Here is a 55,450-nt window from a genome sequence, read left to right as displayed (position 1 = left end):
TACGCCGCGGCGCTGCCGGAGATCAAGGACAACACCGGTGTCTCGGACGGTGAACTCGGCACCGCGCTCGCCTGCGTGGCCCTCGCGGCGGCGCCCGCGATGTTCCTGACCGGCCGCCTGCTCGACCGCTACGGAAGGCCGGTGGCCATCGGCTCGCTGGTCCTGTTCGCCGCGGTCGCCTCCCTGCCGACCCTCGCCACGTCCACGAGCACACTGGTCGTGACGCTTCTGCTCTTCGGATTCGGCTCGGGCTGCTGCGATGTGGTGATCAACAGCCTCGCGGCGACGGTCGAGGCCGAGACGGGCGGACGGGTCCTCAACCGGGCCCACGCCCTGTTCAGCGTGGGACTGCTGGCCGGCGCCGTCGGCACCAGCGTCACCCATGCCCTCGGGGCGAGCGTCACCTGGCCGCTCGCCGCGCTGGCGGCCTGCACCGTCGTGGGCGCGTGGGCGCTGCGCACCAGGGTGCCTCCGCGCCTGGGCCGCGCCCACCAGCCGGACCGGCCGACCGGGCGCCGCAAGGTCGACAAGGTCGTCCTCGGCTTCGGTCTGCTCGCCGCGCTCGCCATGCTGGTGGAGAGCGGCGTCCAGCAGTGGAGCGCCGTCTTCCTGGCGGACGGGGTCGGCGCCGCGGACGGTCTGTCCGGCCTCGCGCCGGGGGTGTTCGCCGGTTCGATGGCGCTGGGCAGGCTCGCCGGCCACTGGCTGTCCACCCGGTGGTCCGACCGTGTCGTGCTGCTGCTCTCGGGGCTCGTGTCCGCCTTCGGTGTGCTGGTCGTCGCCTGGTCGCACCGGCCGCTGCTCGCGCTGGCCGGATTCGCCGTCACCGGTCTGGCCATCTCGGCGGCGGCACCGACCGTGTACAGCGTGGCCGGACGCAATGCCCCGGCGGAGCGCCGCGGGGCCGTCATCGGCTCCACCGCCGCCATCGGCTATGTGGGGCTCCTGCTCGGCCCCGTGGTCGTCGGCCAGGTCGCGGACTTCACCCAACTCCGCACCGCCATCGGCTCCTTGGTCGTGGTGTCCCTGGCACTGAGCGCCGCGGCCCTGCTGCTGCCGACGGCCGGGACAGAAGACCGTACGGCCCAGTAGCCGCCACCATCGTCACCGGGGGGATTCCGCGTTGGACGCCACCACACCTTCCATCACCGTCTTCGACATCGGTGGAACGTATCTGCGCTGGGCCGACTGGTCGCCCGGGCACGGGCTGCGCGAGGTGCGGCGCAGACCGTCGCCGAGCCGGACCAGCCTGCCGGACGCCGCCGTCGACGAACTGCAGTCGGCGCTGGTGCGGGCCATGGCCGGGCCGGTCCCGCCCGGGGGCGTCGCCGGGGTCTCCTTCGGCGCGGCGCTCGACCACCGCACCGGGACCGTGTACGCCTCCGCTCCGCTGTGGGGTGCGCACACCCGGCCCTTCGACCTGCTCGGGGCCCTGCGTGCGGCCCGGCCGGACGTACGGTGGCATGTCGTCAACGACGTCACCGCGGCCCTGCTGCACGTGGCGGACTCGCCGGCCGCGCAGGACCGGGGCAAGATCCTGCTCGCCACCATCAGCACCGGCATCGCCTGCCGCACCATGGACCGGCGCACCGGCGCGATCCCGGTCGACGGCTGCGGTCTGCAGGGCGAGATCGGTCATCTGCCCGCCTCGGTCGCACTCGACGGCCTTCCGGTCGCACTGCGCTGCGACTGCGGCGAGCCGGGCCATCTGGCGGCCTTCTCCTCCGGTCCGGGCATCCGGCGGCTCGGCGAGGTGGTGCGGGACCGCGCACCCGACCGGTGGGAGGCGTCCCGGCTCGGCGCCGGACTCGCGGCCGGGGCGGCCTTCGAGACGGCGTTCGCGAAAGCGCTCGCCGAAGACGATCCGGTGGCGGACCTGCTGCTCGACGCGGCGACCGGCCCGGTGGCCGATGTCGTACGCACCGCGCTCTGCCTCGACCCGGGGATCGACCTCGTCGCCTTCACCGGCGGTGTCGCGGCCGGTCTCGGCGACCACTACCGCGAGGCGCTCCTGCGGCACCTGGACCGGGCCGGTCTCTATCTGACCAGCGAGCGGGAGCCCGGCTGGGTGCGCGAGCGCGTCCTCGTCTGCGGACCGGACGAGGCGGACGGACTCGTCGGCGCCGGACTCGCCGCGCTGGCCGGGGAGGTGGCATGACCGAGCACCGCGCGATCATCCGCACGGGCGCCACCGTGTCCGTCGGCCCGCGGCCCACCACGGCGCCCGGGCCCGGGGAGTTGAGCATCGCGACGCTGTACGCGGGCCTGTGCGGCACCGACATCCAGATGCTGCGCGGCCTGCGCGACGACCCCTCGCCGGTGATCGGCCACGAGGGGATCGCCCGGGTGGTGGCCGCCGGTGCGGGCGCCCCCGACTGGTGCGCCCCGGGCACCCTGGTGGCGGTCAACCCGACGCATCCGACGGACCCGGGCTTCCTGCTGGGCCACAACGTCGACGGGCTGCTGCAGGAACGCACGCTGCTGCCCGCCTCCGCGCTCACCGGCGGCATGGTCCTGCCGCTCCCCGCGACCACGGACGTCGGCCTGGCCCCCCTCCTGGAGCCGCTCGCGGTGGTCCGCTACGCGCTGGGCGAGCTGCGCGCCTTCGCCCCGCGCACCCTGCTCGTCGTCGGCGACGGCACGATCGGGCACCTCGCCCTCCGCGCCGCCCACCGCTGGCTCGGCGAGGACGTACGGGTCGTGCTGGTGCACCACACCCCCGAGGGCCGCGCCTTCAGCCAGGGGCGGCCGCATCGGGCCGAACTGCTGCTCGGGATCGAGGAGTTGGCCACCCGGCGGTGGGACGCCCCGGTCGCGGCCCTGCTGGCCACGCCCCGGAACGCGACCCTCGCCGCCTTGGAGGCCGTCCTCGCCGCCGCGGCACCGGACCTCGCCGTGGACATCGTGGGCGGGCTGCCGCCGGGCGCGACCACGCCCTCGCTGCCCGGTCTCGACCTCGCGGCCGTCCGCGCGGCCAACTGCGGCGGCATCCCCGACCCGGCGCTCGTCACCACCACCGCACAGGGCGTGCGCCTGCTCGGCCACCGGGGCGTGGGCAACCGGCACCTCCTCGACGCCGCCGCGGAACTCGCCCGCGCCCCTGAGCAGTACCGGGACCTCATCACCCACGAGACGGACCTCGCCGGTGCGGCCCGCCTCATGCGGAGCCTGGCGGGCTCGGGGCACCGCCTCTTCGACGGCCGGCGCCTCGTCAAGCTCGCCGTGCGCGTCAACGACAGGGAGCAGACATGACGACAGACACCCCGCTGGCCGGCCACCGCGCCCTCGTCGTCGGCGGCTCCACGGGCATCGGCCGCGGTATCGCCGACGCCTGGGCCGCCGCGGGCGCCGAGGTGGTCGTCTGCAGCCGCAGCCGCCCCACCGGCCCCGGCGCCGAAGCGCTGCGGTGGCAGGCACTGGACCTCACCCGGCCCGAGCAGGCACACCCGCGGCTGTACGAGCTGGCCGCCGGTCCCCTCAAGGCCGTGTGCTTCGCCTCCGTCCACTACGGCGCCGGGCGCGCCCCCTTCAGCGAGGTCGCCGAACAGGAGTGGCTGGACCAACTGGCCGTCAACACCACGGGCCTGTGGCACACCCTCGCGGCGAGCCTCCCGTCGCTGCGTACCGCCGCGCCCGGGCTCTTCCTGGGTGTCTCGTCCGAGGTCGCCTTCAACGCCGGTCCGGGCAGGTCCGGTTACGCCGCGACGAAGGCGGCCTCCAAGACCCTCCTCGACTCGGTCGCCCAGGAGGAGGACAGCTCGGCCGTACGCATCGTGCAGGTGCTGCCCGCCGGGATGGTGGACAGCCCGGGCATCCGCAACCGGCGCCCCGAGGACTTCGACTTCAGCTCGTACATGAAGCCCTCCGACTTCGGCGCGCTGGCCCGGGAGCTGGCCGTGACCTCCGGGGAGAAGTACCACGGCGACTCCCTCGTGGTCGGCGGCGACGGCCGGTGGTGGTCGGCCTACGGCGCGGCGCCGGTCTCCCAGAGCCGGTCGGTCCGCTCATGAGCTGCCGAGTGGCCCTCGCCGAATGGCGGCTGCCCGCCTCGGGGCCCGAGGCGCTGCGGCTGGCCCGGGACGTCGGAGCCGACGGTCTGCAACTGGACCTCGGCGGGCCCGGCCGCGGCGAGTGGCTCGACGGGCCCGGCCGGACCGAGGCGGTGCGCGCCGCGGCGGAGTCGAGCGGTGTGCGGCTGCTCGCGGTCGCCGGGAACCACCTCAACGATGTCGGCCTGATGTCACCGGCCGCGCGCCCGGTCCTGGAACGCCTTCTGGACACCGCCGCCGCGCTCGGTGTGCCGCTGGCCTTCGTGCCCAGCTTCCGCCGCAGCGCGATCGGGACACCGGCCGACCTGGAGCGCACCGCCGAGGTGCTGGCCTGGGCCGCCGGGGAGGCCGAGGCCCGCGGCCTCCTCCTGGCGAGCGAGAACGTCCTGACCGCCGAGCGGGCCCGCGCGCTCGTCCGGCGGGTCGGCTCCCCCGCCTTCCGCGTGGTGCTCGACACGTTCAACCCGGTCGAGGCCGGGCTGTCCCCCGAGGTGCTGGTCGCCGAACTGCACGACGTCCTGGCCGACCAGGTCCACCTCAAGGACGGCCCGCCCACCACCGGCGCGACCCCGCCCCTGGGCGGCGGCACCGGACGGCTCGACGACACCCTCCGCGCGCTGCACACGCACCGGGTGCCGGTGCGGGCCGCGGTCCTGGAGAACGACTACCGCGACGGCGATCGGGCCCGGCTGCTCGCCGATCTGCGCTGGGCGCGGCAGCGCACCGACGCACTCGTCACGACCTCGGGGAAGGAAGAATGAGCACTCCCTCACTGCCCGTCGCCGTCGTCACCTCGGCCCTGCTCTTCGACATGGACGGCACGCTGGTCGACTCCACCGCGGTGGTCGAGCGGACCTGGCGCCGCTTCGCCCGCAGACACGGCGTGCGCGCCGAAGAGATCCTCGCCGTCTCCCACGGCCGCCGTACGGAGGAGACCGTCGCGCGGTTCGCCCCCGCGGACGTCGACGCCGTGGCGGAAGCACAGCGGGTGATCGCCGAGGAGGTCGAGGACACCCGGGGGATCACCGCCATCCCCGGCGCCGCCGAACTCCTCGCCTCGCTGCCGGAGTCCGGCTGGGCCCTGGTGACCTCCGCGGGCCGTCGGCTGGCCGAGGCGAGGATGCGTGCCGCCGGGCTTCCCCTGCCGCCCGTACTCGTCAGTGCCGACGACGTCGCCCAGGGCAAGCCGAGCCCGGAGGGGTATCTGAAGGCGGCCCATCGGCTGGGGCGCTCCCCCGAGTCGCTCGTCGTCTTCGAGGACGCCGAGGCCGGGATCCTCGCGGCCCGGGCTTCCGGCGCCAGAACCGTCGTGGTCGGCCCGTCCCGCTGCGACGCCGCCGAGGGGCTCGACCACGTGACCGACCTGCGGGACGTCCGGGTCGGCATCGACACCTCGACCGGCCGGCTGCGGGTCTCTCTGCGAGCCGACTGAACCACCACCCGGTTTCCCACGGAAGGACAACAGAGAATGACCGGTACGAGCCTGACCGACACCTCCTCCGGCCTCTACTTCAGGGACCACTCCCAGGGGTGGCTGCTGCGCGCCCAGAAGCAGATCAGCTACGAGGTCCGGCTACGGGACGGAATCTTCCGTCCCGAGTGCACCGACCTTCTGGAGCAGGGCGCGGGAACCCCCGGCAGGTCCCGCCGCTTCGTCGTGGTGGACAGCAATGTCGACTTAATGTACGGAAATCGCATCCGCTCCTATTTCGACTACCACGGTGTCGACTGCTCGATCATGGTGGTCGAGGCGAACGAGACGCTCAAGAACCTGGAGACGGCTACCCGTATCGTCGACGAGATCGACGCCTTCGGCATAGCCCGGCGCAAGGAGCCGCTGATCGTCATCGGCGGCGGCGTCCTGATGGACATCGTCGGCCTGGTCGCCAGCCTGTACCGCCGGGGTGCGCCGTTCGTCCGGGTTCCCACCACCCTCATCGGCCTGGTGGACGCCGGGGTCGGCGTCAAGACCGGCGTGAACTTCAACGGCCACAAGAACCGGCTCGGCACCTACACACCCGCGGACCTCACGCTCCTGGACCGCCAGTTCCTGGCCACCCTGGACCGGAGGCACATCGGCAACGGCCTCGCCGAGATCCTGAAGATCGCCCTGATCAAGGACCTCAGCCTGTTCGCGGCACTGGAGGAGCACGGCCCCACCCTGCTCGACGAGAAGTTCCAGGGCAGTTCCGCGGCGGGCGACCGGGCCGCGCGGTCGGTGCTGCACTCCGCGATCCACGGAATGCTCGACGAACTGCAGCCCAACCTCTGGGAGGCCGAGCTCGAACGCTGCGTCGACTACGGCCACACCTTCAGCCCCACCGTGGAGATGCGCGCCCTGCCCGAGCTGCTGCACGGCGAGGCCGTCTGCGTGGACATGGCGCTCACCACGGTCATCGCCTGGCGTCGCGGCCTGCTCACCGAGGCCCAGCGCGACCGGATCTTCGCGGTGATGGCCGCGCTGGAGCTGCCGAGCTGGCACCCCATCCTCGACCCGGACGTCCTGGTGAACGCCCTCCAGGACACCGTGCGCCACCGGGACGGACTGCAGCGGCTGCCGCTGCCGGTCGGGATCGGCGGCGTCACCTTCGTCAACGACGTCACACCACGGGAACTGGAGGCCGCGGTCACCCTGCAGCAGGAACTGGGGGACGCGCGGACACCGGAGACGAGCGGGGAGCGCGGCGGCAGGAACCTTTAGCCGCCCGCGGCCCCCCGCCCGGATGCCGGAGAATCACCCTCGCGGAAGACCGGAACGCCGAAATCCCGGAACCCGAACACCGCGACCAGAACCCCGACTCACGACCACGAAGGAGCCGACACCATCCACACGTACTCCCACGACCAGGAGCCCCTCGGAGGCCGCCCCGCCCGGCGGCCCACCGTCTCCCGAGCGTCCTGCGGGGCGCGCGGACCCGGCGGCGAAGAGGGCGCCGACGGCCTCCCGGCGGTGGCCCGGTGATCGAACCGCTGCGCTCCCGCGAGGTCTACCGCAACGCGTGGATGACCGTACGGGAGGACGACGTCCGGCACAGCAACGGCCACCAGGGCATCTACGGAGTGGTGGACAAGCCGGACTACGCCCTGGTCATCCCCCGCCAGGGCGACCGGCTCCACCTGGTGCAGCAGTACCGCTACCCGGCCGGCGGCCGGTTCTGGGAGTTCCCCCAGGGCTCCTGGCCGGGCGGGCGCTCCCCCACGGACCCGGGCGAACTGGCCCGCACCGAACTGCGCGAGGAGACCGGGCTGCGGGCAGGCCGGATGACCGGCCTCGGGCGGCTCCATGTCGCGTACGGATACGCCAGCCAGGGCTGCCATGTGTTCCTGGCCGAGGACCTGGAGGCCGGCGAGCCCGAGCGTGAGGCGACCGAGTCCGACATGCGGCAGCGCTGGGTCGACCCGGACGAGTGGTGGGCACTGATCCGAGCGGGCGAGATCACCGACGCGGCCTCCATCGCCGCGTTCGCCCTGCTCCACCGACCGGCACCGGCGCCGGGCACCTGACGAGGAGGCAGGGGCCGCGCCGTCCCGCGGCGGTACGGGCACGCCCGGGCGCCGCAGGGCCTGCCCCGGCGTCGGCCCGACTCGGTATGCCTGAAGCCCCATGTTTACACTGCACACATTAGAGAGCAAGAGTAAGCAGTGTCAACATCGAGCGGTGTCCGACGACCGGAAACCCGGGCCGACCCGGAACCGGGACCACCTCACCGAGCTCACCGAGAGGCGTTCACGGCGCGCCGACCGTCATCCGCGTCATGGCGCGGTAGCGCTCCGCCAGCTCGTGCGGCGTGAGCGCGCCCTCCGCGCGGTACCACTGGGCGACGCCGGTGCACATGGTGACGATCGCCCGGCTGACCTCGCGCGGGTAGGGGGTGGTGAAGACCTTCCGCGCGACTCCGTCCGCCAACACGCCGTCCATCAGGCGCTGTTGGCGGTCGCGGGCGCCGATGTAGGTGGCGCGGGCGTCCCCGACGAGGCTGCGGATCTCGCTGTACGCGATGAAGGCGAGGTCCCGCCGGTACGCGTGGAACAGCACGAGGCACTCCACGAGCAGGTCGAGGCGCCGCTGCACATCCGGCCCGGCCTCCTCCAAGGCGGCTTCGCTGCGCTCCCGGAGGTCGTCCATGGCGTAGGAGACGACGGCGACCAGCAGGGCCTGCTTCGAGGGGTAGTGGTAGTACAGCCCCGGCACGGAGAGTCCGGCACGGGAGGCCACCGTCCGGATGGTCGTCCCGTGGTAGCCGTGCTCCATGAAGCAGGCCAGGGCGGTCTCCAGGATCGGCGGCAGCCCGCTGCCCGCGTACGTCCTCCAGGTCGTCCCAACCTCGGCCTTGGTCACAGCGCTCCTCTTGCCCCGGGTCCTCGTCGCCTCGGCACGCCAGTATGCAGCGTCCCGCCGCCCGCGCCGCGAGCAGACCTCTTGACAGGGGGCAGCCCGCCCTTCACGCTCTGACCGAGCGATCGCTCGGTAAGTGACCGGGCGGACGGATGTGGGTCGGAGGGACGAGAGATGACCGTGCCCGTGGAGCCGCCGTGGGGCGCGCCGCTCCCGACCGGGGCCGAGCCCGGAGCCGGGGTGAGGATCGGCCAGGGGTCTCTGGTGGACGCCTGGCGGGCGCGGGTGGCGAGGAATCCGGGCGGCATCGCGCTGCGCTACTTCGACGGCGCGATGTCGGCGCGGGAGGCGGACGCCGCCTCCGACGCCCTGGCGGCGGCGTTCCAGGCCCGGGGCACCGGACGGGGCGACCGCGTGGGGGTGTGTCTGCAGAACATCCCCCAGTACGCGCTGGTGCTGCTCGCCCTGTGGAAGCTGGGCGCGACCGCCCTCGGGATCAACCCGATGTACCGGCGGCAGGAGCTGCGCCGCCTGATCGACGACTCCGGCGCGACCGGCCTCGTCTGCGCGGACACCGAGGCCGGGCAGACCCGCGACACCCTCGCCGGGAGCACGGTCCGCTGGCTGATCAGCACCTCGGCGCTGGACCACCAGGAGCGCGACGACCCGCGGGTCTTCACGACGAGGCAGCGCCCCGCACCCGCGCCGGACGGCGATCTGCGGGCGCTGATCGAGGAGTTCGCGGGCGCCCGCCCCGAGCCGGTGCGGCCGGCCGCCGACGAGGTCGCGCTCCTGACCTACACCTCCGGCACCACCGGGCCGCCGAAGGGCGCCATGAACACCCACGGCAACATCCTGCACGTGGTGCGGACCTACGCGGCCTGGACCGGTCTCGCCGAGGGGGACGTGGTGCTCGCCCTCGCCCCGCTGTTCCACATCACCGGCGCGGTGGTCAACGCGAGCCTCTCGCTGCTCACCGACACCACCCTCGTCCTCGCGGGCCGCTTCCGCCCCGAGGTCGCCCTCGACGCCATCGCCGAGCACGGGGTCACCTCCACCATCGGCTCCATCACGGCGTACAACGCGCTCTACGAGGTGCCGGGCGCGGGGCCGGAGCACTTCGCCTCGGCGAAGGCCCTCTACTCCGGGGGCGCCCCGATCCCGCCCGCGACCGTGGAGAGGTTCTATGACCGGTTCGGGGTCTATCTGCACAACGGCTACGGGATGACCGAGACGAGCTCCGCGGTGATCGCGGTGCCCCCGGGGCGGCGCGCCCCCGTGCACCGGCCGAGCGGCACCCTCTCCATCGGCCTGCCCCTGCCGGGACTCACCGCCCGGGTCGTGGACCCGAACGGCGATCCGGTGCCCGGCGGGCAGCAGGGCGAACTCGAACTGAGCGGCCCGCAGGTGGTGCCCGGCTACTGGCAGCAGCCCGCGGCCACCCAGGAGACCATGCCCCGGGGCCGGTTGCGTACCGGCGACGGCGCGATCGTCGACAAGGAGGGCTGGGTCTACCTGGTGGACCGGCTCAAGGACCAGATCAACGTCTCCGGCTACAAGGTCTGGCCGCGCGAGGTCGAGGACGCCCTGTACGAGCACCCGGCGGTGCACGAGGCCGCCGTGGTGGGGATGCCGGACGACTACCGCGGCGAGACGGTCGTCGCCCATGTCTCGCTGAAGGCGGGCCACCGCGCCACCGCCGAGGAGCTGATCGCCTTCTCCCGCGAACGCCTCGCGGCCTACAAGTGCCCGCGCGAGGTCCACCTGCGCACCGAGCTGCCCAAGACCCAGACCGGCAAGATCCGCCGCGCCGAACTCCGCGAGACCGGTGGCGGCGGATCCGCCTCCCCCGCGGTGAGTGGCTGACGATGCGTCAAGAGCACTGCGCACAGGGCGGGTTCGCCATACGCACCGCCGATGCCGGGCACCCGGTCGCGGACGGCGCCGCATGACGGGCCACCCGCACCCCGGCCCGGAGAACTGCCCGGCCCCGAAAGGACGATGGCCATGAACTCACCTCATCTCCCGCCGCCTGTGCGGGAGTTGGTCGGGCGTACCCGCCAATTCGTACGGGAGGTGGTCATCGAGGCGGAACCGGCGCCCGGTGAGCGCCTCGACCCGGCCACCCGCGCGCGGCTGCAGGCGGCGGCGAAGGAGGCCGGGGTCTTCGCGCCGCAGGTGCCGAAGGAGTACGGCGGGCAGGGGGTGCCCCTGGAGCACTGGTCCCCGGTGCTCCAGGAGGCCGGTTACTCGCCGATCGGGCCGAGCGCGCTGAACTGCATGGCACCCGACGAGGGCAATATGCACATGCTCCATCTCATCGCGACCGAGGAGCAGAAGCGGCGGTATCTGCACCCGCTGGCCGCCGGGGAGATCCGCTCCTGCTTCGGCATGACCGAACCGCACCCGGGGGCCGGCTCCGACCCGGCGGCGCTGCGGACCACCGCCACGCGGAGCGGCGGCGGGTGGGTCGTCAACGGGCACAAGCGGTTCATCAGCGGTGCGGTCGGCGCCGGTTTCTGCATCGTGATGGCGCGGACCGAGGCGGCGCGGGGAGCCCCGGAGGGGGCCACCATGTTCCTGGTCGAGATGACGAACCCCGGGATCCGGGTCGGCGAGGCGATCCACACGGTGGACCGGTACATCGACGGCGGGCACCCGCATCTGCACCTGGAGGACTGCTTCGTCCCCGAGGAGGCGGTCCTCGGGGAGGTGGGGCTCGGCTTCCGGCACGCGCAGGTACGGCTCGGACCGGCGCGGCTCACCCACTGCATGCGGTGGCTGGGGCTGGCGCGGCGCTCGCTCGACATCGCCCTGGACCGGGCCGAGCGGCGGGAGTTGTTCGGTGCCCCGCTGAAGTCGCTCGGCCTGGCGCAGAACCTCCTCGCCGAGTCGGTGATCGACATCGAGACCTCCGACGCGATCATCACCAAGACCGCGTCGCTCCTCACCGAGGACCCCAAGGCGGGATCCGCGCTGTCCTCGGTCGCGAAGGTGCACTGCTCGGAGGCGGTCTTCCGGGTCGTCGACCGCGCCCTCCAGCTCTGCGGCGGGGACGGGGTCTCGGACGGACTGCCGCTGGCCCAGTACCTCAACGAGGTACGCCCCTTCCGGATCTACGACGGCTCCAACGAGACGCACAAATGGGCCATCGCGCGCCGGGCCTCGGCCCGCAGAAAGGCCGCGGTCGACTCCGGCGAGCCCTACCGGGGCGAGGCCGCCGTCTGCAAGGGGGGCGCCTGATGCAGACCGTCCCGGACGGAGTGGAGGTCGTCGCCGACCGGGAGCGGGCCGAGCGCCTCGACGCCCCTCCCCTCCTGGTCGTCGACGCGGTCACCGCCTTCCTCGACGCGCGCCGCCTCGGGCGCGGACCGCTCGCCTGGCGGCGCATCGGCGACGGCCACTCCAACGTCACCTATCTGATCCGGCGCGGTGGGGACTCCTTCGTACTGCGCCGGGGCCCCCGCCCGCCGCTGCCGAGGTCGACCCACGACATGGTCCGCGAGGCCCGTGTCCAGCGGCTGCTGCGGGAGCGGGGGGTGCCGGTGCCGGAGATCCTCGGCGTCTGCGAGGACGAGTCGGTCCTCGGCGTGCCCTTCTACCTGATGTCCCCTCTCGACGGCACGGTCATCACCGACACGGTCCCGGCCCACCTCTCCTCGGCCGAGCAGCGCGGGGCGACCAGCCGGGCGGTCGTCGACGCGCTCGTCGCCCTGCACCGCATCGACGTCAGCGGCGGCGAACTCGCCTCCCTCGGCCGCCCCGAGGGCTATCTCGCGCGCCAGGTCGAGCGGTTCACCGGGCTCTGGGAGATCAACACCACCCGCTCGCTGCCCGCGGTGGAGCGGATCGCCGACTGGCTCGGCCGGAATCTGCCGACCGGCGGACGGGCGGCGGTGGTGCACGGCGACTACCGCATGGGCAATCTGATGTTCGCCCCGCAGGCGCCCGCCCGCGTCCTCGCTATCCTGGACTGGGAGATGGCCACCCTCGGCGACCCCCTGGCGGACCTGGGCTACCTCACCGCCACCTACGCCGAGCCGGGCACCCCGCGCACTCCGCTGGAGCTCACCCCGGTGACCCGGGAGCCCGGCTACCTGCCCCGGGCCCGGCTGATCGAGCGCTACCGCGCGGAGACGGGCCTCGACCTCACCCCGCTCCCCTGGTACCAGGCGCTCGCGCTCTGGAAGGCGGCGATCTTCTGCGAGGCCATCCACACCCGGTGGCTGCGCGGGGAACGGCCCGAGGACACCGGCTTCGGGCCCTCGCTGGAGGCGGGAGTCCCCCGGCTGCTCGACCTGGCGGCGCGGTACGCGGGTCTCGCCGGCGGCGGCCGCGACTGAGCACCGCCTCGGGGGCGGCTCCGCCCTACGCGGACCGGGTCGACGCGGGCAGTGAGGCGGCGACCGTGAAGAGGGCCTCGACGGCGGCCCGGATCTGGGCGGCGACCACCTCGGGGGTGGAGCTGTCGAGCTTGCCGTCGAGGTGCAGGAACGCCAGCCCGTGCACGAGGGCCCAGACGGTGGTCGACAGGGCGGCCGCGTCGGCCTCGGGGAAGACCGCGTGGACGATGCCCTGGACGTACTCCGTGAGGGCGGCGGTCGCGCTCACCCGGTCCGCGCTGCTCGGGTCGCAGGGCTCCGCGAACATCGCCCGGAAGAGCGCCGGGTGGTCGAGGGCGAAGCGCACGTAGGCGACGGCGATCGCGATGAGGTCCTCGGGGGTGGTGGGCGAGGGGTGCGCACCGGCGAGGTCCTCGGCGAGTTCGCGGTAGCCCTGTGCGGCGACCGCGGAGACCAGCGACTCACGGTCCGGGTAGTGCCGGTAGGGGGCCGTCGCCGACACCCCGGCCCGCCGGGCGACCGCCCGCAGCGACAGCGCGGCGCTGCCGTCCTCCTCAAGCAGCTCCCGCGCGGCCTGGACGCAGGCCGCCGCCAGATCGCCGTGGTGGTACGCCGCCGCCTGCGACATAGGTCACGCCCTCTCATGTTTACAGCGCTTACATAACTCTTCTAATGTGTGCGGCGTAAACATCGTAGGCGATTCACGCTGCAGAGGGAAACCAGGATGACCGACGAACTGTTCTCCCCGCTCGCCCTGCGCTCCGGGCAGGTGCTGGGCAACCGGACCGCCAAGGCGGCCATGGAGGAAAACCTGGCCGGCGACGGCCAGCTGCCCGGCAAGGAGCTGCTCACGCTGTACCGGCGCTGGGCCGCCGGCGGCACCGGACTGCTGATCACCGGCAATGTCATGGTGCACGCCGAGGCGCTGACCGGCCCCGCCGGGGTCGTCCTCGACGAGGCCTCGCCGCTGGAGCCGTTCGCCGAGTGGGCCCGGGCCGGAAAGTCCGGCGGCGGGAAGCTGTGGATGCAGATCAACCACCCCGGCCGCCAGATCCAGGCCGACATGCCCGGCGTCGTCTGGGGCCCGTCCGCCAAGGGCGTCGAACTGGGCAGGCACAGCAGCCGCTTCGGGCGCCCCGTCGCGATGACACCCGAGCAGATCGAGGCCACCGTGACCCGCTTCGCCACCACGGCGGCCCGGGCCGAACAGGCGGGCTTCGACGGCGTCGAGGTGCACGCCGCCCACGGCTACCTGCTCTCGCAGTTCCTCTCCCCACTGGTCAACACGCGTACGGACCAGTGGGGCGGCTCCCTGGAGAACCGGGCCCGGATGCTGCTCGACACCGTCCGCGCCGTCCGCGCCGCCGTCTCGCCGTCCTTCGCGGTCGCGGTGAAGATCAACTCCGCCGACTTCCAGCGCGGCGGCTTCGACGCCGGCGACGCGCGCCAGGTGATCGCGCTGCTCGAACCGCTCGGCGTCGACCTCGTCGAACTGTCCGGCGGCAGCTACGAGAGCCCCGCGATGACCGGCCGCCCCGCCGACGCGCGCACCCAGGCACGCGAGGCCTACTTCCTGGACCTGGCGAAGGAGCTGGTCGGGACCAGCCCGCTGCCGCTGATGCTCACCGGCGGCATCACCCGCCGGGAGACCGCGCGGAAGGTCCTCGACAGCGGAGTGGCGCTGATCGGAATGGGCAGCGCCCTCGCCGTCACCCCGGATCTGCCCGCCCGGTGGCAGCAGGGCCGGGAGGCCGACCGGCACCTGCGGCCGGTGACCTGGTCGGACAAGGCCCTCGCCTCCTCCGCGAGCATGGCCCTGGTCCGCCACCAGCTGCGCCGCCTCGGCCGCGGCATCGACCCCCGCCCGGGCACCCACCCGGCGCGCGCCCTGCTCACCGAGCAGGTCCGCCGGCGCAGGGCACTGCGCCGCTACCGCGCCTGGCTGCCCACCGCGGGGGACACCGCCCCGGCCGCCCGGCCCGCCTGACCGCCACCGCCGGGCGCCCCGCCACCGGGGCCCCGGCCGCCCGGCCATCCGCGGAAGGAACCGTGCGGAAGCCGACCGTACGAAACCGCGGACAGGCCACGGCAAGCGGAGACTCCACAGGAAAAGGCACCGCTCCACGCGGTGCCTTCGCTCATGTGCCCGGAGGGGCCCAGGTGTCGCGTACCCGTGGGTGTCGCGTACCCGTGGGTGACACATGGGCCGACGCGGCCGGGGGACGTCCGACCGGCCCGGCGGCGGGCACCCGGATGTGTCTCCGGTGCCGCGACCGCCGGGCAGCCGGTCCCTCAGCGGACGCCCGCCGCCTTCAGGACCTTCAGCGCGCGGGTCAGCAGTCCCGCCCAGGTCTCGGGCGAGATGCCCGGCGGCGCGGTGAACCCCTGGACGCGCTGGTGGGCGACGGTCTGGGCCTCGGTGTACTTGAGGATGCCGTCGGCGCCGTGCCGCCGGCCGAGCCCCGAGTCGCCCATGCCGCCCATCGGTGAGTCGACGCTCCCCCAGGCGGCGGCGAAGGCCTCGTTGACGTTGACGGTGCCGGCGTGCACCCGGGCGGCGACCGCCCGGCCCCGGGCCCCGTCGCCGGTCCAGACGCTGGCGTTGAGGCCGTACGCGGTGGCGTTGGCCCGGGCGATCGCCTCCTCCTCGTCGCGGACCGGGTAGACCGAGACGACGGGCCCGAAGGTCTCGTGCTCGTAGAGCGTCATGTCCGGGGTGACATCGGTGAGGACGGTCGGCTCGTAGAACAGCGGGCCCAGGTCCGGTCGCGCGCGCCCGCCCGCGAGGAGGGTCGCGCCCTTGGCCATGGCGTCCTCGACATGCGCGGTCACGGTCTCCAGCTGGGACGGGGTGGTCAGCGAGCCGACATCGACGCTGTAGTCGTACGCCGCCCCCAGCTTGAGCTGCTTCGTACGGGCGGCGAAGGCGGCGAGGAACCGCTCGTACAGGGGCTCGGCCACGTACAGGCGCTCGATGGACACGCAGAGCTGGCCGGCCGAGGGGAAGCAGGCGGCCACGGCGCCCTCGACGGCCCGGCCGAGGTCCGCGTCGTCGAGGACGATCATGGGGTTCTTGCCGCCGAGTTCGAGGGAGGCCCCGATGAGGCGCTCCCCGGCGTCGCGGGCGATCACGCGCCCGCTGGCGGTGGAGCCGGTGAACATCACATAGTCGGCGTTGTCCATCAGCGCGCCGCCGATGGAGCTGCCCCGGCCGATCACCAGCTGCCAGACACCGTGCGGCAGTCCGGCCTCCCGCATCAGATCGAGCACCCACAGCGCGGTGAGCGCGGTCTGGGTGTCGGGCTTCTGCACGACGGCGTTGCCCGCGATGAGCGCCGGGACGGCGTCACCGGCGGCCATGCTCAGGGGGTAGTTCCACGGGGAGATGACCGCGACGGCGCCCTTGGGGTGGTGCAGCTCGGTGGTGCGGGTGAGCAGCGGGATCGCACCGCGGCGGCGCTTGGGTTCCAGGTACCGGGCGGCGCTGCGCGCGTAGTACCGGGAGGTGATCGCGATGTCCAGCACCTCCAGGAAGGCGTCCCGGCGGGTCTTGCCGTTCTCGGCCTGCATCAGGTCCAGCGCCTCGTCCTGGCGGGCGATCACGAGGTCGTGGAAGCGCAGCATGATCTTCTTGCGCTCGCGCAGGGGTGTGGCGGCCCAGGCCCGCTGAGCGGCCCGCGCCCGTACGAAGGCGTCCTCGACGTCCTCGGGCGTCGAGACCGGCAGCTCCGCCAACGGGGCTCCGGTGTACGGGGCGCGGGTGGTGACCCTCGCGGCGCCCGGCGCGGCCGTGACGCCGGTGGCCAGGCGCTCGATCCGGGCCGGGGTCAGCGAGGCGGGCAGGGCCCGGTCGGAAGCGGGGGCGGTCAGAGGAGTGTGGTCGGTGGCGACCATGGCAGGGGTCCTCATTCCTCAGTTGCGGCCCGGGACCGAGGTGGGCACCGGCATGTGCAGGGCGAGCTGGCCCTCGGTCACGACGTCGAGCTGAACGTTCCTCATCGGCTTGAGCGAGCGCAGGTCGTCGGACATACGCCCCTCCCCGAGCCGGAGGTCGACCTGGCGCGGGAGGCGCTCGGTACCGGCCGAGAGCAGATGGGTCTGGCTCAGCGTGGAGTGCCAGGCGCCGTTGATCGTGGTGTACGAGGTGAGGGACGAGACATGGGCACCGCTCGGGTGGACCGACTGGGCCGGGGTGGGCACCGAGAGGGACACATCGGTGCCTCCCTTGTCGTTGGCCACCCGTGCCGTGCTCCGGCGGGCGTCGATGTCGACGTCGAGGCCGGTGACCCACTTGGGGAAGCCGTAGCCGTCGTGGCCGCGGACCTGGGCGATCTCCGTGCTCACCGGCAGGGACAGCACATAGGAGTCGAGGTGGTCGTTCTTGAGCGCGGCGACGAGGTCGACGAAGCCGAGCCTGCCGTGCCGGGCGGGCTTCACGGCGATACCGACCGCGGCTTCGGTGTAGACGTCGATGTCGCAGACCTCGTAGCGGAAGAACATGAGCGAGACGAGGCCGAGACCCGGCGCGGCCTCCAGCGGCGACAGCTCCTCGGGAAGACGGGAGCGGATGTCGCGGGAGCGGGCGAGCATCGTGAGCCTCGCGGTCGAGATCCGGTAGTAGAAGTTGGGCGTGAGGGTGGACCCGATCGGGGAGTCGACCCGGGTCTTGGGCAGCCCGCGGAAGAAGTCCACGCCGCTGACGCGGGGGTCGCGGGCGATCTCGTCGAGGTCGGTGTCCATCCGGTAGCGGTCGTAGAGACCGCCCTTGGGGACGGTGACCGTGCGGCCACCCAGGTCGACCTCGACCGTTTCCTGCCTGGATTCCTGCTGGGGCGATGACATCTGCGGCGCTCCCGACTCGCATGTATGTTTACGGTGCACACATGAGCGTAGAGGGGGATGTAAGCACCGTCAACACCGAGGTCGCTCCCCCGTCGTTTAGGGGCCGCCGGCGGGCCGACCGGGGTGCGCCGGACGGTGGCCCGGACAGGCGGAGCATCCGGGCCCGCCCGCGCCGGAGAGGCGCCGACGGGCCCGGATCGTGAGGCCGCCCGCACGTCGCGTGGCGCGGCCCGGGCGCGGCCGCACCCGGGCCGCCGCGCTCAGCCGTCAGTCGTGCTCAGCCGTCGTGCAGCGCCGCCTTCAGGGCGTCCACGGCGAGCTTGCGGGCGACGTTGGCGGCGCGGGTGTCGCGCAGGCTGTCCAGGAGCAGGAAGTCGTGGACCATGCCGGCGACCCGGACCGAGGTGACGTCCACCCCGGCCTCGCGCAGCTTGTTGGCGTACTTCTCGCCCTCGTCGCGCAGCACATCCGCCTCGTCGGTGATGACCAGGGTGGTGGGCAGGCCCCGCAGCTGCTCCAGGGGTGCCTGGAGCGGGGAGGCGTACGGCTCGGCGCGCTGGGCGGAGTCGGTGGTGTAGGCGTCCCAGAACCACTTCATGCCGTCGCGGGTGAGGTAGTAGCCCTCGGCGAACTGCAGATAGGACGGGGTGTCGAAGTCGGCGTCGGCCACCGGGTAGAGCAGCACCTGGGCCTTGAGGTCGATCCCGCCGCGGTCCTTGTTCATCAGCGCGAAGACCGCCGACATGCAGCCGCCGACCGACTCCCCGGTGACGGCGATGCGCGAGGTGTCCAGGCCGTGTTCGGCGCCGTGCTGAAGGACCCACTGGCCCACCGCGTAGTTCTGCTCCACCTGGGTCGGGTACTTCGCCTCGGGCGCCCGGTCGTAGACGGGGAAGACGCCGGCCGCGCCCGCGCCGACGGCGAGTTCGCGGAAGAGGCGGTCATGGGTCCGGTCGTCGCCGAAGACCCAGCCGGCGCCGTGGATGTAGAAGACCACGGGCAGCGGCCCGCCGGCCCCCTTGGGCTTGATGATCCGCGTGCGGACCGTGCCCCACTTGCCCGCGTCCACGTCGACCCACTCCTCGTCGATCTCGGGACGGGGCACACCCTCGCCGGTCTGCAGGCCGAGCAGGATGTCGCGCCCCTTCTCCGGGGGCACCTCGTAGATCCGGGGGTGCGGGTCGGTCGCTTCGGCCAGCTCCTTCGCTGCGGGTTCGAGGTACGGCGTCACAGGCGGCGGAAGCTCGGTCATGTTCACTCCATGTCACGAACACGTGCGTGCCCTGTTCGCGCGGCCCGATCGGCCGCGAGGTTTCTTCGCCCTCAGGCGGAAACGCCCCCCCATGCCATGGTCTCGCCCGGTGTGACGAGCGCAACCCGGGCCGGGGCCGGGTCACGCACCGGCCGGACCCGGCAGCTACCGGTTCAGGTGTCGGCCGACCCGGGCACCGCCCAGGTCAGACGCCCGCCTCCTCGGAGGGAATCCGTACGAAGCCGAAGACCTCCTCGACGAGGGCGGCGAGTGTGCGCTGCTCCCCCTCCTCGTCGGACCACCGGGTGAGGGCGACGTCGAAGCAACTCAGCGCGGTGTTGACCATGGTCTGCGCCTTGAGTTCGGCGCGCGCGCCGCCGGGGCCGGTGCGGGAGGTCAGCTCGGGCACCAGGGCGTCCACCCAGGCCAGATGCCTCTCCAGGTAGCGCGCCCGCAGTCCCGGCGTCCGGCAGATGAGGCGGACGGCCTGCTTCCAGCGCTCGGCCTCCGCCTCCACCTCCATCAGCTGCGTCATGGACCGGACGGTGAGGCGCAGCGCCTCCCAGGCGGGGTGCGCGGCGAGGTGCGGGGTCAGTACCGCCAGGACCTCCTCGGCGGTCGGGATCCGATCGCCGAGGACGACGTCCTCCTTGCTCCCGAAGTAGCGGAAGAAGCTGCGCTGGGAGATACCGGCCGCCTTGGCGATGTCGGCGACGGTGACCTGCTCGAATCCGGAGGCCTCGAAGAGTTCGAGGGCCGTGTCGGCGAGCGCTTCCTTCACCGCCCGGCGGGTCCGGACGCGCAGACAGGACGTGCTGTTCTCCCTCATGCGGCGAGGCTATCAGTGCCAAGGATGGCAGTCACTGCCAGAAATGACGTACGGTGCAGTACGGCGCCCTGGGCGTCCACGCCACCTCGGCGAGGCCGGTCCACCCGGCCGATGACGAGTCGGGGGCCCGGTGCCGGAACCGTCATCTGGAAGGGAGAGAGGAAATGACCAAGGTCCTCTTCGTCGTGTCCGCGGCCGACCGCTGGACGCTCAAGGACGGTGAAGTACACCCCTCGGGCTACTGGGGTGAGGAACTCGCCATGCCGCACAAGATCTTCACCGCGGCGGGCTGGGAGACGACGATCGCGACCCCCGGCGGCAAGGCCCCGACGCTGGACCGGCTCAGCATGTCCCGTACCGCGGGGCGGCCGTCCAAGCTGCGCGAGGTCGCCCGGTACCTGGACACGATCCAGGAGCAGCTGGACCACCCCGTACCGCTCGGCAGCGTCGACCCGGACGACTTCGACGTGGTCTTCTACCCGGGCGGGCACGGCCCCATGGAGGACCTCGCGGTGGACCCGGTCTCGGGTGCGCTGCTCACCCGGGTACTGCGCTCCGGCAAGCCGCTCGCCCTGCTGTGCCACGCCCCGGCCGCAGCCCTCGCGGCGCAGGACGAGGACGGCTCGTGGCCCTTCGCCGGGTATCGGATGACGGGCCTGTCCAATCTGGAGGAGAAGCTCAACAGCTTCGGCCGCAAGGCGGTCTGGCTCCTGGAGGACCGGCTGCGCGAGAGCGGCGCCGAGTACGCCAAGTCACGCCTCCCGCTGCGCCCCTTCGTGGTGGTCGACCGCAATCTGTACACCGGGCAGAACCCTTCCTCCTCCGAGCAGCTCGCGCAGCGGATCGTGGCCGATGTGGGCGGTTCCGTGCGCTAGGTGTATTGGCCGGCAGGGTTGTTCACGCGGCTGATCGGGGGCTTGCCTCCGAGTGCGGTGTGGCAGCGGTGGTGGTCGTAGGTGTGGAGGAAGTCTGTCAGGGCTTGGGTTCGTTCGTCGTTGGTGATGTAGGTAGGCCCATTCGTCGAGCAGGGTGCGGTGGAAGCGTTCGACCTTGCCGTTGGTCTGCGGCCGGTAGGCGCGGGTGAGCTTGCGGCCCGCGAGACGGGCGCGGTGATGCTGCCCGCCCTCGGCTACGACTACGTCCCCGGCTTCCTCGCCGGAAGCCTCGCCCTCGACCAGGCGGGAGAGGCGGCCCGCGCGCTCGACATCGGCTACTTCGCCGACGGCCCGCTCCGGCGCGGGATCAGCCAGGGCACCCGGGCCACCATGCGGGACGGGCTGACCCTGCCCTCGCCCCGCCGGCACCGGCGGCGGCTGGTCGAGGGGCGCACCGCCTCCCGGGTGCGCGACTTCTCCGTCCACGGGCGCCGCAGGAAGGCGTTCCTGGGCTCCGGCACCGAAGTGCTCTTCCTGCCCGGGACCTTCCCCGCGCTTGAGGACATCACCGTCTACAACGGCTGGTTCCCCGAGTTCAGCCGCCCCCTCTCGCTCCTGTCCGCCGTCGCGAACACCGCCACCCGCCTGCCCGGGGGCCGCGCGCTGACCGGCCTGCTCACCCGGCCGCTCCTGCTCGGCCCGCCCGGCGGCCCCGACGCGGCCCTGCGCGCACAGATCCCCTCGTATGTCGTCGCGGTCGCCTCCAGCGGCGTCCCGGGCAGCGCCCCGCTCGCCGAGGTCCACCTCGAAGGCCCCAACCCCTACAGCCTCACCGGCAAACTCATGGCCTGGGCCGCCGAGCACCTCAGCACCCGCCCCGCCCTCGCTCCCGGCGTCATCGGCCCCACCGAGGCCTTCGGCCCCGACACCCTGCGCCGGGCCTGCGCCGAGGTCGGGCTCCGTACCGTATAGCCCCCGGGGGTTGCTCAACGGCGGCTCAGGGAGCGGGAGTTGCCTCAGCCGCCGCCCAGCACCCGCGCCAACTCCCCCTCGCCCGCCACCTCCAGGAGCCCCCGGGCCACCGCCTCCGGGAAGGTCAGCTCGGCGCGGCTGAGTGCGGCACAGGTGGTGGCGTCGAGGCGGAGCCGGGCCGCCGGTGCCTCCGTCTGGCCCTCGCCGTAGACCGGTCCGCCGTCCGTACCGAGGTGCAGATGGAACTCGCCCTGGTCCAGGTCGACTTGGACGGTGCCGGGGCCGGTGTGCAGGGCCTCGATCCGGGCCAGCAGGGGCAGCGCGAACCAGTGCGCCCGTACCGCGTCGGTGGGGCGGGGTTCGGTGAGGGCCGGAGCACCCCACTCGCCGAGGGCCCGCAGCACCGGGAGCAACTGCCGTCCGCGCGGGCTGAGTTCGTAGACCTGGGCGGAGGAGGGCGGCGGGAGCCTGCGGCGGGTGGCGAGGGACTCGCGCTCCAAATCCTTCAGACGGGAGGCGAGTACGTCGGTGCTGACGCCCGGCAGATCGGCGTGGAGATCGGTGTACCGGCGCGGTCCGGCGAGGAGTTCGCGCACGATCAGCAGGCTCCAGCGGTCCCCTATGGCGTCGAGCGCGCGGGCCGCGGCACAGAACTGGTCGTAACTGCGGCGCCCCTCCTTGCGTGGCGGTCGTGGCATGGCAGCAGTCTAGACATGTTGTTGGACTTTCCAAGCTCGAACTTGGTAAAACCAAGTGGCAGCAGAGGGCATACGGACCGGCCGTGTGCACCGGGGAGGGGCGCGGCATGGAGTTCCGGCAGTCGAGCAAGCTGAGCGAGGTCTGCTACGAGATCCGCGGCCCGGTCATCGAACAGGCCAACGCCCTGGAGGAGGCCGGGCACAGCGTGCTGCGGCTGAACACCGGCAACCCGGCGCAGTTCGGCTTCGAGGCGCCGGAGGAGATCGTCCAGGACATGATCCGGATGCTGCCGCAGGCGCACGGCTACACCGACTCGCGCGGCATCCTCCCGGCCCGGCGCGCGGTGGCCCAGCGCTACCAGCAACTCGGCCTGGACGTCGACGTGGAGGACGTCTACCTCGGCAACGGCGTCTCCGAACTCGTCTCGATGGCGGTCCAGGCACTCATCGAGGACGGCGACGAAGTCCTCATCCCCGCACCGGACTTCCCCCTCTGGACCGCCGTCACCGCCCTCTCCGGCGGCCGTCCCGTGCACTACCTCTGCGACGAGTCCGCCGACTGGTACCCGGACCTCGCCGACATGGCCGCCAAGATCACCGACCGCACCCGGGCGGTCGTCCTCATCAACCCCAACAACCCGACCGGGGCGGTCTATCCGAAGGAGATCGTCGAGGGCATCCTCGAACTCGCCCGCAGGCACCATCTGATGGTCTTCGCCGACGAGATCTACGACCAGATCCTCTACGACGGGGCCGTCCACCACTCGGCGGCCGCGCTCGCCGCCGAGGCCGGCGACCTGGTGGTGCTCACCTTCAGCGGCCTCTCCAAGACCTACCGGGTGGCGGGCTTCCGCTCGGGCTGGCTGGTGGTCACCGGACCCAGGGAGCAGGCCCGGAACTATCTGGAGGGCCTCACCATGCTCGCCTCGATGCGCCTGTGCCCCAACGCGCCCGCCCAGTACGCGATCCAGGCGGCGCTCGGCGGGCGGCAGTCGATCCAGGCGCTCACCGCGCCCGGCGGACGCCTGCACGAGCAGCGCGACCGGGCCTGGCAGCGCCTCAACGAGATACCGGGAGTCAGCTGCGTCAAGCCGAAGGGCGCGCTGTACGCCTTCCCGCGGCTCGACCCGAAGGTGCACGCCGTCCACGACGACGAGCGCTTCGTCCTGGACCTGCTGCTGCGCGAGAAGATCCAGGTCGTCCAGGGCACCGGCTTCAACTGGCCGCGCCCGGACCATTTCCGGATCCTGACCCTGCCGCACGCGGACGACCTGGACGCCGCCATCGGACGCATCGGGCGCTTCCTGGGCAGCTACCGGCAGTAGCGGCGAGGGGCCGCCGGAGGCGAGCCGACCGCCCCGGCCGGCGACCCGCCGGGCGGCGCCGACGCCGTACCCGGCCCGGGCGGTGGCAGGCTCGGTGCCCAGGCACGGGACGCGAACGGCCCGGCACCGACAGAACGGAACGCACGACATGGGTGACCTGCTCCTGGTGCGGCACGGCGAGACCGCGTGGTCCCTGACGGGGCGGCACACCAGCTGGACCGAGCTGCCGCTGACCGAGAACGGCCGCGCCCAGGCCCGGTCCCTGGGCCCCCTGCTGACCTCGCACCGCATCGCCGCGGTCTTCTGCAGCCCGCGCCTGCGCGCCCGGGAGACCGCCGCCCTCGCCGGACTCGGCAGCCCGCGCCTGGACGAGGACCTCGGCGAATGGGACTACGGCGCCTACGAGGGCGTGACCACCGCCGAGATCCAGCGGGAGCGGCCCGACTGGTTCCTCTTCCGGGACGGGGTCGCCGCCGGGCCGCCGGAGCACCCCGGGGAGAGCCCGGAGCAGGTCGGGGCGCGCGCCGACCGGGTGCTCGCCGCGGCCGACGCCGCGCTCGCCCAGGAGGAGGGCAGCGTCGTCCTGGTCGCGCACGGGCACTACCTGCGGGTGCTGACCGCCCGGCGGCTCGGGCTGCCGCCGTCCTCGGGTGCGCTGTTCCAGCTGGCGACCGGGACGGTAGGACGGCTGAGCACCGAGCACGGCCGCCCGGTGCTCGCCGCCTGGAATGTCAGACCCCCCTCGTAGTCTCCGAGAAGTGCGTACGGAAGGCTCCGGATCCGGGGCCCCGCCCCCGCGGGCACGAGTACGCGAAGAAGAAGGGGAAGGAGGCACCATGGCACGGCCGCCGAGCGCCGCCCAGCTGCGCCTGATCGAGGCCGCCGATCCGCTCACCGGTCGGCTGAAGGGCACCGAACGGCAGCTCGTCGCCCTGGTGCGGCTGGGGCTCGCCTTCGTCCACCCCCGCCCGCCGCACGACTGCTACCTCTCCCCCGCCGGCCACCGGCTGCGCGAGGCACCCGCACCGGAGCCCGCCCCGCCGACCGGCCCCGGCGGCCCACCGGGAACGTCCGCCGAGTCCGCCGCCCCGGCCGCCGCCCCCGGTGTCTTCGCCGCGCGTACCGGAGACCCGCCCGCCCCGGCCGACGGCCCGGCCCGGCGGCACGAGGTGCGCACCGCCTGGCAGGGCCTCCTGGAGCTGCGCCGGATGACCAACCCGGCGGGCGAGGCGGACCGCCCCTGCGGCTGGGAGCGCGCCCATCTGATACCGGCCGCCGCCCTCGCCCTGGAGGCGGCGGGGTGCCGCCCCGCGTCCACCGCGGGCGAGGGCTACCGCGTCCTCGGCACGCCCCAGCCGGAGGCCGTCGCGGTGCACGAGCCGGACGCGGAGCGCCTGCGCTCCTGTGCCGAGGCCCTGGTGCGGGCGGGCTGGCAGACCGGCGAGCACACCGAGCCGCGCCGAAGATCCCGGTACCTCCTCGCCTCCCCGCGCCGGAGCTGAGCGCGCGTGGCGGGCGTCACCCCGGCAGTCGCCGTTTCCCGCTGTTGAATGAGGTGGCACAGGCTCAGCTCCCCCGTTGCGAAAGGCACTTCGCTGTGGCACAGCCCTACTCCGTCCCGGTCACCGTCCGCGGATACGAGACCGACACCCAGGGCCATCTGAACCAGGCCGTCTACCTCCAGTACGCCGAACACGCCCGCTGGTCCCTGCTCCAGGAGGCGGGCATCCGGCAGCGCGACCTCCTCGAGCAGGGCATCGGCCCGGCCGCGCTGGAGACCACCATCAAGTACCGCAGGGAGCTGCACGCGGGCGACGAGGTCGAGGTCAGCTGCGCCTTCGTCTGGGGCGAAGGCAAGACCTTCACCCTGGAGCAGTCGATCACCCTCCGGGACGGCACCGTCTCGGCGCAGGTGACGGCGGTCGGCGGCATCCTCGACCTGGCGGCGCGCAAGCTCGTACCGGACCCGGCCGCGCGGATGCGGGCGCTGGCCCGGGAGCCGGAGCTGCTCGGGCTCTGAGCGGGGGCCGTCACGGCGGGGCGGCCGGCCGGCCCCCAGCGGCTCGGCCAGGACCAGCTCCTGGCGCGCGCCCTCAGGCAGTGCCCAGACCGGCGAGGCGCTGCGCCTCGGCGCGGGTGCGACGGGCCAGGGCCTCCTCGTCGACGCCGAGCAGCCTGCCGTCCTCGACCACGGGCCGGCCGCCGACCAGGGACAGAGTGACGGGGGCGGGTGCGCCGAGGACCAGGGCGCTCACCGGGTCGGCGATCGTGGAGTGGGCGAGGGTGTCCATCCGCCAGAGCACCAGGTCGGCCAGTTTGCCGGGCTCCAGGGAGCCGATCTCCCGTGCCCGGCCGAGGACTTCGGCGCCGCCGAAGGTGGCCAGGCGCAGGGCCTCGCGGGCGGTGAGGGCAGCCTCGCGGTGCGGGCCGAGCCGGTTGACCAACAGGGAGTTGCGCAGCTCGGTGTGGAGTTCGCCGGACTCGTTGGAGGCGGTGCCGTCGACGCCGAGGCCCACCGGGATGCCCGCGGCCAGCATGTCCGGGACCCGGGCGATCCCGGCGGCGAGGCGGGCGTTGGAGGAGGGGCAGTGCGCGACGCCGGTGCGGGTGCGGGCGAAGGCCGCCAGATCGGAGTCGTTCATATGGACGCAGTGCGCCATCCAGACGTCCTCGCCGAGCCAGCCGGTGGACTCGAAGTAGTCGGTGGGCCCCATCCCGAACAGCTCGTGGCAGAACGCCTCCTCCTCCCGCGTCTCGGAGCCGTGGGTGTGCAGCCGCACCCCCTTGCGGCGGGCCAACTCCGCGCCCTCCCGCATCAGTTCGGTACTCACCGAGAAGGGCGAGCAGGGGGCCACCGCGATCTGCGTCATCGCGCCGAAGGAGGCGTCGTGGTGGGCGTCGACGGTCGCCTCGGTGGCGGCGAGGGCCTGGTCCAGGCTCTCCACGGCGAAGTCGGGCGGCAGTCCGCCCGCCGACTCGCCGCGGTCCATCGAACCCCGGGCCAGCGTGAGCCGGACGCCGGTCTCCCCGGCGGCCCGTACGATCGCGCCGGACAGGTCGCCGGTGCCGCGCGGGAAGACGTAGTGGTGGTCCATGGCGGTGGTGACGCCGCCCCGCGCCATCATCGCGAGCGAGCCCCCGGCGGCGGCGTGCACCATCGGCTCGTCGATGCGCGCCCAGGTCGGGTAGAGCGCCACCAGCCAGTCGAAGAGCTTGTGGTCGGTGGCGAGTCCGCGGGTGAGCCACTGGTAGAAGTGGTGGTGGGTGTTGACGAGCCCGGGGGTCGCCAGATGCCCGGAGGCGTCGATGCGGCGCATCGGGCCGGGCAGGTCCGCGGGCGCGCGGCCGGGCCCGAGGGACTCGATCAGCCCGCCCGCGAGGACCAGGTGCCCGCTCGGGTACTCGGTGCCCTCGGCGTCGACGGTCGCGACGGCGCAGTTCTCGATGACGAGGCGCTCACCGCCCGGCGGCAGTTGCCCGATGCGGTCCTCGCCTCCCGGCTCGGGGTGTTCCTCGCGCGGCATGGGGGCTCCAAAGGGGGGCTCAGCCCTGGGTGGGCTCGGTGGGGATGCGGGGGCTGCCGCCTTCGCGCAGCACGGTCGCCTCGATGAGCCCGTAGGGGCGGTCGGCGGCGAAGTAGACCTCGTTCGCGTTCTCCAGGCCGAAGGCTTCCAGGTCGGCGAGGAAGTGGTGCTTGTTCGGCAGCGAGAGGCGGATCTCCTCGATCTCGTCCCGGGTTTCGAGGACCCGGGCGCCCATCGCGTACAGGGTCTGCTGGAGCGAGAGGGAGTGGGTGCCGGCGAAGGCCTCCAGGAGCGCGGCGCGTACGGCCCCGTAGGAGGCCTCCCAGTCGGGCAGCGGGTCCTCGTCGGTGCTCCAGGCGTGGCGCCAGCGGGCGTTGACCTCGGTGGCGAGCACCCGGTCCCGGGTCTCGGCGAGGGTGGTGTAGCGGTCCCTGGCGAAGCCCCAGAACTCCGAGTCGGTGGTGTTCATGACCACCAGGTCCTTGAGGCCGGAGACGACCTCGCAGCGGCCGCCGTCGTACTCGACGCGGGCGGTCCTGGTCTCCTGCCCCTTGCGGACGAAGGAGTGCGGCAGCCCGCTGCCCTCGGCGTCGGTGAGGCGCTCCCAGTCGTACTGCTCGATGCCGATCCGCGCCCGGTGTATCGCCTCCTGCGAGTCGGTGAAGTGCCGGGCCAGCCGGACGCCGAACTGCTCGGCGGAGGCGATGCCGTGCTCCTTGGCGAAGGCGAAGACGGTGTTCTTCATGGTGTCGGTCGGCAGCACATGCGCGTTGGAGCCGCTGAGGTGGACGGCGTCCATGTCGCCGGAGAGGGCCACCGAGACGCTGAGGTCCTTCAGCCGGTGCACCTCCCCGTCCCGGGTGACGCGCACGACACGGGTCTCCGCCTTGCCGTACTGGTTCTGCCCGAGCACCACCGGCCGCGGCCGGTCCTGTCCACTCATGCGGTACGCCCCCTTCGGTCGGATCGAGGTGCCGCGCGCCCGCCTGGCGCGGGCGCGCGGATGCCGCCGTCAGCTGCCCCGGTAGACCGAGTAGCCGAACCGGCTGAGCAGCAGCGGTACGTGGAAGTGCTCACCGGGGCGCACCTCGAAGGTGACGGTGACCTCCGGGAAGAAACCGGCCGGTGCCCCGGGGTCGGGGCCGCCGAGGTAGGGCCCGGTGGTGAAGTCCAGCCGCGCGGCGCCGGTCCCCGGGGGCAGCGGCGGCAGCTCGCGGCAGCGCCCGTCCCCGTCGGTGCGGGAGTCGCCGACCGCCCGCCAGGATCCGTCGGCGGCCTGCGCCGAGAGCGCCACCGGGATGCCCTCGGCGGGGCGGCCCGCGGCGGTGTCCAGGACGTGGGTGGAGACGGTGGTCCGGGTGAGGGAGGCGGCGGGGGTCCCGCCGCTCGCCGCGGCCCCGGCCCCGGCCCCAGGCTGCTGCTCGCTCATGGCGTCACTCTCCCCCGTCCTTCGGTGCTTGCTTCTCCGCCTTCGGTTCTTGCTTCTCCGCCGCCTCGGCCTCTTCCGGCTGCTGCGGCTTTTCCGGTGCCCGGTCCGCCGTCCCGTTCCCCTGGTCCTTCGGCCGATCGGCCCCGTCCTGCCGGGTCGCCGTGTCCGGACCGGCGAGGCGGGTGAGCCGGATGTGGTTGATCCGGCCGAGCTCGCGGCGGACGATCCGGAGTTCGCGCTCGGGGGTGTTGTCCAGGCGCTCGCGCAGGGCGTCGCGCAGCTGCTCGGCGCCGAGTCCGGTGGCGCAGATCAGGAAGACATGGCCGAAGCGGTCCTGGTAGCGGAGGTTGAGGTCGAGGAGTTCGGCCTTGAGCTCCTCGCTCGCCGAGGCGGCGCCCCGCTGCTCGCGGGCGGAGACCGGATCGCCCTCCTTGGGGCGGCCGATGGGCGGATGGGCGGACATCGCCTCGGCGAGGTCGGACTCGGAGAGCAGGTCGAGGGCGGCGTCCGAGGCCTCGAACAGGTCCGCTCTGGCCGCGAAGGGGCGTCCGCCGAGCACGGCCGAGGCCCAGGCGGGGGACGCGCAGATCTCCAGGAGCAGATCGGCCGCCTCCTCGGGCGGCAGCGCGTTGAAGCGGTCGAGGCCGAGGGCCGGGTCGGACGTCATGGTGCCTCCTGTGCCTGATACCGGGCGGCGCCCACAGCTAAGCCGGGGAAGCGGCGCCGCGTCAACAGTTTGTTGAAGTCGGGGCCGGAAGATCGTCCGCGCCCCTTGTCCCGCAAGGGATTCACCCCTGATCGGGGCTGTTCTGCCTGTTCAGGTAGTTGTATACGGTGAACCGGCTGACGCCGAGCGCCTGCGCCGCCCGCTCCACCCCGTGCCGCACGGTGAAGGCGCCGCGCGCCTCCAGGCTCCGTACGATCTCCTGCTTGGTCCGGCGGTCCAGCCCGGAGAGCGGGGTGCCGTGCTGCTGCTCCAGGGCCGCGAGGATGCGCTCCAGGGAGTCGGCGAGTCCCGGCAGCCGGACCGCGAGGACCTCGCGGCCCTCCCAGCTGAGGACGACGTCCTCGCCGCGGGCCTCGGCGGGCGGGAGCATCGTGCCGCCCATCGCCTCGACAAGGGGGCGCACGGCCGCCGCGAAGGGCTCATCGGCGGGGGCGGCGCCGGGCTCCTCGCACGCGGAGCCGCCGGTCCCGGCGGGGACCTGCGCACCGTCCGCGGTCAACGGCCCTCCCCCTCGAGGACATTGACCTGGAGCGAGATCCGGGTGGCGCCGGAGTCGAGGCCGCTGCGCAGTACCGCGGAGACGGCTTCGAGTACGGCCTCGGGCGCGCCCTCCGCCGTGTTGCCGAAGGGGCCGACGTCCACCGAGTCGAGCGCGGCGCCGTCGAGCACCGTCCGGGTGGCGCGGGCGTGCTCCGGCGTCTCCTCCAGGTCGAAGGGCTCGGTGGTGAACTCCAGGCGCAGTCGCACGGTGCCCCTTCCTGCCGGGCCGGATCCGGTCCACCGGCCGCTGCGGGCGACCCTAACCGAGGGGGCGGCGGCCGGGGCCCACGGCCGGTGGACTCCGTACGAGCCGACCCGACCCGACCAGATCTGGCCCGACCCGACCCGACGCGACGCGATCCGACGCGACTCGATCCGGCCCGACGCGAACCGACCCGCCCCGGAAGGGCACGGTCCGGGCCGGACCGGACCGGCGCGGTGCCGTCCGGTCCGGCCGTGTCCGTCAGGAGCCGTACCGCTCCCGCAGTTCGATCTTGCGGACCTTGCCGCTGACCGTCATCGGGAAGCTCTCCAGGGTCCGCAGCCGGGCCGGGACCTTGTAGTGCGCGAGGCGCTCGCGGCAGAAGTCCTGGATCTCCGCGAGGGTCAGGCTCTCCGCCGGGTCGCGCAGGATGACGCAGGCCAGGACCTCTTCGCCGTACTTCTCGTGCGGGACGCCGACCACCTGGACGTCCGCGATCTTGGGGTGGCCGTAGAGGAACTCCTCGATCTCGCGCGGGTAGATGTTCTCGCCGCCGCGGATGATCATGTCCTTGATGCGGCCGGTGATCTGCAGACAGCCGTCCTCGCGCATCACGGCGAGGTCCCCGGTGTGCATCCAGCGCCCGGCGTCGACGGCCTCGGCGGTCTTCTCCGGCTCCTCCCAGTAGCCGAGCATCACGCTGTAGCCGCGGGTGCACAGCTCCCCTGCCTCGCCCCGGGGCAGGGTGACGCCGGTGGCCGGGTCCACCACCTTGACCTCGATGTGCGGCAGTACGCGGCCCACGGTGGCGGTGCGGCGCTCCAGGTCGTCGTCGCGGCGGGTCTGGCAGGAGACGGGCGAGGTCTCGGTCATGCCGTAGCAGATCGAGACCTCGGACATGTGCATCTCGGTGACGACCCGCTTCATGACCTCCACCGGGCAGGGCGAGCCGGCCATGATGCCGGTGCGCAGCGAGCTGAGGTCGTACGTGGCGAAGTCCGGGAGGTTCAGCTCTGCGATGAACATGGTGGGCACCCCGTAGAGCGAGGTGCAGCGCTCCTGCGCCACGGCCCGCAGGGTGGCGGCCGGTTCGAAGGAGGGCGCGGGGATGACGATGCAGGCGCCGTGCGAGGTGGCGCCCAGGTTGCCCATCACCATGCCGAAACAGTGGTAGAACGGCACCGGCACGCAGACCCGGTCCTGTTCGGTGTAGCCGATCGTCTCGCCCACCCAGTAGCCGTTGTTGAGGATGTTGTGGTGGGAGAGGGTGGCGCCCTTGGGGAAGCCGGTGGTGCCCGAGGTGTACTGGATGTTGATCGGGTCGTCGCAGCTCAACTCGGCCTCGCGGGCGGCCAGTTGCTCCGGGCTCACCGCCGGTGCGGCCGCGGTCAGCTCCGCCCAGCCGGGGTCGCCGAGGAAGACCGTCTCGCGCAACTCGGGGCAGTTGTCCCGCACTTGGGCGACCAGGGCCCGGTAGTCGCTGCTCTTGTGGCCGGTGGAGGCGATGAGCAGGCCGATGCCCGCCTGTCGCAGGACGAACTCCAACTCATGTGCCCGGTAGGCCGGGTTGATGTTGACCATGATGGCGCCGATCCGGGCGGTGGCGTACTGCACCAGCACCCACTCCGCGCAGTTCACCGCCCAGAGGCCGACCCGGTCGCCCTTGGCCACTCCCCTGGCGAGCAGTGCCCGTGCCAACACCTCGGTCTCGGCGTGCAGTTGGGCGTAGGTCCAGCGGCGCCCCGTGGGGACGTCGACCAGCGCGTCCCGGTCCGGGAAGGCCGCGACCGTACGGGCCAGGTTCTCCCCGATGGTCTGGCCGAGCAGCGGGGTGTCGCTGGTGCCGTGGGCGTAGCTGAGTGCGGTCACCGGAAGTCCTCCTCGCGGTACTCCTGGTCCGATCCGGCGGCGGTCTGCTCGCGCAGCTCGATACGGCGGATCTTGCCGGAGATCGTCTTGGGCAGGGCGCCGAACTCCAGCCGCCGCAGTCGCTTGTAGGGGGCGAGCACGGCCCGCGAGTGCGCGAAGATCTCCTTCGCGGCCTCCGGACCCGGGGTGTGTCCCGCGGCGAGCACGATGTACGCCTTCGGCACGGCGAGGCGCACCTCGTCGGGGGCGGGCACCACGGCGGCCTCGGCCACCGCCTCGTGTTCGAGCAGCGCGCTCTCCAGCTCGAAGGGGGAGATCTTGTAGTCGGAGGCCTTGAAGACGTCGTCGGCCCGGCCCACGTAGGTGAGGTAGCCCTCCGCGTCGCGGGAGCCGATGTCGCCGGTGCGGTAGTAGCCGTCCGCCATCGCCTCGGCGGTGCGCTCCGGGTCGCCGTGGTAGCCGGTCATCAGGCCCACCGGGCGGGCGGCGAGGTCGAGGGCGATCTCACCCTCGGCGGCGCCGGGTTCGCCGGTCTCCGGGTCGAGCAGCTCCACCCGGAAGCCGGGGCTCGGGCGGCCCATGGAACCGGGCTTGAGGCGCTGGCCGGGGCTGTTGGAGACCTGCACGGCGGTCTCGGTCTGCCCGAAGCCGTCCCGGATGGTGACGCCCCAGGCGCGGCGGACCTGCTCGATGACCTCCGGGTTGAGCGGCTCGCCCGCGGCGACCACCTCGCGCGGGGCCCGCTCCAGCTGGCCGAGGTCGGCCTGGATGAGCATCCGCCAGACGGTCGGCGGGGCGCAGAAGGTGGTGACGCCCGCGCGGTCCATCTGGGCCATCAGCGCGGCGGCGTCGAAGCGCGTGTAGTTGTAGAGGAAGACGGTGGCCTCGGCGCTCCAGGGGGCGAAGAGATTGGACCAGGCGTGCTTGGCCCAGCCCGGCGAGGAGATGTTCAGATGCACATCGCCGGGTCGCAGCCCGATCCAGAACATGGTCGCCAAGTGGCCCACGGGGTACGAGACATGGGTGTGCTCGACCAGTTTGGGCTGGGCGGTGGTGCCCGAGGTGAAGTAGAGCATCAGGGTGTCCTCGGCGCGGGTCGGCCCGTCCGGGACGAAGTCGGCCGGGGCCCCGGCGCTGTCCGCGTAGCGGAGCCAGCCCTCGGTGCGCTCCCCCACCGCGATCCGGGTGTAGTCCCCGGGCACGGCGGCGAACTTGTCGGTGTCCTCGCTGCGGACCAGGACATGGGAGACGCGGCCGCGCGCCACCCGGTCGGCGAGATCGGCGGGGCCGAGCAGCACCGTCGCGGGGATGACCACCGCGCGCAGCTTCATCGCGGCGAGGGCGGTCTCCCACAGCTCGGCCTGGTTGCCGAGCATGACGAGGATCCGGTCGCCCGCCGAAACCCCCTGTGCGCGCAGCCAGTTGGCGGTGCGGGCGGACCGCTTCGACATCTCGGCGAAGGACACCCGGGTCTCGGCCCCGTCCTCCTCGACGATGTGCAGCGCGGTGCGGTCGTTGCCCTCGGCCACCGTGTCGAACCAGTCGAGGGCCCAGTTGAAGTGCGCCGGGCGCGGCCACCGGAAGCCCTCGTACGCGGCCCGGTAGTCCTCGCGGTTCGCCAGCAGGAAGTCGCGTGCGCTGCGGAATGCCTCCGTGGCGCCAGTGGGCGTCATCAGTCCTCCTCCTCGCCGGGTCCCTGCTCCGGCGCTGGCCCCCATCGTGGTCCCCGGGCGGGCCGATCACCAGCCCCTGGCCGGGGCTGTCCGCCCGGCGCCCGGAACGTCTGCCCTCCAGGTCAGGCGCGGACCGGGCGCGGGCCCGCCGCCTCAGCCGGGCGGCCCGGCCACCGCGGCGAAGCGGACCTCGCCGGTACCCGCCGCGCACATCCGGGACATCAGCCGCCCGGCCTCCTCCTCGATCCCGCTCCGTACGGCGCGGCTCGCCCCCTCGAACAGCTCCACCGTGAGCAGCGGCCGTACCCCGTCCTCGTCGAGCCGCCACAGCCCGGCGAGGAAGCCGTCGAGGAGCAGGGTCCGGAAGGCCTGGTTGCCGCGTACATGGCGGTGCCGGTGGACGGGCGGGACGACCCGGGTCCGGTCGGCGTGGGAGAGCAGGAGGTTGTCGTACTCGGGCAGGAAGCGGGGCGGCGCGGGGGTGTCCGGGTCGGGCCGCGGGGCCTCGGGGAGGTCGAAGAGCTCGGTGCCGTGCTCGTCGCGGAAGACCCGGAGCGCGGGCCGCAGTTCCTCGAACGCGGCGCGCAGCCCGGTCAGTCCGCACCAGGTCCCCATGTCCTTGACGGAGGCGGGGCCGAAGGCGGCCAGATAGCGGCGGACGGCCTCTTCGGCGCCGAGCGGCTCGACCGCCTCGGCCGCCGCCCGGCCGAGCCACTTCTCCGCGGTGGTCAGGGCGACCTGGCCGCCGCGCCCCCACAGGCCGCGCGGGGTCACCTGGATCAGCGGCAGCAGCGAGCGGGCCGCCATGGCGAGGGCGCGGGGCTCGGCGTCCGGCCACGCGGCGCCGAGGGCGGTGCGCAGCTGGGCCATGGTGCGCGGTTCGTCCTCCACCAGCTCGCGGGCCAGCGCGCTCAGGCGGTCCAGGTCCACGCCTGCCAACCCCTTGCGGAATTGGTGCAGTTCGCGGTCCTTGGCAGGCTGGACGAAGGGCCGCAGCCGCAGGAGGTCGCGGGCGGTGTGGGTGTGCAGGGTGGAGCGCAGGGTGGCGCTCCGGACCGCCTGGCGCCCGGCCATCGGCGCCGAGAGGTCCTCGGGCCGGAACCGGGCGAGCCGCGCGGCCAGGGCGAAGTAGGGCGGCCGGACGTTCTGCGCCTGGAGGCCGAGCAGGTGCTCCAGGGCCTCGGGCACCGTCGACTCGGCCGGTTCCAGGAGGAGTTGGCGGGCAAGGGTGGCCCGGCCCAGGGCACGCGGGGAGAGCACCTCGGGCTCCCGGCCGCCCGCACCCCCGGCCGGGGTCCCCGCCGCCTTCTTCCGGGCCGCCTTCTCCCGTCCGGCCGTCTGCCGCCCGGTGGTCTTCGGTCCGGTCGGCCCGGCTGTCGGGTGCCCGGCCGTCGCGGTGGCCCGCTGCTGCCTGCTCGTCATGGCGGCACGCTAACCGCCCTCGCGGACAACGGCTGTCCGCGACTCCCCGGCCACGCGCGGGGCCCGGGGAGCGCACCCCTGACGCGTTCCCCGGGTCCCGCGGCCCCTCCCCGGCTCGGGGCCTCAGCCCAGCAGGTGGGTCTGGCGCCACAGCTTCATGCCGGGGGCGCCGACGAGCCCGTTCTCGTCCAGGAAGGACATGATCCGCTCGCCCGAGTACCGCATCGTCTCCCGGTAGTACGGGTTGCGGTGCGCGGCCCGCCAGGCCTCCTTGGGGTCGAGCCCGACGGCGGCGTACGCCTGCGGGTTGATCAGGCTGCGGGTGATGAAGAAGGAGACCAGGGCGATCATCAGCCGCTGGTAGCGCAGTTCGGCGCGGCCGAGGGAGCCCATGCCGCGGACCACCTCCTCGCGGGCGAAGGTGACGTGCCGGGCCTCCTCCATGATGTGGATCCGGTTGACCATGCGGATCAGCGGCTGGAGGGACTCGTCGGCCGCCATCTCGCGCTGGAGGCGGTCGAGGATCTCCTCGGCGACCAGGATCGAGCCGAACATCGCGGGCCCGTAGGCGAGGGTCGGCAGCACCTTGGCGAGCTGGTGCACATAGGCGGGCGGGCCGTAGGCCGGGGCGTCGATGCGCTTGACCATCTTGGCGAACATCGTGACGTGGCGGCACTCCTCGGCCACCTCGGTCAGCGCGTACTGCTCGTGCTGCCTGCCGGGGTCGCCGTTGTAGATCGCCTTGAGCAGCATCTGCATGAGCAGGACCTCGAACCACAGGCCCACGCTCGCGACGGTGGCGATCTCGTGTCTGCCCAGTTCGAGGCGCTGCTCCTCGGACAGGCGCCGCCACAGGTCCGTGCCGTAGAGGGAGATGCGCTCGGGGACCATATAGCCCTTGCCCTCGACGAGGGGGGCATTCCAGTCGAGATCGATCTCGGGGTCGTAGAACTTCCTGGCCGAGGAGGACAGCAGCCGTGCCGCGGTCTTCTCCCGGTCGCTGACGTTCGCTGCGGACGCTGTGTCGGCCATGCGGCTCGTCCCCATTTCCTCGCGTTTACCGTTACTTCTAGGTAACGCTTACCCTCGGTAGCATGTAGTCTCGGGGCCGTGGTAGTCAAGAGCGGACAGTCCGGCAGAACCAGGGACGGACGGCGGGAGCGGTGGCGCACCCACCGGGCGGCCCGCCGCGCCGAGTTCGTCGACGCCGCCCTGCGCGCCTTCGCCCGGCACGGGCCCGAGTTGCGGGTCGAGCAGGTCGCCGCGGAGGCCGGGGTCAGCAAGCCGGTGCTCTACCGCCACTTCGAGGACAAGGCCGGGCTCCAGGACGCCATCCACGAGCGCGGCGCCGAGCTCCTGGTGACCAGGCTCGCCCCCGCCCTGGACGACACCGCCTCGCCCCGGGACCGGATCAGGGCCGCGGTACGGGGCTATCTCTCGCTGATCGAGGAGCAGCCCAACCTCTACTGGTTCATCCGGCGCACCCAGCCGGGCGGAGCCGAGGCCGGGGACAGCGGGGTGGAGGCGGGCAAGAGCGTCATCGCCGCCACCCTCGCCCACGCCTTCGACGAGTACCTCTTCGCCTTCGGCATCACCGAACGGGCCGCCGCGCCGATGGCCCACGCGATCGTCGGCATGGTGCAGAGCACGGCCGAGTGGTGGACCACCGACCCGCGCAGCGACCGCGCCGAGGTCGAGGAGCACCTGGTCGGCTTCATCTGGTCGCTGATCGACGGGGTGCTCCGCCGCCACGGCGTGGAGCTCGACCCCGAGGTCGCCGTCAACGCCCCCGACATCCAGGCGACCCGGGCCACCGCGCCGCCGGGGTCCGCTCCCGCCGGGTCCGCCCCGTCCGCCTCCTTCCTGGAGCCGCCGGGCGCGCCCGCCGCCCCCGCGTCCGCCGAGCCGTCCGGCCCCGACGAAGGAGACCCGTCATGCCCGACTCCCCCCTCGCCCCGCCGGACCTCCCCGCCGGGGAGCACGGCGCGGAGCAGCCGGAGGAGGGATACCGCGGCCCGGCGCGGCTGACGGTCGCCGGCGCGGAGCACCCCGTCGAGGTGGACCTGCGCGGGCACTTCCAGCCCATCGACGGCAAGTACCACTGGTACGGGCGGATCGCCGCCGACTCCGGACTCGCGGAGCTGCTCCGGGGCAAGCGCGCGAAGGGGGCGCTCAGGACCCCGTACGGCGAGTCCGAGGGCGAGCTCGCGGACCCCGACCTCTGGCACCGCTACCGGATCACCGGCACCGGCCGGCCGCCGTTCCCGGTCGACGAGGAGCAGGGCGGAGCCGCGCCACAGAGCCGGGCCGGGGGCGCCGGAGACGGACCGGGCTGACGCCCGCTCAGGGATTTCGTACGGCCGCCCGCTCTGTTCTTCCACGACCCGGATGCTGTTTTCTGTTATCCGCGCACACCCGTGGGGTCTCCCAAGGTGTAGGGCCACCGAGGCGAGACGAGAGCGAGTGGGGACGAGGCCGTGAGCAGCGAATACGATGCCGTTGCCCTGGTGCGGGCCGCGCAGACCGGGGACCAGCGGGCACAGGACGAGCTGGTGGGCGCGTACCTGCCGCTCCTGTACAACGTGGTCGGCCGCGCCCTGCACGGGCACGCCGACACCGACGACATCGTCCAGGAGACGATGCTGCGCGCGCTGGGCTCGCTCGGCGGCCTGCGCGATCCGGCCAGCTTCCAGTCCTGGCTGCTCGCCATCGCGATGAACGAACTGCGCCGCCACTGGCAGAACCCCGCGGAGCAGAGTCCCGGCCCGCTGCCCGAGTCCCGGGAGATCGCGGACCCCGGCGCCGACTTCGTGGATCTGACCATCCTGCGGCTCGGCCTCTCCGGGCAGCGGCGCGAGACCGCCGAGGCGACGCGCTGGCTGGACCCCGACGACAACGCCCTGCTCTCGCTGTGGTGGCTGGAGGTCTCCGGCCAGTTGAGCCGCGCCGAGGTCGCCGCGGCCATGGGGCTCTCCCCGCAGCACACCGCGGTACGCGTCCAGCGGATGAAGGCGCAGCTGGAGACCGCGCGCACGGTGATACGCGCCCTCGCGCTGCGCCCGCTCTGCCCGGGTCTCGGTCAGGTCGCCGAGGCCTGGGACGGTTCGCCCTCGGCGCTCTGGCGCAAGCGGCTCGCCCGGCACGTACGCGACTGCCCGCTCTGCTCGGAGCAGGGCGCCGGACTCGTCGTCGCCGAACGCCTCCTGGTGGGCCTCGCCCTGGTGCCGCTCGGCGCGGGCCTCGCCGCGGCACCCGGACTCCTCCACGGCGCCCAGGCCGCCGCGGCGACCGGAACACCGGGCGGACCGGTACCCGGCCATCCGGCCTCCGGCGACCCGATATCCGGCGGCGCGATACCCGGCGGCCCGGGCGGGACACCGGGCGATCCCTTCTCCGGCGGGGCGGCGGGCGGCTATCCGCCCGCCGACGGGACGTACGCGGCACAGAGCGGGGCCCCGGCGGGGACCGGCGGGCACCCGGGCGGCGGGCACCCGGGCAGTTCACCAGCCGGTGGCGGCGGTACGCACGGGGGAACCGGCGGTACGCACGCCGCCGCCGGCGCGGGGAAGCACCGGCGCAAGCGGGGCGGTCAGGCCGTGACCGTGGGCGCCTCGGTGGTGCTGCTGCTCGCCGTCGGCGGGGTCGTCTACACCAGCACCCGGTCCTCCGAGGACAACGGCAAACAGGCCAGGACACCCGTCTCGGCGCCGGTGACCTCGGCGAGCGCCTCCGCCTCGCCGAGCCCGAGCAAGAGCCCCGGCAAGAGCAGTTCACCGAGCCCCTCGAAGAAGCCGAAGCCCAAGCCGAAGCCGTCCTCCGCGAAGCCCTCGCCCACCGAAAAGCCGACGCCGACCGCCGAGCCGAAGTCCGAGCCCGGCGGCGGCTCGCAGGTCGACCAGGTCACCCGGCTCGTCAACGCCGAGCGCGCGAAGAACGGCTGCGGCCCGGTGACGGCCAACCCGAAGCTGCAGTCCGCGGCCCAGGGCCACTCCGACGACATGGCCGACCGCGACTACTTCTCGCACACCGACCCGGACGGCGGGGACCCGGGCGACCGCATCACCGCCGCCGGATACCGCTGGAGCACCTACGGCGAGAACATCGCCGCGGGCCAGCAGACCCCCTCGCAGGTCATGGAGGGCTGGATGAACAGCGAGGGCCACCGCGCCAACATCCTGAACTGCGGCTTCAAGGAGATCGGTGTCGGCCTGCGCAAGGACGCGAGCGGCCCGATCTGGACCCAGAACTTCGGCACCGCACTCTGACGGCCGGGACGCCGGGGTCCGGGAGGGGCGGCTACGAGGTCGGCGGCAGCGCCGAGTCCGCGGAGCCGAGCATCTGGCGCAGCCACTCCTCGACCCCGGCGATGTGCACCGTCGCCCAGGCCTGGGCCAGGTCCGGCCGGCGGGAGGCGACGGCATCGCAGATCGCGCGGTGCTGCTCGACGGTACGGGCCACCGCGCCCTCCTCGGTGAGCCCGCGCCAGACCCGGGCCCGGGTGGTGGGCCCGCTGAGCCCGTCGAGCAGCGAGCAGAGCACCGTATTGCCGGAGCCGAGGGCCAGCTTGCGGTGGAACTCCAGGTCGTTGTCGATGAGTTGGTCGAGGGAGGCGTCCGGCGGCAGGCTGTCCAGGACCCGGCGCAGCTCGGTGATCTCGGCGTCCGGCATCGCGCGGGCGGCCATGGCGGCGGCCTGCGGCTCCAGGATGCGGCGTACCTCCAGGAACTCCAGGACGGTGTCGTCCTGGTGGAAGTCGACGACGAAGCCGAGGGCGTCCAGGAGCAGCCGCGGTTCGAGGCTGGTCACATAGGTGCCGTCGCCCTGGCGGACATCGAGCACCCGGATCAGGGAGAGCGCCTTGACGGCCTCGCGCAGCGAGTTGCGGGAGAGGCCGAGCCGCTCGGCGAGGTCGGCCTCCTTGGGCAGCCGCATCCCGGGGCGCAGCTCACCGCTGACGATCATTCCCTTGATCTTCTCGATCGCCTCGTCGGTGACCGGCACGCGGATCCTCCCTGGACCTGAACTGCCCTCAGCATAGCCAGGCGGAGCCCGGGGCGAGGGGTGTGGACGGCCGCCGCGCACCTGCCGCGGGCGGCTGCGGAACCGTACCGCGAACGGCGCCGCCCGGTCGCCGCGGAGGGCGGACCGGGCGGCGGCGAGGGGTCCGGCTACTCCTGCTTCTCGCCGGAGGCGAAGCGGGAGATGATCAGCGCGACGATGATGATGGCGCCGTTGAGGAACTGGTTCCACAGCGGCGGCACCCCGGCCAGCGTCATGACGTTGACGACGAGTTGCAGGGTGAGGACGCCGGTCAGGGCGCCGAAGAGGGTGCCGCGGCCGCCGTTGAGGCTGACCCCGCCGATCACGGTGGCGGCGAAGACCTGGAAGATCCAGCCGTTGCCCTGGTCGGCCGAGATGGAGCCGTAGTGGCCGGTGTAGAGGATCCCGGCGAAGGCGGCGAGCACGCTGCCGATGATGAGCACGGTCCAGGTGAGCCGGTCGACCCGGATCCCCGCCGCGCGGGCCGCCTCCGGGTTGCCGCCGATCGCGTACAGGGCGCGCCCGTGCCGCAGCCAGGCGAGCGCGCAGCCGCCGAGGGCGAAGAGGATCACGCAGATCCAGATCGCGGCCTGCACCCCGAGCCAGGTGGCGCTGCCGAGGTACTGGAAGGAGGGCGGTACGTCGACGATGGACTTGCCCTTGGAGATGGCGACCTGGAGTCCGCGCAGCATGGTGAGCCCGCCGAGCGTGACGATGAAGCCGTTGAGCCGCAGCTTCAGGATGAGGAAGCCGTTGAGGGCGCCGACGGCGGCGCCGACGAGCAGGCAGAGCGGGATCGCCGTCCACACCGGCAGCAGCCCGAGGCCCGCGAAGCGGCCCGCGTCGGGCAGCACCAGCCAGACCGCGATCACCGGGGCGAGGCCGATGGTCGACTCCAGGGAGAGGTCCATCCGGCCGACGATCAGGATCAGCGCGGCGGCCAGCACGAGCAGGCTCAGCTCGGTGGACTGCTGGGCCACCCCGAGCAGGTTGTCGGTGGTCAGGAAGGCCGGGGAGACGATGAAGCCGATCAGGCAGAGCACGAGCAGCACCGGGACCAGGGAGAGGTCGCGGTACCGCGCGAAGTCGATCCGCCGCCCGCCGCGGCCCGTCTCCTTGACGCCCGGTCCGCGCTCCGGTGCGTTGAGGTCAGTCGTGACGGACATCGCTTTCCTTCCTGTGGTGGCTGTGCCCGCTCCCGGCGTCCGGTCCGGACATGCCCTCCATGGCGGCGACGAGTTGCTCGTCGCTCCAGCCCCGGCGGAACTCGGGCCCCATCCGGCCGTGGAACATGGTCAGGACGCGGTCGCAGCCGCGCAGGTCGTCCAGCTCGTCGGAGACGACGACCGCGCCGCGGCCCTCCTCGGCGATCTGCCGGATCCGGCGGAGCAGGAACTCCTTGGACTTCACGTCCACCCCGTTGGTGGGGCGGATCGCGATCAGTACGTGCGGGTCGGTGGCCAGCGCCCGGGCCACCACGACCTTCTGCTGGTTGCCGCCGGAGAGCGCGGAGACCGGGGTCGAGGCGTCCGGCGTCTTGACGTCGAGTTCGGCGATCATCCGCCGGGCGAAGGCGCGGGTGCGCGAGGGCAGCACGGTGCCGTACGGGCCGAGCTGGTCGTTGACGGTGAGCGTGGCGTTCTCCGCGACGCTGCGGTGGTGGACGAGCCCCTGCAGGTGCCGGTCCTCGGGGACGAAGCCGACCCCGGCCGCCAGGGCGGCGGGCACATCGCCGTTGCGCACCCGGCGCCCGGCCACCTCGACGCTCCCGGCGGCGGCCCGGTGCAGCCCGGCGACGGTCTCGCCGACCTGGACGCAGCCGCTGGCGGCGGCCCCGGCGAGGCCCACCACCTCACCGGAGCGCACCGAGAGCGAGACCCCCGAGAAGTGGTCCCCGTAGGCGAGTCCGCTGACCCTGAGCACCTCGGGGGCGTCGGCGGGCAGCGGCCGGGTCTTGCGCCCGGGGGCGGGTCTTGCGGCGCTCTCGCCGGTCATCGCCTCGACGAGGTCGTCGTGGCCGAGTGCGGCGACGGGGGCGGTGAGCACATGCCGGGCGTCGCGGTAGACGGTGACGCTCGCGCACAGCTCGTACACCTCCTGGAGGTGGTGCGAGATGAACAGGAAGGCCACGCCCTGCCGTTGGAGGTCGCGGAGCCGGGTGAAGAGGCGCTCGATGCCGCGGGCGTCGAGGCGGGCGGTCGGCTCGTCGAGGACGATGAACCGGGCGCCGAAGGAGAGCGCCCGGGCGATCTCCACGAACTGCCGCTGCTCGACGGTCAGTTCCCTGACCTTGCGGGTGGGGTCCACGTCCACGCTGTACTCGGCGAGCAGGTCGGCGGCGCGGCGGCGCAGCTCCCGCCAGCGGATGGGCCGCAGGCCGCTGGTGCTCTGGCGGTGCAGGAAGAGGTTCTCGGCGACGGTCAGTTCGCCGACGACCATCGACTTCTGGTAGACGCAGGCGACCTTGGCGCGCCAGGCGTCGGTGTCGCCGTAGGCGGGGGCGGGTTCGCCGGAGAAGCGCAGGGTTCCGGTGTCGGGCCGCTGGATCCCGGTGAGCAGCGAGACCAGGGTCGACTTCCCGGCGCCGTTGCGGCCGACCAGGGCGTGCGACTCCCCGGGGGCGACGGCGATCCGGGCGTCGCTGAGGGCGACGGTCGCTCCGAAGCGCTTGGAGATTCCGGCCGCCTCGACCACGGGCACCGCGGCGGCAGTCACCGTGTCCGGCATGACGGGGCCGTCCTTTCTGTGGGTCGGTGGGTCTCTGTGGATCAGTGGGTCTCTGCGGGTCGGTGGGTCTGTCGGTGGTCCGGGCGGGCCGCCGTCACTTCTTCTTGTCGACGGAGTTGCCCCACAGCTCCTGGTCGTCGACGTTCTCCTTGGTCACCAGGGGCGCCGGCAGCTGGTCCTCCAGGCCGCCGGGGATCTTGACGATCTCCGAGTGGTGGTCGGTGGGACCCGGCTCGAAGGTCTTGCCCTCGGCGGCGGCCTGGGCGTAGTGCAGCGCGTACTTGGAGTAGAGGTCGGCGGGCTGCGAGATGGTGGCGTCGATCTCGCCCTTGCGGATGGCCGCGAACTCCTGCGGGATGCCGTCGTTGGAGATGACCGTGATGTGGCCCTCGGCGCCCGCGGGCTTCAGCAGTGCCTTCTGCCGCAGCAGGGAGAGCGTCGGCTGCAGGAAGACGCCACCGGCCTGCATGTAGACGCCGTTCAGGTCGCGGTGCTGGGAGAGCAGGGTCTGCAGCTTGCTGGAGGCGACCGCGCCGTCCCAGTTGGTGGGCAGCTCGAAGACCCTGATCCTCGGGAACCTCTTCTTCATGCAGGCGGCGAAGGCCTCGGAGCGCTCGCGCCCGTTGATCGAGGTCAGATCGCCCTGCAGTTCGGCCACCTTGCCCTTGCCGCCGAGCTGCTTGCCGAGGTACTCGCAGGACTTGGTGCCGTAGGCCTTGTTGTCGGCGCGCACCACCATGTAGACCTCGCCCTTGTCGGGCCGGGTGTCGACGCTGACCACCGGGATCTTCTTCTTGGCGAGGCGGTCGAGGGTGCTGGTGATCGCCCCGGTGTCCTGCGGCGCCATCACCACGGCCTCGGCCCCGGTCTGCTCCATCACCTGCACATTGCTGATCAGCTTGGTCACGTCGTTCTGCGAGTTGCTGACCGGCTGGGTGTTGAGGCCGCCCGCCTTCACGTCCGCCTTGATGTAGTCGGCGTAGGCGTTCCAGAAGTCGGAGTCGGCCCGGGGCAGGTCGATCCCGATCGAGGGCTTGCCGCCGCCGTCGCTGCCGTCGCGGTTGCAGGCGGTGGCGGCCGCGGTGAGCAGTCCGGCCGCGGCGACAGCGGCAAAGACGCGGGCGGTACGAGGCTTCATCGTCCGTGGTCCTCTCGGGGGATGTGTCCAGGGGGCGGCTCGGGCGGATCCGTGCCGCGGGAGCGTCGCCGCTCAACCGAGTCATCGGATGTATCGCTGTGGTCGTGGACGTTACGTTTGGATGCCCTCCGCTGGCAATAGGGGCACCGGGAACGATTCGGCAATGTGGGCAGGGCCCAGCTCCGTCCACGGCCCGCCAGAACACCGGAAGCAGTTCCTCCGCCATGGGATGTATACAGACGAGGCCCATGGATGCAGAATGAGTCATCGGATGAATGGCGGCGATGGAAGAGCCGTCTGACCTGCGACTTCTTCGCCGCGGGACAGGTGTGCCCGCCGGACGACGGACACACCTCGGCGACCACGCGGGTCCCGCCTCATTCCTCCGATGCCTGACTCCGGGGAGCACTGGGAAAATTTCCTGCGCACGTCACGGCGAACAAGGCCGACTTCCCGGCCCAGCAGGCAATTTCCCACCCACACAAGGGAGGTACGGGCTGCGAGCGCCCGGCGGTGAACTGCTTGCCAGCACCAGCGATCGGTCGTAGAGTCCCGACATTCCCACAAAACATCGGAGGTCTTGTCGGCTGCTCTCCGGCGGCAGTCAGGCCCTCCCGACAGACGAGGAGCCGCGCGATGAAGCTGCTTCGGGTGGGCCGGACCGGCTCCGAACGCCCCGCCGTACTGGACGCCGAGGGCGCCCTGCGCGACCTGTCCGGGATCACCGGGGACATCGACGGCGCCTTCCTCGCCGCGGACGGCCCGGCCCGGGTGGCCGCCGCCCTGGCCGCGGGCACCCTGCCGGAGCTGGACCCGCGGGGGCTGCGGATCGGCGCCCCCGTGGCCCGGCCCGGCAAGATCGTCTGCATCGGGCTCAACTACCGCGACCACGCCGAGGAGACCGGCGCCGCGATCCCGCCGCGGCCGGTGGTCTTCCTCAAGGACCCGGGCACCGTCGTCGGACCCGAGGACACCGTGCTCATCCCGCGCGGCTCCGCCAAGACCGACTGGGAGGTGGAACTCGCGGTCGTCCTCGGCCGGGAGGCCCGCTATCTCGAAAGCCCCGCCGAGGCCCTCGCCGCCGTCGCCGGATACGCCGTCAGCAACGACGTCTCCGAGCGCGCGTTCCAGCTGGAGCACTCCGGTCAGTGGGACCTCGGGAAGTCCTGCGAGACCTTCAATCCGCTCGGGCCGTGGCTGGTCACCCCCGAGGAGATCACCGACCCCCAGGCCCTCGGGCTGCGCCTGTCCGTCAACGGCGTCCGGCGCCAGGACGGCAACACCAGGAACATGATCTTCGACGTCGCCCACGTCCTCTGGTACCTGAGCCAGTACATGGTCCTGCGCCCCGGAGACGTCATCAACACGGGCACCCCGGCCGGAGTCGCCCTCGGTCTGCCCGGAACTCCCTACCTGCGCCCGGGAGACAGCGTCGAGCTGGGCATCGACGGCCTCGGCCGCCAGCGCCAGACCTTCGCCCGGGCCTGAAGAGAACGAGGAGAACTCCGTGACCGCGCGGATCACCGCACTCGACACCTTCGACATCCGGTTCCCGACCTCCCGGGAGCTGGACGGCTCGGACGCCATGAACCCCGATCCCGACTACTCCGCCGCCTACGTGGTCGTGCGCACCGACGCCGCCGACGGCCTGGAGGGGCACGGCTTCACCTTCACCATCGGACGCGGCAACGAGGTCCAGGTCGCCGCGATCAACGCGCTGCGCGAGCATGTCCTCGGCCGGGAGGTCGCGGCCCTGTGCGCGGACCCCGGCACCCTCAACCGGGACCTGATCGGGGACAGCCAACTGCGCTGGCTCGGCCCGGAGAAGGGCGTGATGCACATGGCGATCGGCGCCGTGGTCAACGCGGTCTGGGACCTGGCGGCCAAGCGCGCGGGCAAGCCGCTGTGGGCCTTCCTCGCCGACGCCGAACCGGACTGGCTGGTCTCCCAGGTCGACTTCCGCTACCTCACCGACGCGCTCACCCCGGCCGAGGCCGAGGAGCTGCTGCGCGCGGGCCGCCGGGGCCGCACGGAGCGCGAGGCCCTGCTGCGGGAGCGGGGCTACCCGGCGTACACCACCTCGCCCGGCTGGCTCGGCTACAGCGACGAGAAGCTCAGCAGGCTCGCCCGCCAGGCGCTCGCCGACGGCTTCACCCAGATCAAGCTGAAGGTGGGCGCCGACCTGGAGGACGACATCCGGCGCTGCCGGGTCGCCCGGCAGGTGATCGGCCCGGACATCCGGATGGCCGTCGACGCCAACCAGCGGTGGAGCGTGGCCGAGGCCATCGAGTGGACCAAGGCGCTCGCCGAGTTCGACCCGTACTGGATCGAGGAGCCGACCAGCCCGGACGACGTCCTCGGGCACGCCGCGGTGCGCCGCGCCGTCGCCCCGGTCAAGGTCGCCACCGGCGAGCACGTGCAGAACCGCATCGTCTTCAAGCAGCTGCTCCAGGCCGGGGCCATCGACGTGCTCCAGCTCGACTCCGCCCGCGTCGGCGGGGTCAACGAGAACCTGGCGATCCTGCTGCTCGCCGCGAAGTTCGGGGTGCCGGTCTGCCCGCACGCGGGCGGCGTGGGCCTGTGCGAACTCGTCCAGCACCTCTCGATGTTCGACTACCTCGCCCTCTCCGCCACCACCGAGAACCGGGTCATCGAGTACGTCGACCATCTGCACGAGCACTTCGTGACCCCGGTGGCCCTGGCCCGCGGCCACTACCTCGCGCCCACCGCGCCCGGCTTCTCGGCGCAGATGCACCCGCGCTCACTGGACACCTACCGCTACCCGGACGGCGTGTTCTGGGCGGCGGACGCTCTCACGGAAGGACGGTAGGGACATGACAGAGCTCAGCGGAGTACGGGCCCTGGTCACCGGCGGCGGTTCCGGCATCGGCGAGGCCACCGCGCGGGCGCTCGCCGCCCGGGGCGCCCGGGTGGCCGTGCTCGACCTCGACCCGGGCGCGGCGCCCCTCGGCTTCACCGCCGACGTCGCCGACGACGCGTCGGTGCGTACGGCGGTCGCGGACGCCGCGGCGGCGCTCGGCGGGATCGACGTCCTGGTCAACAACGCGGGCATCGGGGCGGCCGGCACCGTCGAGGACAACCCCGACGAGATGTGGCACCGGGTCCTGGACGTGAACGTCCTCGGCATCGTCCGCACCAGCCGTGCCGCCCTGCCCCAGCTGCGGCGCTCCCCGCACGCCGCGATCGTCAACACCTGCTCCATCGCCGCGACCGCGGGACTGCCGCAGCGCGCCCTGTACTCGGCGAGCAAGGGCGCGGTCCTCTCGCTGACCCTGGCCATGGCCGCCGACCACGTCCGCGAGGGCATCCGCGTCAACTGCGTCAACCCCGGCACCGTGGACACCCCCTGGGTGGGGCGGCTCCTGGACGCCGCCGAGGACCCCGCCGCCGAACGCCGCGCGCTGAGCGCCCGCCAGCCCACCGGGCGCCTGGTCGGTCCCGAGGAGGTCGCCGCCGCCATCGTCTACCTGGCGAGCCCGGCGGCGGCAACGGTCACCGGCACCGCGCTCGCCGTGGACGGCGGCATGGCCGGACTGCGGCTGCGACCGGAGCCGCGGCCGTGACCCTTCCGCGCCACCCCCCACCGCGCCCCGGCAGGATCGCCCTCGGCGCCCTGTCCTTCGGCGCGGCCTCCCTCGGCAACCTCTACACCCCGGTGACCGACGCGGAGGCCGAGGAGACCGTGGCCGCCGCCTGGGAGGCGGGCATCCGCTACTTCGACACCGCCCCGCACTACGGACTCGGCCTGTCCGAGCGGCGGCTCGGCGCCGCGCTGCGGGGGCTGCCGCGGGCCGCCTTCACGCTCTCCACCAAGGTGGGGCGGCTGCTCGAACCCCGGCCCCGCGCCGGGGGCGACGACCTCGCGAACGGCTTCGCGGTGCCCGCCACCCACCGGCGCCGCTGGGACTTCAGCGCCGAGGGCGTGCGCCGCGGCCTGGAGGAGTCGCTGACCCGGCTGGGCCTGGACCGGGTGGACATCGCCTATCTGCACGACCCGGACGACCATGTGGTCCAGGCCCTGGACGAGGCCTATCCGGCCCTGGAGCGGCTGCGGCAGGAGGGTGTGCTCGGCGCCGTCGGCATCGGCGTCAACCAGTGCGCGCTGCCCGCCCGCTTCCTGCGCGAGACCGACCTCGACGTGGTGCTCCTCGCGGGCCGCTACACCCTCCTCGACCAGAGCGGCCTCGCCGAACTGCTGCCGCTCGCCGAGGCGCGCGGGGTGGACGTGGTCCTCGGCGGGGTCTACAACTCCGGGCTGCTCGCCGACCCGCGCCCCGGAGCCACCTTCGACTACGCCCGCGCCCCGCGCGAACTCCTCGGCCGCGCGGTGGAGTTGCAGCGGGTCTGCGCCCGGCACGGGGTGCCGCTGCGGGCCGCCGCGCTGCAGTTCCCGCTCGGGCACCCGGCGGTGGCCAGTGTGCTCACCGGGGCCCGCAGCGCCGCCGAGGTACGGGACGCGGCCGTCATGATGGCCACCGAAGTACCCGGGGCCCTCTGGTCGGAACTCGCCGAGCATGGCCGACTGGAGCCCGGCGTCCCCGTCCCGTCGAGGAGATGAGCAGATGCGCCTCGCCTTGTTCCTCACCTGTTTCAACGACACGCTCCATCCGCAGACCGGCAAGGCCGTGGTCCGGCTCCTGGAACGGCTCGGCCACCGGGTCGACTTCCCCCTGCAGCAGACCTGCTGCGGCCAGATGCACTTCAACACCGGCTACCGCCCCGAGACTTTGCCGCTGGTCCGCCGCTTCGCGGAGGTCTTCGCGGAGTACGACGCCGTGATCACCCCCTCCGCCTCCTGCGCGGGCATGGTGCGCGAGGGCCATCCGGTGACCGCGGCGCAGTACGGCGACCACGGGCTGCGCGGCGCCGTGGCGGACCTGCTGCCGCGGGTGTACGAACTCTCCGAGTTCCTGGTCGACGAGCTGAAGGTCACCGATGTGGGCGCGTACTACCCGCACCGGGTCACCTACCACCCGACCTGCCACTCGCTGCGGATGCTCCGGGTCGGCGACAAACCGCTCCAACTGCTGCGCGCCGTACGGGGGATCGACCTGGTGGAGCTGCCGGGCGCGGACTCCTGCTGCGGCTTCGGCGGGACCTTCGCGCTGAAGAACAGCGAGACCTCCACCGCGATGCTCGCCGACAAGCTGCGCGAGGTGCGGGGCACCGGGGCCGGGGTGCTCTCGGCCGCCGACAACTCCTGCCTGCTGCACATCGGCGGTGGTCTCGCCCGGCTGCGGAGCGGGGTGCGCACCGTCCATCTGGCGGAGATCCTCGCCTCGACCGAGGAGGCCGCCGTATGACGGGGTCCGGGACCAATGTGGTCTGGCTCGGCTCGCCCTCCTTCCCGGAGGCGGCCCGCCCGCTCCTGAAGGACGAGCAGCTGCGCGGCAATCTGCGCCGCGCCACCACGACCATCCGCGAGCGCCGCCTCGCGGTCACCGGGGAGCTGGACGACTGGGAGGAGCTGCGTACGGCCGGCGAGGCCCTCAAGCGCCGTACCCTGCGCCATCTCGACCGCTATCTGGAGCAGTTGGAGGAGTCGGTGACCCGGGCGGGCGGCCAGGTGCACTGGGCCGCCGACGCCGCGGAGGCCAACCGGATCGTCGCGGACCTGGTGCACGCCACCGGCGAGCGCGAGGTGGTGAAGATCAAGTCGATGGCCACCCAGGAGACCGGCCTCAACGAGGCCCTCGCCGAGGCGGGCATCAGCGCCTACGAGACCGACCTCGCGGAGCTGATCGTGCAGCTCGCCGACGACCGGCCCTCGCACATCCTGGTCCCCGCGATCCACCGCAACCGCGCGGAGATCCGGGAGATCTTCCGTACCGCGATGGCCCGCTACGGCCGTCCCGCGCCCGAGGACCTGAGCGACGAGCCGAAGGCGCTCGCGGAGGCCGCGCGGCTGCATCTGCGGGAGAAGTTCCTGCGCGCCAAGGTCGCGGTCAGCGGGGCCAACTTCGCCGTCGCCGAGACCGGTACGGTCGCCGTGGTGGAGTCGGAGGGCAACGGGCGGATGTGCCTGACCCTCCCGGAGACCCTGATCACGGTGATGGGCATCGAGAAGCTGGTGCCCTCCTTCGCCGACCTGGAGGTCTTCCTCCAGCTCCTGCCGCGCTCCTCCACCGGCGAGCGGATGAACCCGTACACCTCGATGTGGACCGGGGTGACACCGGGCGACGGACCCCGGGCCTTCCATCTGGTGCTGCTGGACAACGGCCGCACCGCGACCCTCGCCGACCGGCACGGCCGCCAGGCCCTGCACTGCATCCGCTGCTCCGCCTGCCTCAACGTCTGCCCGGTCTACGAGCGCACCGGCGGGCACGCCTACGGCTCGGTGTACCCGGGGCCGATCGGGGCGGTGCTCACCCCGCAGCTGGTCGGCGTCGAGAACGCGGCCTCGCTGCCCTTCGCCTCCACCCTCTGCGGGGCCTGCTACGACGCCTGCCCGGTGAAGATCAACATCCCGGAGGTGCTGACCCATCTGCGCGCCGAGGTGGTGGAGGCCGCGCGCGCCCGGCGGCGGCTGCCGACCGCCGAGGCCGTGGTGATGAAGGCCGCGGGGTCCGTGCTCGCCTCCCCCGCCCGGCTCGCCGCGGCGCAGAAGGCGGCCTCACTGGGCGGGCGCCTCCTCGGGCACTCGGTACGGCGGCTGCCGGGGCCGCTCTCCGGCTGGACGGACTCCCGGGACCTGCCGGTGCCGCCCGCGGAGTCCTTCCGCGCCTGGTGGAAGCGGACCGACGGCGGACGGCAGGACGAGAACGACAAGAAGGACCAGAAGGAGGGGACATGAGCTCGCGTACGGAGATCCTGCGGCGGGTGCGGAGCGCGCTCGCGGACGTGCCGCGCACCGAGCAGCCCGGGGACGTGGCCGTGCCCCGCGCCTACCGCGACAGCCATGTACGCGGCGAGGAGGCCGCCGTCTTCGCGGAGCGGGTGGCCTACTACCGGGCGCGGGTGGTCACCTGCGCCCCGGCCGGGGCACCGGCGGCCGTGGCCCGGCTGCTCGGCGAGCGGGGCGCCCGGAGGGTGGTGCTGCCCGGGGGCTTCCCCGCGGACTTCCTGCCGCCCGGTGAGTGGAGCTGGCTGCGGGACCAACCGCCGCTCGGCGTCGAGGAGTTGGACGCGGCCGACGCGGTGCTGACCACCGCGGCCCTCGGTGTCGCCGCCACCGGGACCCTGGTCCTCGACGCGGGCCCGGGCCAGGGCCGCCGGGTGCTGACCCTGCTGCCGGACCACCACATCTGCGTACTGCGCGCGGAGCAGATCGTGGGCGACGTCCCCGAGGCGCTGCGCCTGCTCGACCCGTACCGGCCGCTCACCTTCGTCTCCGGTCCCTCGGCCACCAGCGACATCGAACTCAACCGGGTGGAGGGCGTACACGGCCCGCGCCGCCTCGACGTCGTCCTCGTCGGCGAGGTCGGCGAGATCGCCGAGAAAGGGGCGAGCCGGTGAGGGTCGCTCTGCACACCCGGGTCCGGGCGGACCGGATCGAGGAGTACGAGCGGGCGCACCGGGAGGTGCCCGCGGAGCTGACGGCGGCGATCCGCGCGGCCGGTACCCGCTCCTGGACGATCTGGCGCAGCGGTACCGACCTCTTCCACCTCCTCGACTGCGAGGACTACGCCCGCCTCCTCGCCGAGTTGGAGCAGCTCCCGGTCAATGTCGCCTGGCAGGCGCGGATGGCCGGACTCCTCGATGTGGTGCACGACTACTCCGCCGGGGGAGCCGGTGCCGGGCTCCCGGTGGTCTGGGAGCTGTGAGGCGATGAGCGTGCTCGTGGACGCGCACCACCACGTCTGGGACCTGGCCGTCCGCCCGCAGGAGTGGCTCGCGGGCGAGGGCCTGGCACCGCTGCGGCGCAGCTTCACCCTGGACGGGATGCGGCCGGAGGCCGAGGCGGCCGGGGTGGGCGCGAGCGTGCTTGTGCAGACCGTGACGGTGGCCGCGGAGACCCCGGAGTTCCTGCGGCTCGCTGCGGCCGATCCGCTGGTGCGGGGCGTGGTCGGCTGGACGGACCTCACCGACCCGGCCGTCGCGGACCGCCTCGCCGCGCTGCGCGAACTCCCGGGCGGGGCACGCCTGGTGGGCATCCGCCACCAGGTGCAGGGCGAGCCGGACCCGCGCTGGCTGCTGCGCCCGGAGGTCCTGCGCGGACTCGCCGCGGTGGCCGCGGCCGGGCTCGTCTACGACCTGGTCGTGCTGCCGCACCAGCTGCCCGCCGCCGTGGCAGCCGCCCGGGCCGTGCCCCAACTCACCTTCGTCCTGGACCACTTGGGCAAGCCGCCGATCGCCGCGGGCACCCTCGAACCCTGGGCGGCGGACCTGCGCAGGCTCGCCGCCGAGGCCAACACCGCGGCGAAGCTCTCCGGACTGGTCACCGAGGCCGACCGGCAGCACTGGACCACGGCCGGGCTGCGCCCGTACGCCGAGACCGCCCTGACCGCCTTCGGCCCGGAGCGCCTGATGTTCGGCTCCGACTGGCCGGTGTGCACCCTGGCCGCCTCCTACGGCCAAGTCGTCGAAGCCGCCCGCGTGTTGACCGGCGGGCTGGGCGCGGACGAGCGGGCGGCCGTCTTCGGCGGCACCGCCACCCGGGTGTACGGCCTGGCCCCCTGACCCCCACCGCCCCTCCCCCGCACCGCAGTCGACCCGAAGACCGCACCACCGAGAGAGCGCGACCGCCACCATGACGAGGCAAGACTGGTTCACCGACGCCAAGTTGGGCGTCTTCCTGCACTGGGGCGTCTACGCGGTGGACGGGGTCCCCGAGTCCTGGGCCTTCTTCGACGGGGTGGTGCCGCGGGAGCGGTACCTGGCGCAGCTCGACGGCTTCACCGCCTCGGCCTACGACCCGGATGCCTGGGCGGACCTCTTCCGCCGCGTGGGCGCCCGCTACACGGTGCTCACCGCCCGGCACCACGACGGCATCGCCCTGTGGGACTCGGCGGCGGGCGGGCTCGACGTCGTACGGCACTCCCCGGCCAGCCGCGACCTGCTGGCCCCCTACGCGCGGGCGATGCGCGAGCACGGACTCAAGGTGGGCCTGTACTACTCGCTCTCCGACTGGAACCACCCGGACTACGCCAGCGCCCGGCACCCCCGGCCGCCGCACCCGGAGCTGGTGGACAGCCCCTATGTCACCCCGCCCGAGGGCCGCGAGGACCCGGAGGCCTGGGCCCGCTACCTGGCCTACCGCGACCGGCAGGTGGACGAGTTGCTGGACGGATACGCCCCGGACCTGCTCTGGTTCGACGGCGAGTGGGAGCGCTCCGAGGAGCAGTGGGCCGTGGCCGCGCTGGCCGCCCGGATCCGCGCGCACTCGCCCCGTACCGTCTGCAACGCGCGTCTGCTCGGCCACGGCGACTACGCGACCCCCGAGCAGGGGCTGCCGATGCGGGCCCCCGAGACCCCTTGGGAGCTGTGCCTGACCCTCAACGACTCCTGGGGGTACCGGCCTTCGGACCGCAACCACAAGACGCCCGGGATGCTGGTGCGCTGCTTCGCGGAGACCGTCGGGATGGGCGGCAATCTGCTCCTCGGGGTCGGCCCGCGCGAGGACGGCTCGATCCCCGAGGAGGCGGCCGCGCCCCTGGAGGGCCTCGGCGCCTGGGTGCGGCGGCACGCGGCGGCGGTGTACGGCACCACCGGCGGACTGCCGCCCGGCCACCACTACGGCCCGAGCACCCTGTCCGCGGATCGCAGGACCCTGTACCTGGTCTGCTTCGACCCCCCGGCCGAGACCGTGTCGGTCCGGGGGCTGCGCACCCCGGTACGGCGGGTGAGCGTCCTCGGCACGGGTACGCCGCTCGGCCACCGGGTCACCGGCGGGCTGCACGAGGTCCCCGGGGTGCTCTGGATCGACGCCCCCGCGCCGGAGGACCTCGCCGCCCACGGCACGGTGCTCGCGGTCGAACTGGACGGGGAACTGGAGGTGTACGAGGGGCAGGGGCGGGACTGAGGGCCGCGGTCGCGTACCGCTCATTGCGCGGGTGTTGCGGTCTCGTGGCGGGGCGGGCGGTGGAGCAGGGCGGGGCGGGCGGCGGGGCTAGCCTCGCTGGCCTGGCACCCTCCGCCGAGGAAAGCGAGACCGGCATGACCGTCACCGACCGGTACCTGGCCAACAACCAGCACTACGCGGCCTCCTTCGAGGGCCCGCTCCCCCTGCCACCGTCCTCCAAGGTCGCCGTGGTGGCCTGCATGGACGCCCGGCTGAACGTCTACGGCCTCCTCGGCCTCCAGGAGGGCGAGGCCCATGTGATCCGCAACGCGGGCGGGGTGATCACCGACGACGAGATCCGCTCCCTCGCCATCAGCCAGCGCCTGCTCGGCACCGAGGAGATCATCCTCATCCACCACACCGACTGCGGCATGCTGACCTTCACCGACGGGGAGTTCCTGAGCCAGGTGGAGGGCGAGACCGGCGTCCGCCCGAACTGGTCCAGCGAGGCCTTCCCCGACCTGGACGAGGATGTGCGCCAGTCCGTCCGGCGCATCACCGGCAGCCCCTTCGTGCCGCACCAGGACTCCGTGCGCGGCTTCGTCTTCGATGTCGCCACCGGGCGCCTGCGCGAGGTGGACTGAGCACGCCCCGGGGCGCCCGGGCGGGCCCGGCCCCGGTCCGGACCGTCCCCCGAAAGCGCCGCACACCCCTGTCGTCGTTCCCTGTCGCCGTTCCCGCACTCCCGCGGGGACGGCGATCGGCATTTCTGCCCCGCCGCGGCAGGGCCATACGTCCCGGAATTGCGGCACCACAGGTCCCGCCGCCATTTCACCGCGCGCGACGGATCGGCAGCGGATTGTTCCCGTAAAAGGGGGCCGATGTGAGCTGCGCAATAGGAGCCACGTCACGTACGAAACTCTCTAGTGGGCGCGCTCCTGAAAAGCGCCGGGCATTCACGGTGGTCCCGGGACTTTCGGCCACCCCGATTCCCACTAGGCGGCTTCGTATGACGGACCTTTGCCAAGCGCAAATCGGCTCGCTAAAACTGGTCCATGTCGCTCGGCGCCACTGGGAAAACCCCAGGCCGTTTACGCCGGAACCGTCCCCCGGACAGAGAGAGCGACCTCCTCCGTACCTGAAGAAGAGGTCTCCCCCATGCCCAAGAACACGACGATTCACGGTCTCGGAAAGCACTTCGCCAAGGCCCAGAACTACACGCAGGCAAAGGCCGTCCAGGCCAAGGACGCCACCGCCGCCTACACGCGTGACCTGAACCGGGCCCAGAAGTACACGATGGCCGGAGTCGCCACCCTCGGCGCCACCGCCCTCACCCTCGGCCTGGCCACCACCGACGGCGGCAGCACCAGCACCACCGACGCCGCGCCCGCCTCGGCGACCCAGGTCAAGGAGACGCACACCGACATCACCAACCAGAACGCCGGTGCCGACCAGAAGGTCAAGGACGCCGACGCCAAGCTCGGCACGAAGACCGAGAAGGCCGACAAGCCCGCGAAGGACGAGAAGGCCGAGAAGAAGGACGCCAAGTCCGAGAAGCCGGAGAAGAAGGGCGAGAAGGCCGAGGGCAAGGCGAAGGCCGACCGCAAGGACAAGCCCGCCGCCAACCGCTCCTCGGACCGCAAGCCCACCTACGCGAACAACCTCGACGGCTGGATC

Annotated in this window: 53 protein-coding genes and 2 pseudogenes (1 of these 55 cut by a window edge); 33 read left to right on the top strand and 22 right to left on the bottom strand. The window is 73.0% G+C overall.

The window, feature by feature from the left end:
- From HFV08_RS23230 to HFV08_RS23195, 8 genes are all read left to right on the top strand, one after another.
- Positions 1-1,092: the 3' portion of an MFS transporter gene (locus HFV08_RS23230; RefSeq protein ID WP_168542045.1), read on the top strand. It extends 90 nt beyond the left edge of the window; only the last 1,092 of its 1,182 coding nucleotides appear in the window; its start codon lies off the left edge, out of view; the stop codon is at positions 1,090-1,092.
- Positions 1,093-1,123: 31 nt separating this feature from the next.
- Positions 1,124-2,158: an ROK family protein gene (locus HFV08_RS23225; RefSeq protein ID WP_168542043.1), complete on the top strand. Its 1,035-nt coding sequence runs from the start codon at positions 1,124-1,126 to the stop codon at positions 2,156-2,158.
- Positions 2,155-3,252, top strand: a complete 1,098-nt coding sequence (locus tag HFV08_RS23220) for an alcohol dehydrogenase catalytic domain-containing protein (protein WP_168542041.1) — start codon at positions 2,155-2,157, stop codon at positions 3,250-3,252. The genes HFV08_RS23225 and HFV08_RS23220 overlap by 4 nt, the downstream gene beginning before the upstream one ends.
- On the top strand, positions 3,249-4,010 hold the full coding sequence (locus tag HFV08_RS23215; RefSeq protein WP_210430687.1) for an SDR family NAD(P)-dependent oxidoreductase: 762 nt from the start codon (positions 3,249-3,251) through the stop codon (positions 4,008-4,010). The genes HFV08_RS23220 and HFV08_RS23215 overlap by 4 nt, the downstream gene beginning before the upstream one ends.
- Complete coding sequence (locus HFV08_RS23210) at positions 4,007-4,810, top strand: sugar phosphate isomerase/epimerase family protein (protein WP_168542039.1); 804 nt, start codon at positions 4,007-4,009, stop codon at positions 4,808-4,810. The genes HFV08_RS23215 and HFV08_RS23210 overlap by 4 nt, the downstream gene beginning before the upstream one ends.
- Positions 4,807-5,481, top strand: coding sequence for an HAD family hydrolase (locus HFV08_RS23205; protein WP_168542037.1), 675 nt, complete (start codon positions 4,807-4,809; stop codon positions 5,479-5,481). Before HFV08_RS23210 ends, HFV08_RS23205 begins: the two co-directional genes overlap by 4 nt.
- A gap of 36 nt (positions 5,482-5,517) precedes the next feature.
- On the top strand, positions 5,518-6,750 hold the full coding sequence (locus tag HFV08_RS23200; RefSeq protein WP_168542035.1) for a sedoheptulose 7-phosphate cyclase: 1,233 nt from the start codon (positions 5,518-5,520) through the stop codon (positions 6,748-6,750).
- A gap of 257 nt (positions 6,751-7,007) precedes the next feature.
- A complete protein-coding gene (locus HFV08_RS23195; protein ID WP_312885795.1) occupies positions 7,008-7,553 on the top strand; it encodes an NUDIX domain-containing protein in 546 nt (181 codons plus the stop codon).
- A 223-nt stretch (positions 7,554-7,776) separates the two neighbouring features.
- Here the strand turns inward: HFV08_RS23195 and HFV08_RS23190 are convergent, their stop codons facing one another.
- Positions 7,777-8,388, bottom strand: a complete 612-nt coding sequence (locus tag HFV08_RS23190) for a TetR/AcrR family transcriptional regulator (RefSeq protein WP_210430686.1) — start codon at positions 8,386-8,388, stop codon at positions 7,777-7,779.
- 171 nt (positions 8,389-8,559) lie between these two features.
- Here HFV08_RS23190 and HFV08_RS23185 point away from each other — a divergent pair, with 171 nt between their 5' ends.
- The 3 genes from HFV08_RS23185 to HFV08_RS23175 all read left to right on the top strand — a co-directional run bounded on the left by HFV08_RS23185 (position 8,560) and on the right by HFV08_RS23175 (position 12,728).
- The gene (locus tag HFV08_RS23185; protein ID WP_168542033.1) at positions 8,560-10,251 is read left to right on the top strand and encodes a class I adenylate-forming enzyme family protein; all 1,692 of its coding nucleotides are present in this window, start codon (positions 8,560-8,562) and stop codon (positions 10,249-10,251) included.
- 141 nt (positions 10,252-10,392) lie between these two features.
- Positions 10,393-11,628: an acyl-CoA dehydrogenase family protein gene (locus HFV08_RS23180; RefSeq protein WP_312885794.1), complete on the top strand. Its 1,236-nt coding sequence runs from the start codon at positions 10,393-10,395 to the stop codon at positions 11,626-11,628.
- Complete coding sequence (locus tag HFV08_RS23175) at positions 11,628-12,728, top strand: phosphotransferase family protein (RefSeq protein ID WP_246341960.1); 1,101 nt, start codon at positions 11,628-11,630, stop codon at positions 12,726-12,728. Before HFV08_RS23180 ends, HFV08_RS23175 begins: the two co-directional genes overlap by 1 nt.
- 25 nt (positions 12,729-12,753) lie before the next feature.
- Here HFV08_RS23175 and HFV08_RS23170 read toward each other — a convergent pair whose 3' ends face one another.
- On the bottom strand, positions 12,754-13,356 hold the full coding sequence (locus HFV08_RS23170) for a TetR/AcrR family transcriptional regulator (RefSeq protein WP_168542029.1): 603 nt from the start codon (positions 13,354-13,356) through the stop codon (positions 12,754-12,756).
- A gap of 96 nt (positions 13,357-13,452) precedes the next feature.
- Here HFV08_RS23170 and HFV08_RS23165 point away from each other — a divergent pair, with 96 nt between their 5' ends.
- Positions 13,453-14,715, top strand: coding sequence for an NADH:flavin oxidoreductase/NADH oxidase family protein (locus HFV08_RS23165; protein ID WP_168542027.1), 1,263 nt, complete (start codon positions 13,453-13,455; stop codon positions 14,713-14,715).
- A 305-nt stretch (positions 14,716-15,020) separates the two neighbouring features.
- On the opposite strand, the gene HFV08_RS23160 is transcribed toward HFV08_RS23165, so the two are convergent.
- The 4 genes from HFV08_RS23160 to HFV08_RS23145 form a co-directional block, all read right to left on the bottom strand.
- Positions 15,021-16,622, bottom strand: a complete 1,602-nt coding sequence (locus HFV08_RS23160; protein WP_168542025.1) for a succinic semialdehyde dehydrogenase — start codon at positions 16,620-16,622, stop codon at positions 15,021-15,023.
- An 18-nt stretch (positions 16,623-16,640) separates the two neighbouring features.
- Positions 16,641-17,570: an acetoacetate decarboxylase family protein gene (locus HFV08_RS23155; RefSeq protein WP_168542023.1), complete on the bottom strand. Its 930-nt coding sequence runs from the start codon at positions 17,568-17,570 to the stop codon at positions 16,641-16,643.
- Between the two features lie 277 nt (positions 17,571-17,847).
- Complete coding sequence (locus HFV08_RS23150) at positions 17,848-18,822, bottom strand: alpha/beta hydrolase (protein WP_168542021.1); 975 nt, start codon at positions 18,820-18,822, stop codon at positions 17,848-17,850.
- A 205-nt stretch (positions 18,823-19,027) separates the two neighbouring features.
- Positions 19,028-19,651 (bottom strand): TetR/AcrR family transcriptional regulator, encoded by a 624-nt coding sequence (locus tag HFV08_RS23145; RefSeq protein WP_168542019.1) that lies wholly within the window; start codon positions 19,649-19,651, stop codon positions 19,028-19,030.
- Between the two features lie 164 nt (positions 19,652-19,815).
- On the opposite strand from HFV08_RS23145, the gene HFV08_RS23140 reads away from it, so the two are divergent.
- A complete protein-coding gene (locus HFV08_RS23140) occupies positions 19,816-20,526 on the top strand; it encodes a type 1 glutamine amidotransferase domain-containing protein (protein ID WP_168542017.1) in 711 nt (236 codons plus the stop codon).
- Here the strand turns inward: HFV08_RS23140 and HFV08_RS23135 are convergent.
- Positions 20,523-20,781 (bottom strand): annotated as a pseudogene (locus HFV08_RS23135) (integrase core domain-containing protein); the annotation flags it as partial. The gene HFV08_RS23140 and the pseudogene HFV08_RS23135 sit on opposite strands and share 4 nt — an antisense overlap.
- Between HFV08_RS23135 and HFV08_RS23130 the strand changes: the two are divergent.
- Positions 20,686-21,498 (top strand): saccharopine dehydrogenase family protein, encoded by an 813-nt coding sequence (locus HFV08_RS23130; RefSeq protein WP_246341976.1) that lies wholly within the window; start codon positions 20,686-20,688, stop codon positions 21,496-21,498. The pseudogene HFV08_RS23135 and the gene HFV08_RS23130 overlap by 96 nt on opposite strands.
- Before the next feature lie 44 nt (positions 21,499-21,542).
- Here HFV08_RS23130 and HFV08_RS23125 read toward each other — a convergent pair whose 3' ends face one another.
- Positions 21,543-22,196: a winged helix-turn-helix transcriptional regulator gene (locus tag HFV08_RS23125; protein ID WP_168542015.1), complete on the bottom strand. Its 654-nt coding sequence runs from the start codon at positions 22,194-22,196 to the stop codon at positions 21,543-21,545.
- A 107-nt stretch (positions 22,197-22,303) separates the two neighbouring features.
- On the opposite strand from HFV08_RS23125, the gene HFV08_RS23120 reads away from it, so the two are divergent.
- The 4 genes from HFV08_RS23120 to HFV08_RS23105 all read left to right on the top strand — a co-directional run bounded on the left by HFV08_RS23120 (position 22,304) and on the right by HFV08_RS23105 (position 25,541).
- Positions 22,304-23,521: a pyridoxal phosphate-dependent aminotransferase gene (locus tag HFV08_RS23120; protein WP_168542261.1), complete on the top strand. Its 1,218-nt coding sequence runs from the start codon at positions 22,304-22,306 to the stop codon at positions 23,519-23,521.
- A gap of 148 nt (positions 23,522-23,669) precedes the next feature.
- On the top strand, positions 23,670-24,269 hold the full coding sequence (locus HFV08_RS23115; RefSeq protein WP_168542013.1) for a histidine phosphatase family protein: 600 nt from the start codon (positions 23,670-23,672) through the stop codon (positions 24,267-24,269).
- Between the two features lie 88 nt (positions 24,270-24,357).
- Entirely contained in the window at positions 24,358-25,023 is a 666-nt protein-coding gene (locus tag HFV08_RS23110; RefSeq protein WP_168542011.1) for a hypothetical protein, read from the top strand.
- 95 nt (positions 25,024-25,118) lie between these two features.
- Entirely contained in the window at positions 25,119-25,541 is a 423-nt protein-coding gene (locus HFV08_RS23105; protein ID WP_168542009.1) for an acyl-CoA thioesterase, read from the top strand.
- Positions 25,542-25,614: 73 nt separating this feature from the next.
- Here HFV08_RS23105 and HFV08_RS23100 read toward each other — a convergent pair whose 3' ends face one another.
- From HFV08_RS23100 to HFV08_RS23055, 10 genes are all read right to left on the bottom strand, one after another.
- On the bottom strand, positions 25,615-27,045 hold the full coding sequence (locus HFV08_RS23100) for an 8-oxoguanine deaminase (RefSeq protein WP_168542007.1): 1,431 nt from the start codon (positions 27,043-27,045) through the stop codon (positions 25,615-25,617).
- A 19-nt stretch (positions 27,046-27,064) separates the two neighbouring features.
- On the bottom strand, positions 27,065-27,988 hold the full coding sequence (gene pucL / locus HFV08_RS23095) for a factor-independent urate hydroxylase (RefSeq protein ID WP_168542005.1): 924 nt from the start codon (positions 27,986-27,988) through the stop codon (positions 27,065-27,067).
- A 69-nt stretch (positions 27,989-28,057) separates the two neighbouring features.
- On the bottom strand, positions 28,058-28,474 hold the full coding sequence (uraH, locus tag HFV08_RS23090) for a hydroxyisourate hydrolase (RefSeq protein WP_168542003.1): 417 nt from the start codon (positions 28,472-28,474) through the stop codon (positions 28,058-28,060).
- 4 nt (positions 28,475-28,478) lie between these two features.
- Positions 28,479-29,141 carry a 2-oxo-4-hydroxy-4-carboxy-5-ureidoimidazoline decarboxylase gene (uraD, locus tag HFV08_RS23085; RefSeq protein ID WP_168542001.1) on the bottom strand — a complete coding sequence of 221 codons (663 nt, stop codon included), beginning with the start codon at positions 29,139-29,141 and terminating at the stop codon, positions 28,479-28,481.
- 121 nt (positions 29,142-29,262) lie between these two features.
- Positions 29,263-29,583: a helix-turn-helix domain-containing protein gene (locus HFV08_RS23080; protein WP_052482993.1), complete on the bottom strand. Its 321-nt coding sequence runs from the start codon at positions 29,581-29,583 to the stop codon at positions 29,263-29,265.
- A 113-nt stretch (positions 29,584-29,696) separates the two neighbouring features.
- On the bottom strand, positions 29,697-29,948 hold the full coding sequence (locus tag HFV08_RS23075) for a hypothetical protein (RefSeq protein WP_168541999.1): 252 nt from the start codon (positions 29,946-29,948) through the stop codon (positions 29,697-29,699).
- A 256-nt stretch (positions 29,949-30,204) separates the two neighbouring features.
- Positions 30,205-31,812: an AMP-binding protein gene (locus HFV08_RS23070; protein ID WP_168541997.1), complete on the bottom strand. Its 1,608-nt coding sequence runs from the start codon at positions 31,810-31,812 to the stop codon at positions 30,205-30,207.
- Positions 31,809-33,485 (bottom strand): AMP-binding protein, encoded by a 1,677-nt coding sequence (locus HFV08_RS23065; RefSeq protein WP_168541995.1) that lies wholly within the window; start codon positions 33,483-33,485, stop codon positions 31,809-31,811. Before HFV08_RS23065 ends, HFV08_RS23070 begins: the two co-directional genes overlap by 4 nt.
- 153 nt (positions 33,486-33,638) lie before the next feature.
- Positions 33,639-34,907, bottom strand: coding sequence for a winged helix DNA-binding domain-containing protein (locus tag HFV08_RS23060; RefSeq protein ID WP_168541993.1), 1,269 nt, complete (start codon positions 34,905-34,907; stop codon positions 33,639-33,641).
- Between the two features lie 123 nt (positions 34,908-35,030).
- A complete protein-coding gene (locus tag HFV08_RS23055) occupies positions 35,031-35,939 on the bottom strand; it encodes an AurF N-oxygenase family protein (protein WP_168541991.1) in 909 nt (302 codons plus the stop codon).
- A 78-nt stretch (positions 35,940-36,017) separates the two neighbouring features.
- Here HFV08_RS23055 and HFV08_RS23050 point away from each other — a divergent pair, with 78 nt between their 5' ends.
- The 3 genes from HFV08_RS23050 to HFV08_RS23040 all read left to right on the top strand — a co-directional run bounded on the left by HFV08_RS23050 (position 36,018) and on the right by HFV08_RS23040 (position 39,172).
- The gene (locus HFV08_RS23050; protein WP_168541989.1) at positions 36,018-36,935 is read left to right on the top strand and encodes a TetR/AcrR family transcriptional regulator; all 918 of its coding nucleotides are present in this window, start codon (positions 36,018-36,020) and stop codon (positions 36,933-36,935) included.
- Positions 36,842-37,243 carry a DUF4873 domain-containing protein gene (locus tag HFV08_RS23045; RefSeq protein ID WP_168541987.1) on the top strand — a complete coding sequence of 134 codons (402 nt, stop codon included), beginning with the start codon at positions 36,842-36,844 and terminating at the stop codon, positions 37,241-37,243. The genes HFV08_RS23050 and HFV08_RS23045 overlap by 94 nt, the downstream gene beginning before the upstream one ends.
- Positions 37,244-37,384: 141 nt before the next feature.
- A complete protein-coding gene (locus HFV08_RS23040; protein WP_168541985.1) occupies positions 37,385-39,172 on the top strand; it encodes a sigma-70 family RNA polymerase sigma factor in 1,788 nt (595 codons plus the stop codon).
- Positions 39,173-39,203: 31 nt separating this feature from the next.
- Here HFV08_RS23040 and HFV08_RS23035 read toward each other — a convergent pair whose 3' ends face one another.
- The 4 genes from HFV08_RS23035 to HFV08_RS23020 all read right to left on the bottom strand — a co-directional run bounded on the left by HFV08_RS23035 (position 39,204) and on the right by HFV08_RS23020 (position 43,812).
- Positions 39,204-39,908, bottom strand: a complete 705-nt coding sequence (locus HFV08_RS23035) for a FadR/GntR family transcriptional regulator (RefSeq protein ID WP_168541983.1) — start codon at positions 39,906-39,908, stop codon at positions 39,204-39,206.
- A gap of 167 nt (positions 39,909-40,075) precedes the next feature.
- Positions 40,076-41,113: an ABC transporter permease gene (locus tag HFV08_RS23030; RefSeq protein WP_168541981.1), complete on the bottom strand. Its 1,038-nt coding sequence runs from the start codon at positions 41,111-41,113 to the stop codon at positions 40,076-40,078.
- Positions 41,097-42,674, bottom strand: coding sequence for a sugar ABC transporter ATP-binding protein (locus HFV08_RS23025; protein ID WP_168541979.1), 1,578 nt, complete (start codon positions 42,672-42,674; stop codon positions 41,097-41,099). Before HFV08_RS23025 ends, HFV08_RS23030 begins: the two co-directional genes overlap by 17 nt.
- A 94-nt stretch (positions 42,675-42,768) precedes the next feature.
- Complete coding sequence (locus HFV08_RS23020) at positions 42,769-43,812, bottom strand: sugar ABC transporter substrate-binding protein (protein WP_168541977.1); 1,044 nt, start codon at positions 43,810-43,812, stop codon at positions 42,769-42,771.
- A 636-nt stretch (positions 43,813-44,448) separates the two neighbouring features.
- On the opposite strand from HFV08_RS23020, the gene HFV08_RS23015 reads away from it, so the two are divergent.
- The 12 genes and pseudogenes from HFV08_RS23015 to HFV08_RS22960 all read left to right on the top strand — a co-directional run.
- Positions 44,449-45,300: a fumarylacetoacetate hydrolase family protein gene (locus HFV08_RS23015; protein WP_168541975.1), complete on the top strand. Its 852-nt coding sequence runs from the start codon at positions 44,449-44,451 to the stop codon at positions 45,298-45,300.
- A gap of 19 nt (positions 45,301-45,319) precedes the next feature.
- The gene (locus HFV08_RS23010; RefSeq protein WP_168541973.1) at positions 45,320-46,642 is read left to right on the top strand and encodes an L-fuconate dehydratase; all 1,323 of its coding nucleotides are present in this window, start codon (positions 45,320-45,322) and stop codon (positions 46,640-46,642) included.
- Positions 46,643-46,646: 4 nt separating this feature from the next.
- Complete coding sequence (locus tag HFV08_RS23005) at positions 46,647-47,396, top strand: SDR family NAD(P)-dependent oxidoreductase (protein ID WP_168541971.1); 750 nt, start codon at positions 46,647-46,649, stop codon at positions 47,394-47,396.
- A complete protein-coding gene (locus HFV08_RS23000) occupies positions 47,393-48,391 on the top strand; it encodes an aldo/keto reductase (protein ID WP_312885793.1) in 999 nt (332 codons plus the stop codon). The genes HFV08_RS23005 and HFV08_RS23000 overlap by 4 nt, the downstream gene beginning before the upstream one ends.
- A gap of 4 nt (positions 48,392-48,395) precedes the next feature.
- The gene (locus tag HFV08_RS22995; RefSeq protein WP_168541969.1) at positions 48,396-49,136 is read left to right on the top strand and encodes a (Fe-S)-binding protein; all 741 of its coding nucleotides are present in this window, start codon (positions 48,396-48,398) and stop codon (positions 49,134-49,136) included.
- Positions 49,133-50,626 carry a LutB/LldF family L-lactate oxidation iron-sulfur protein gene (locus tag HFV08_RS22990; RefSeq protein ID WP_168541967.1) on the top strand — a complete coding sequence of 498 codons (1,494 nt, stop codon included), beginning with the start codon at positions 49,133-49,135 and terminating at the stop codon, positions 50,624-50,626. The genes HFV08_RS22995 and HFV08_RS22990 overlap by 4 nt, the downstream gene beginning before the upstream one ends.
- Positions 50,623-51,288 (top strand): LutC/YkgG family protein, encoded by a 666-nt coding sequence (locus HFV08_RS22985; RefSeq protein ID WP_168541965.1) that lies wholly within the window; start codon positions 50,623-50,625, stop codon positions 51,286-51,288. The genes HFV08_RS22990 and HFV08_RS22985 overlap by 4 nt, the downstream gene beginning before the upstream one ends.
- Entirely contained in the window at positions 51,285-51,596 is a 312-nt protein-coding gene (locus tag HFV08_RS22980) for an L-rhamnose mutarotase (RefSeq protein WP_168541963.1), read from the top strand. Before HFV08_RS22985 ends, HFV08_RS22980 begins: the two co-directional genes overlap by 4 nt.
- Positions 51,597-51,600: 4 nt before the next feature.
- Entirely contained in the window at positions 51,601-52,452 is an 852-nt protein-coding gene (locus HFV08_RS22975) for an amidohydrolase family protein (RefSeq protein ID WP_168541961.1), read from the top strand.
- 70 nt (positions 52,453-52,522) lie between these two features.
- On the top strand, positions 52,523-53,794 hold the full coding sequence (locus HFV08_RS22970) for an alpha-L-fucosidase (RefSeq protein ID WP_168541959.1): 1,272 nt from the start codon (positions 52,523-52,525) through the stop codon (positions 53,792-53,794).
- Between the two features lie 134 nt (positions 53,795-53,928).
- Entirely contained in the window at positions 53,929-54,417 is a 489-nt protein-coding gene (locus HFV08_RS22965; RefSeq protein WP_168541957.1) for a beta-class carbonic anhydrase, read from the top strand.
- 514 nt (positions 54,418-54,931) lie between these two features.
- Positions 54,932-55,450: pseudogene (locus tag HFV08_RS22960) on the top strand (hypothetical protein); the annotation flags it as partial.

The organism is Streptomyces physcomitrii (assembly GCF_012273655.1).
Taxonomy (GTDB): Bacteria; Actinomycetota; Actinomycetes; order Streptomycetales; family Streptomycetaceae; genus Streptomyces; species Streptomyces physcomitrii.
This window is presented reverse-complemented; position numbering and strand designations above follow the sequence as displayed.

What these genes read in the sequence shown, in the direction of transcription:
- HFV08_RS23160 (WP_168542025.1), bottom strand. Translation starts at nt 16,622, where the DNA reads ATGGTCGCCACCGACCACACTCCTCTGACCGCCCCCGCTTCCGACCGG.
- HFV08_RS23220 (WP_168542041.1), top strand. Translation starts at nt 2,155, where the DNA reads ATGACCGAGCACCGCGCGATCATCCGCACGGGCGCCACCGTGTCCGTC.
- HFV08_RS23015 (WP_168541975.1), top strand. Translation starts at nt 44,449, where the DNA reads ATGAAGCTGCTTCGGGTGGGCCGGACCGGCTCCGAACGCCCCGCCGTA.
- HFV08_RS22985 (WP_168541965.1), top strand. Translation starts at nt 50,623, where the DNA reads ATGAGCTCGCGTACGGAGATCCTGCGGCGGGTGCGGAGCGCGCTCGCG.
- HFV08_RS23215 (WP_210430687.1), top strand. Translation starts at nt 3,249, where the DNA reads ATGACGACAGACACCCCGCTGGCCGGCCACCGCGCCCTCGTCGTCGGC.
- HFV08_RS23205 (WP_168542037.1), top strand. Translation starts at nt 4,807, where the DNA reads ATGAGCACTCCCTCACTGCCCGTCGCCGTCGTCACCTCGGCCCTGCTC.
- pucL (WP_168542005.1), bottom strand. Translation starts at nt 27,988, where the DNA reads ATGAGTGGACAGGACCGGCCGCGGCCGGTGGTGCTCGGGCAGAACCAG.
- HFV08_RS23065 (WP_168541995.1), bottom strand. Translation starts at nt 33,485, where the DNA reads ATGACGCCCACTGGCGCCACGGAGGCATTCCGCAGCGCACGCGACTTC.
- HFV08_RS22995 (WP_168541969.1), top strand. Translation starts at nt 48,396, where the DNA reads ATGCGCCTCGCCTTGTTCCTCACCTGTTTCAACGACACGCTCCATCCG.
- HFV08_RS22965 (WP_168541957.1), top strand. Translation starts at nt 53,929, where the DNA reads ATGACCGTCACCGACCGGTACCTGGCCAACAACCAGCACTACGCGGCC.
- HFV08_RS23175 (WP_246341960.1), top strand. Translation starts at nt 11,628, where the DNA reads ATGCAGACCGTCCCGGACGGAGTGGAGGTCGTCGCCGACCGGGAGCGG.
- HFV08_RS22975 (WP_168541961.1), top strand. Translation starts at nt 51,601, where the DNA reads ATGAGCGTGCTCGTGGACGCGCACCACCACGTCTGGGACCTGGCCGTC.
- HFV08_RS23110 (WP_168542011.1), top strand. Translation starts at nt 24,358, where the DNA reads ATGGCACGGCCGCCGAGCGCCGCCCAGCTGCGCCTGATCGAGGCCGCC.
- HFV08_RS23185 (WP_168542033.1), top strand. Translation starts at nt 8,560, where the DNA reads ATGACCGTGCCCGTGGAGCCGCCGTGGGGCGCGCCGCTCCCGACCGGG.
- uraH (WP_168542003.1), bottom strand. Translation starts at nt 28,474, where the DNA reads ATGAGCGAGCAGCAGCCTGGGGCCGGGGCCGGGGCCGCGGCGAGCGGC.
- HFV08_RS23005 (WP_168541971.1), top strand. Translation starts at nt 46,647, where the DNA reads ATGACAGAGCTCAGCGGAGTACGGGCCCTGGTCACCGGCGGCGGTTCC.
- HFV08_RS23170 (WP_168542029.1), bottom strand. Translation starts at nt 13,356, where the DNA reads ATGTCGCAGGCGGCGGCGTACCACCACGGCGATCTGGCGGCGGCCTGC.
- HFV08_RS23125 (WP_168542015.1), bottom strand. Translation starts at nt 22,196, where the DNA reads ATGCCACGACCGCCACGCAAGGAGGGGCGCCGCAGTTACGACCAGTTC.
- HFV08_RS22970 (WP_168541959.1), top strand. Translation starts at nt 52,523, where the DNA reads ATGACGAGGCAAGACTGGTTCACCGACGCCAAGTTGGGCGTCTTCCTG.
- HFV08_RS23200 (WP_168542035.1), top strand. Translation starts at nt 5,518, where the DNA reads ATGACCGGTACGAGCCTGACCGACACCTCCTCCGGCCTCTACTTCAGG.
- HFV08_RS23055 (WP_168541991.1), bottom strand. Translation starts at nt 35,939, where the DNA reads ATGGCCGACACAGCGTCCGCAGCGAACGTCAGCGACCGGGAGAAGACC.
- HFV08_RS23030 (WP_168541981.1), bottom strand. Translation starts at nt 41,113, where the DNA reads ATGTCCGTCACGACTGACCTCAACGCACCGGAGCGCGGACCGGGCGTC.
- HFV08_RS23080 (WP_052482993.1), bottom strand. Translation starts at nt 29,583, where the DNA reads ATGGGCGGCACGATGCTCCCGCCCGCCGAGGCCCGCGGCGAGGACGTC.
- uraD (WP_168542001.1), bottom strand. Translation starts at nt 29,141, where the DNA reads ATGACGTCCGACCCGGCCCTCGGCCTCGACCGCTTCAACGCGCTGCCG.
- HFV08_RS23025 (WP_168541979.1), bottom strand. Translation starts at nt 42,674, where the DNA reads ATGCCGGACACGGTGACTGCCGCCGCGGTGCCCGTGGTCGAGGCGGCC.
- HFV08_RS23165 (WP_168542027.1), top strand. Translation starts at nt 13,453, where the DNA reads ATGACCGACGAACTGTTCTCCCCGCTCGCCCTGCGCTCCGGGCAGGTG.
- HFV08_RS23100 (WP_168542007.1), bottom strand. Translation starts at nt 27,045, where the DNA reads ATGCCGCGCGAGGAACACCCCGAGCCGGGAGGCGAGGACCGCATCGGG.
- HFV08_RS23210 (WP_168542039.1), top strand. Translation starts at nt 4,007, where the DNA reads ATGAGCTGCCGAGTGGCCCTCGCCGAATGGCGGCTGCCCGCCTCGGGG.
- HFV08_RS23180 (WP_312885794.1), top strand. Translation starts at nt 10,393, where the DNA reads ATGAACTCACCTCATCTCCCGCCGCCTGTGCGGGAGTTGGTCGGGCGT.
- HFV08_RS23020 (WP_168541977.1), bottom strand. Translation starts at nt 43,812, where the DNA reads ATGAAGCCTCGTACCGCCCGCGTCTTTGCCGCTGTCGCCGCGGCCGGA.
- HFV08_RS23150 (WP_168542021.1), bottom strand. Translation starts at nt 18,822, where the DNA reads ATGACCGAGCTTCCGCCGCCTGTGACGCCGTACCTCGAACCCGCAGCG.
- HFV08_RS23120 (WP_168542261.1), top strand. Translation starts at nt 22,304, where the DNA reads ATGGAGTTCCGGCAGTCGAGCAAGCTGAGCGAGGTCTGCTACGAGATC.
- HFV08_RS22990 (WP_168541967.1), top strand. Translation starts at nt 49,133, where the DNA reads ATGACGGGGTCCGGGACCAATGTGGTCTGGCTCGGCTCGCCCTCCTTC.
- HFV08_RS23115 (WP_168542013.1), top strand. Translation starts at nt 23,670, where the DNA reads ATGGGTGACCTGCTCCTGGTGCGGCACGGCGAGACCGCGTGGTCCCTG.
- HFV08_RS23060 (WP_168541993.1), bottom strand. Translation starts at nt 34,907, where the DNA reads ATGACGAGCAGGCAGCAGCGGGCCACCGCGACGGCCGGGCACCCGACA.
- HFV08_RS23140 (WP_168542017.1), top strand. Translation starts at nt 19,816, where the DNA reads ATGACCAAGGTCCTCTTCGTCGTGTCCGCGGCCGACCGCTGGACGCTC.
- HFV08_RS23145 (WP_168542019.1), bottom strand. Translation starts at nt 19,651, where the DNA reads ATGAGGGAGAACAGCACGTCCTGTCTGCGCGTCCGGACCCGCCGGGCG.
- HFV08_RS23045 (WP_168541987.1), top strand. Translation starts at nt 36,842, where the DNA reads ATGCCCGACTCCCCCCTCGCCCCGCCGGACCTCCCCGCCGGGGAGCAC.
- HFV08_RS23155 (WP_168542023.1), bottom strand. Translation starts at nt 17,570, where the DNA reads ATGTCATCGCCCCAGCAGGAATCCAGGCAGGAAACGGTCGAGGTCGAC.